This is a genomic window from Pseudoduganella dura, from assembly GCF_009727155.1.
GTDB classification, from domain to species: domain Bacteria; phylum Pseudomonadota; class Gammaproteobacteria; order Burkholderiales; family Burkholderiaceae_D; genus Rugamonas; species Rugamonas dura.
Window position 1 is genome coordinate 6028558 of the sequence record NZ_WNWM01000002.1, and the last position, 57671, is coordinate 6086228.

The following is a 57671-nucleotide window of genomic DNA, read 5'->3' on the forward strand; positions in this document are numbered from 1 at the left end:
GTGTGTTCGACATGTTCAGCCAGGTCAGCCGCCACCTCGACCTGGCGCAGGGCGGGCTGGGCATCGGCCTGTCGCTGGTGCGGCGCCTGGTCGAGATGCACGGCGGGCAGGTCACGGCCCGCAGCGACGGCATCGATGCCGGCAGCCACTTCACCGTGCGCCTGCCGTTGCTGGACGCCGCCGCCGCCGTCGATACGGCCCGCGCGGAGGCTGGCGAACGCCCGGCCGGCGCGGCGGCGCTGCCCATGCCCGGACTGAACGTGCTGGTGGTGGACGATAACGTCGATGCGGCACAGACGCTGGCCATGATCCTCGAACTGGGCGGGCATGCGACGCGCGTCGCCCACAACGGCGTGGAAGCAATGGCGGCGGTACGCGAGTTCACCCCGCATGTGGCCTTCCTCGACATCGGCATGCCGGAGATGAACGGCTACGAGACGGCACTGGCGATGCGCCAGCTGCCCGGCCTGCGCGGCGTGCGGCTGGTGGCGCTGACTGGCTGGGGCACCGAGACCGACCGGAACCGCTCGACCGAGGCGGGGTTCGACGAGCACCTGACCAAGCCGGTGCAGGCGGCCGATGTACAGGCAATCCTGGCGGGTATCGACGCCGGCGCTTGATGGGGAGCGGGCAGTGGGCGGCGGGCGGCGGCGGGTGACGGAGGCAAGCCGGGCGATTCCAACCCGTCAGCGCTGCACCACCAGCCGCGCGCGCAACAGCTCGCGTTCCTCGGGCGACGGCGGCTGCAGGTAGCCGAACTTGCCTGCGATTAACGTGGCGACCGGCAGGCCGTCGCGGAACAGCACGCGGTTGCCGGCCAGCGCGGGCACCTTGTCGCCCGGCAGCAGGGTGCCGCACAGGTTCAGCGGATCGACGCCGGAAACCGCCACCAGGCTGCCGTCGCGCGGCCGGCGGCGCATTTCGCGCAGGGCCGGAATCGCTTCGGGCAGCGCGAACTGTTCGCCGGACAGCCCGGCCACGAAACGCCCGCCGCGGATCTCGCCGCGTGCTTCGAGGCGATGGTAGACGGGCAGCAGCTCGCGCCATGCCGGCATCCAGGCCGCCTCGCGTTCGAGCAGGTGCCAGAACATCACGCCATAGCGGCGCAGCAGCGTCATGGCGATGTGCTCCAGCGTGGGTGGATCGGTGCGCGGCCGGCGTGCCGGTACCGGGCGGGCCGGCGTCTGCGGGCTGTCCGCCGGGTCGCCGTTGCGCTCCAGTATGGTCACGCCATCGGCGCGGCGCACCAGCGCCCAGCGGCCGGCTTCTTCCATCGTGGGGCCGGCGCCACGGCGGCGGCGCCGGTCCATCGTGTTGCGCTTGTTGGCCGGTACCAGCATCGCGCGCAGGCCGGCATAGCTGTCGGCGTTGACGAGCCCGGTCGCCACCAGTTCGCCCAGCGCGCTTTCCAGTTCCGCGCCCAGCAGCCGCGCCTCGTGCGCCAGCTCGTCGAAGAACATCGCGCCATGGTTGCGCAGCGCCTCCAGCACCCGGGCGGCGCGCGACGACACTTCCACCTCGCCGGCGACGGCGGGCAGCGCATGCCACAGCGCGAGCTGGCGGCGCGGCAGCAGCACCAGCGGCGTGCCGCGCACCGGGCCGCCGCTGGCGCTGGCCGGCGCGCCCACCCGCGTCCAGACGATGCGGCCGGCGCGGCACAGGTCGTCGAGCCACAGCATCGAGTAATCCTTCACGCGCGCGGCCAGCAGCTCGCTTTCCCAGGCGCCGGCCGCCGCTTCATAGCCTTCCAGCTGCGCCAGCACGGGTGGCAGCGCGTCGCTGCCCTGCAGTTGCGTGGCCTCGGCCAGGTGCTGCCATTCGAACAGGAAGCGCATGAAATCCTGCCGCTCCACCGGTTCGATCTCGCGCCGCAGGCTCTTGATCGTGTAGCGGTGGATGCGCGCAAGCAGGTGCCGTTCGCACCATTCCTCTTCGGTCACACCGGGCGTGAAGCGGCCGCGCATCACGTAGCCCTCGCTTTCCAGCTGCGTCAATGCGATGGTGACCGTGCTTTCCGGCAGGGCCAGCGCGGCGGCGATGGCCGCCACCGGCTGCGGGCCGAAGCCGGACAGCCGCGCGCGCAGCAGCTCGACGAGCGCCGCGTCGCGCGACCATGGCTCGTCGCCATCGGCGGCCAGCCGGTCCGGTATCGCGAGGGCCGGCGCGGCAACGGCATCGGGATACGCCGCCTGCACGCAGGCCAGCCGCTCCAGCGCCACCCACAGGCCGGCACCGCTGCCTTGCAGCCGCGTGGCCCGGCCGCCCCTGGCGAGCGCCGCCAGCAAGTCCTCCCACCCTTCGTTGGCGCCGGCTTCGTCGCGGGTGATCGCGGCCAGCGCCACCAGCGCTTCGTGCATTTCGTCGCTGTCGCGCACGCGCGGCCAGGCTTCGAGCGCCACCGCCTCGATCGCGCCGGCATCGAGCGCGCCCAGGTCGTCGGTGGATGCCGGATCGGTCCAGCGGCGGTTGATCACGGCCTGGGTGCGGCGCTCCTCCAGCGGCGCATCGTCGAGGAAGGCATAGGGCCGGGCGTTCAGGGTCTCCATCGCCAGCGGGGAGGCAGCGGGCAGGTCGCGCGACAGCAGCTGCACGTCGCCGGCTTCCATGCGGCGCAGCAGCGCCAGCCAGCCTTCGCTGTCCATCGCCTCGTGCAGGCAGTCGTCCAGCGTCTGGTCCACCAGCGGGTGGCTGGGCAGCTCGCGGTCGCCGGCGATGTTTTCCAGGCACGCCGCCTGGTCGGGGAACACCGCCGCCAGCATGTCGTCGCTTTTCATCCGCATCAGCTGCGGCGCGACCTTGCGCCCGCCGGCGTAGCGGGGCAGGGCCAGCGCCGTCGTCGCGTTCCAGCGCCAGCGCACGTTGAACAGCGGCGCATCGAGCAGCGCCTGCACCAGGATGTGTTCCGCGGTGGCGGAGCGCAGGTAGCGCCACACTTCGTCCAGCGGAAAACTGTGGCTGTCCGACAGCGACAACACGATCGCATCCTCGGTGGCCGCCGCCTGCAATTCGAAATTGAACGTGCGGCAGAAGCGCTTGCGCAGCGCCAGGCCCCAGGCGCGGTTGATGCGGCTGCCGTACGGCGTGTGCAGCACCAGCTGCATGCCGCCGGAAGCGTCGAAGAAGCGCTCCATCACCAGCGTGTCGCGCGTGGGCAGGGCGGACAGGGCCGAACGCGCGCGGGCCAGGTACTCGACGATCTGGCGTGCCGCGTCGTCGTCCAGGCCCAGGTGTTCGAACAGCCAGCCGATCGCATGCTCGATTGCTTCTTCCCCGTCTTCCCGCTCGCCCAGCAGCCGGTCGATCTCGCCGCGCAGCCGCGCCACGCCGAGCGACAGCTCGTCGCTGCGGCCCGGCGCCTCGCCCAGCCAGAACGGGATGTTCGGCGCGGCGCCGTGCGCATCCTCCACGCGCACCTTGCCCGCTTCCACGCGCATGATGCGGTACGACGTGTTCCCGAGCTGGAACACATCGCCTGCCAGGCTTTCCACCGCGAAGTCCTCGTGCACGGTGCCCACGTTCTGGCCGCCCGGTTCCAGCAGCACGGTGAAATCGGCGTTGTCCGGGATCGTGCCGCCGGAGGTGACGGCCGTCAGCTTGCCGCCGCGCCGGCCGCGCACCGTGCCGGTGACGGCGTCGCGGTGCAGGTAGGCGGCGCGCACGCCCTGCCGCCCGTTGTACCCGTCGGTCAGCATGCGCAGCACGGCTTCGAAGCGCTCGCGCGCCAGCGCCGCGTACGGCATGGCGCGCCGGACCAGGTCGAACAGGGCGTCTTCGCTCCACTCGCGGCTGCCCACCTCGGCCACGATCTGCTGCGCCAGCACGTCGAGCGGTGCGACCGGGATGCGCAGCGTGTCGAGTTCGTCGCGGCGCACGCAGTCGAGCAGCGCGGCACACTCGATCAGGTCGTCGCGCGAGGCGGGAAACAGCCGGCCCTTCGGCAGCCCGCCCACGTGGTGCCCGGAGCGGCCGACCCGCTGCAGGAACGAGGCGATGCTGCGCGGCGAGCCGATCTGGCAGACCAGGTCCACGTCGCCGATATCGATGCCCAGTTCCAGCGACGCGGTGGCGATCAGCATCCGCAATTCGCCCCGTTTCAGGCGCTGCTCCGCATCGAGGCGGTATTCCTTGGCCAGGCTGCCGTGGTGCGCCGCCACGTGTTCGGCGCCGAGGCGGTCGGCCAGGTGGCGCGCCATGCGCTCGGCCATGCGCCGCGTGTTGACGAAGACGAGCGTGGTGCGGTGCAGGGCGGCCAGTTCGGCCAGCCGGTCGTACACGCGGTCCCATACCTCGTTCGGCATGACCGCCTCGAGCGGCACGGGTGGCAGTTCCAGCCCCAGGTCGCGGGCACGCACGTGGCCCACGTCGACGATCGCGCAATCGCGCCCCGCGCCGGCCAGGAACTGCGCCACCACCGAAATCGGCTTCTGCGTGGCGGACAGGCCCACGCGCACCGGCGCCTGCGCCCCCGTTTGCTCCATGCACAGCGCATCGAGCCGTTCCAGGCTCAGTGCCAGGTGGCTGCCGCGCTTGCCGCCGGCCACGGCATGGATTTCATCGACGATCACCGTGCGCACGGTGCGCAGCATGTTGCGCCCGCTCTCGGAGCCGAGCAGCACGTACAGCGATTCGGGCGTCGAGACCAGGATATGCGGCGGGCGCCTGCGCGCGGCGTTGCGCTCGGCCTGCGGCGTGTCGCCAGTGCGCACGGCGCTGCGGATGCCGTGCGGCGGCAGCCCCAGTGCATCGAGCCGCGCGCCGATGCCTTCCAGCGGCACGAGCAGGTTGACGCGGATATCGTTCGACAGCGCTTTGAGCGGCGACACGTACAGCACCCGCGTTTCATCCGGCAGTGGGGTCGCCTGGCTCTCGCGCACCAGCGCGTCGATGGCGGCCAGGAACGCCGTCAGCGTCTTGCCCGAACCGGTTGGCGCGGCGATCAGCGTGGGGCGGCCGGCCTGGATCAGCGGCCAGGCGCGGCGCTGCGCCTCCGTCGGTCCCCTGACGAAGGCCGCGTCGAACCACGCCGCGACCGCGGGATGGAAATCGTGACGTGAACGGGAAGCCATTGCCGGGCGCGTTCCATGCCTATTCGGCGTGGAATTCTTCCGTGCTCGCGAACAGTTCCCAGGCCACGATGAACAGCGCCGCGATCACCGGCCCGATCACGAAGCCGGTCAGGCCGAACAGCGCCATGCCGCCGATGGTGGAGAGCAGCACGACGTAATCGGGCAGCCTGGTATCCTTGCCTACCAGCAGGGGGCGCAGCACGTTGTCGACCAGGCCGATGACCACCACGCCGTAGACCGCCAGCCCGATGCCTTCCCACACGGCACCAGTGATCAGGAAATACACCGCCACCGGCCCCCAGACGATCGCCGCGCCCACCGCCGGCAGCAGCGACAGGAAGGCCATCACCACGCCCCACAGCATCGGGCCCGGCACGCCGAGGAACCAGAACGCCAGGCCGCCCAGCGCGCCCTGCGCGATCGCCACCAGCACGTTGCCTTTCACGGTGGCGCGGATCACGATGATGAAATTGTCGAACAGCGGCTCCTTGTAGCGCGTGCCGAGCGGCACCGCGCGCTTGATGCGGGCCGACAGCGACTGGCCGTCGCGGAACAGGAAGAACAGCAGGTACAGCATGACGGTCACGCTGACGAGGAAATCGAGCGTCATGCTGCCGAAGTTGATCGCATACTTCGCCACCGCCTGGCTGATCTGCGAGGCGCCGGCCGTGAGCTTGGCCTGCAGGCTTTCCAGGTTGGTCAGCTCGAAGCGTTCCAGCACCGAGTGCACCCAGGTGGGCAGCGCGGCGATCACGCGCTGGAAGATCGTGCCGAAATTGATCTGGCCCGAATTGATCATCTCGTAGATGCCGGCCGCCTGGTCGATCAGCGACAGCGTGATCAGCGTGAGCGGCAGGATCACCATCAGGAGGATCAGCAACAGCGAGATGAGCGCGCTGGAGGTCGGGCGGTTGCCGGTCATGTTCAGCAACCGGTAATGCACCGGCGCGAAGACGACCGCCAGGATGACGCCCCAGAACACGGCGCCCGAGAACGGCAGCAGGATCCAGAAAAAGCCCAGCGTCAGCAGGCCGAGCAACAGCAGGAACGACTTTTGCGGCAGAGAGAGTTGCTTCATATATTTGTTATTTGGTGATTGATCCGGATGAGGAGGTAAAACGCGGTGTTTCCCCATCATAGCCGAACAGGCAACTTTTCCCGTCACCGTGCAGTGCGCCGCGTGCAACCTTACAATATGCTCGTCAATCGTGCGCATTGGCACCGCCGCATCTGGTCATAATGATAAGTCCATTTCGGCGGGACAATACCGCGCCGAACATTCCCGGAGGACCGATGCTGCGCCCCGAAACATGTACCGCCCGTTCGCGCCGGACCGGATCCGCGCACGCGCTCACGACCGCCGCGCCGCAAACCGCCGCCATGGGGCCTGCGGCATGACGGACGGGCAGCTCGTCGGCTGCCACGATTGCGGCGCGCTGTACCGTTGGCGGCCGCTGGCTTCCGGGCAGCGCGCGCGCTGCACGCGCTGCGCCAATGTGCTGTACAAGTGGCACGCCGCCGGGCCGGCGCCGCGTCCGTCGTCGATGGTGGCCATCACGCTGGGCGCCGCGCTGGTGTACCTGATCGCGCAGTGCTTTCCCATCGTGGAACTGGAAATGAGCGGCCTGACGTCCGGCGCCACGCTGCTGCAGGCCATCGGCGTGCTGTGGAGCGAGCGCATGGAAGTGATCGCAGCGATGGTGTTCTTCTTCGCCGTCGCCTTTCCCGCGCTGGAACTGGGCGCGCTGCTGTACGTGTCGTCCGGCCTGCTGCGCGGGCGCCGGCTGCCCGGGTTTCACCTGCTGCTGCGGGTGGTGCAGGGCGCGCGGCACTGGGCGATGACGGAAGTGCTGATGATCGGCATCCTCGTCACGGCGATCAAGATGACGAGCCTTGCGCGGGTGATCCCGCATCCGGGCCTGTTCGCGTTCGGCGCGCTGACGATCCTGTGCGCGGTGGTGATGCGCTACGAACCGCGCGCGCTGTGGGCGCTGGGCGACCGGCTCGATCCGCCGGTTGCACCCCCGCCGATGCACGCCGCGCCGGACGGCCCCGCCGTTGCCCGCCACCCGATCGAATGCCGCGCCTGCGGCCTGGTCAACCGGGAGCGCCGCGAAAAGCAGCATTGCCGCCGCTGCGGGGCGGTGCTGCACCACCGTATCCCGAACAGCACCACGTGGACCTGGGCGCTGCTGGCGGCGGCCGCGCTGCTGTATGTGCCGGCCAATATCCTGCCGGTGATGTACACCGAATCGATCGGCGGCATCGAGGGCGATACCATCATGAGCGGCGTTGCGCTGTTCTGGAACACCGGTTCGCCGGGACTGGCGATCGTCATTTTTGTCGCCAGCATCCTGGTGCCCGTGTCGAAGCTGGCGGCGCTGGCGCTGCTGAACGCCACCGCGCAGTGGGGATCGCGCTGGGCGCCCGGCGGGCGCACGCGCATCTACCGGATGGTGGAATTCATCGGCCGCTGGTCGATGCTCGATATCTTCGTGGTCACGCTGACCGTGGCGCTGGTGCGCTTCCAGGCGCTGGCCGTGATCACGGCCGGCCCCGGGGCGCTGGCGTTCGGCTGCGTCGTGATCCTGACGATGTTCGCATCGAACCGGTTCGACCCGCGCCTGATCTGGGACCCCATCGAGAATGACAGGAACGACAAGAACGGAGAAGCACATGCCTGAGCAGGACCTTCCGCAACCCGCCGTCGACCGCCCGAGCCGCTGGCTGCCGTCGCTGATCTGGCTGATCCCGGTGCTGGCGGCCATCATCGGCGCCACGCAGGTGGTCAACTGGATGACCAGCCGCGGCCCCACGGTCACCGTCAGCTTCGCCACCGGCGAAGGGCTGGAGGCGGGCAAGACCAAGGTCAAATACAAGGATGTCGACATCGGCGAAGTCGTCGCCGTCACGCTGGGCGAGGACGGCAACCGCGTCGACGCGAAGATCCAGATGGCGCGCGAGGCGAAGCGCTTCACCGCCGAGGACACGCGGTTCTGGGTGGTGCGCCCGCAGATCGGCGCCAGCGGCGTGTCCGGCCTGGGCACGCTGCTGTCCGGCCCCTATATCGGCGCGGCGCCCGGCAAGGCCGGCGGTACCACCAGCCAGTTCAAGGGGCTCGATACGCCGCCGGCCGTGCCGCCCGGCCTGAAGGGCCGCGAGTACAAGCTGCATGGCGACAGCCTGGGTTCGGTGGGCATCGGCTCGCCAGTTTATTACCGCCGCCTGCGCGTGGGGCAGGTGGCGTCGTTCCAGCTGGACCAGGCCGGCGACGGCATCGACATGTCCGTCTTCATCGAGGACCGCTACGTGGGCTTCGTCGGCATCGACACGCGCTGGTGGCACGCCAGCGGCGTGGACCTGCGCCTCGATGCCGGCGGCTTCAAGCTGAACACGCAGTCGCTGGCGGCGCTGGCCACCGGCGGCATCGCCTTCGAGTCGGGCAACGGCCAGAAGCCCGAGGCGGCGGCGCCGGAGGGCACGCGCTTCAACCTGGCCGACGACCGCGCGGCCGCCCTGCGCCCGCCGGACGGCCCCGGCGTGACGGCGGTGCTGTACTTCGACCAGTCGCTGCGCGGCCTGGTGCCCGGCGCGCCGGTCGACTTCCGCGGCATCGTGCTGGGCGAGGTGCGCGCCGTGGGCGTGGAATTCGACCGCACCCGCAAGGCCTTCCGCATGCCGGTGACGATCGACCTGTATCCGGGCCGGCTGGGCAAGCCGTTCCTGGACGCCTATTCCGGCGACGTGCAAAAGGGCCACGAAACGATGGCGCGGATGATCGGGCGCGGCCTGCGCGGCCAGCTGCGCACCGGCAGCCTGCTGACCAGCCAGCTCTACATCGCGCTCGACTTCTTCCCGGGCGCGCCCAAGGCGGCACTGGCGATGCGGAAGGACCTGCTGGTACTGCCCACGGTGCCCGGCTCGCTGGACGAACTGCAGAGCCAGCTGCTGAGCATTGCCCGCAAGCTCGACAAGGTGCCGTTCGACGAGATTGGCGCCAACCTGAACCGCACGCTGGTGCAGGCCAACGCCATGCTGGCCCGGGCCGATGCCACGCTGGCGAAATTCGATGGCCAGGTGCTGCCGGAGGTGACGCAGACGCTGGCCGCCGCCCGCAAGACCTTCGCCAGCGCGGAAGACCTGCTGCAGCAGGATTCGCCGCTGCAGTCCGACCTGCGCCGGACGCTGCAGGAAGTGACGCGCACGATGGAGTCGGTCGACGCGCTGGCCGATTACCTCGAACGCCACCCGGAATCGCTGATCCGCGGCAAACCCCAGGAGAAGAAATGACCCGCCTTGTTTCCCTTTGCCGGGCATCGGCCATCGCCGCGGCGGCCTTGCTGGCCGGCTGCGCCGCAGCGCCGGCCGACCGGTTCTACACCCTTGCCGGCGACAGCGTCGCGGCACCCGAAGCCGTTGCAGGCGCCGGCGCGGGCAGGCTGTACATCGAGATGGCGGCCGTCAACGTGCCGGCCCAGGTGCGCCGCGACCAGCTCCTGGTCGGCGGCGCGGACGGGCGGGTCGACCTGCTGGAGCACCACCGCTGGGCCGGCCCGCTGGCCGACGAGATCGGCAATGCGCTGTCGCTGGGCGTCACGGCGCGGCTCGGCGCGATCGACGTCTACCGCACCCCCCACCCGGACGACGTGCCGGTGTATCGCATCAGCACCAACGTGCAGCGCTTCGAATCCGTGCCGGGCGGTTACGCGCTGGTCGACGCCGTGTGGAGCGTGCGGCAGGTGGGCGGCGGCGCCGTGCTCACGTGCCGCAGCGTGCTGCGCGAGGAAGCCGGGCAGGGCTACGAGGCCCTGGTCGCCGGCCACCGCGCCGCGCTCGGCAGGCTGGCGGCCGCCGTGGCCGCCGGGGTGCGGGACCTGGCGGCCGGGCGGACCGCCGGCTGTTGAAAACACGGGGCCGGCGAACACCCTGGTGTCGGACACTTTTTTCCGCAGGAAAATAAGTGTCCGACACCGGTTTTTCGCGGAAGCAGCCGCAACGCCACCGAAAACCGGGTCAGGCACCAGACCGCAAGCGCCGCCGGCGGCATCGCCCATCGTGGCGCCGCCCGCGTCGCCGCGGCGCTAGACTTGGTGGCTATTTGCCGGGAACCGTCCGGCTCGACAGTGCCGTGCCGGTTCCCTCCATTTCGTCGTCCGACCCGAAGGAGCCGTCCATGCCCGCCACCATCACGATCAACGGCGCTGAAACGCCGTTGCCCCCCGACCCGCGCGTGTCGCTGCTCGACCTGCTGCGCGAGCACCTGCACCTCACCGGCACGAAGAAGGGCTGCGACCAGGGCGCGTGCGGCGCCTGCACCGTGCTGGTGGACGGCGAGCACCGCATCCTGTCGTGCCTGGCGCTGGCGGTGCAATATGCCGGGCGTTCGGTCACGTCGGTGGAAGGGCTGGCAGCGGCGGGCGCGCTACACCCGCTGCAGCAGGCATTCATCGAGCACGACGGCTTCCAGTGCGGCTACTGCACGCCGGGGCAGATCTGTTCCGCGCTGGGCATGGCGGCCGAACTGCGGCGCGGCGTGCCCAGCTACGTCACCGCGGACCTGGCGGCGGACAGCGTGGCATTGAGCCACGACGAGGTGCGCGAACGGCTGAGCGGCAACCTGTGCCGGTGCGGCGCCTACAACGGCATCGTCGCCGCCGTTACCGACGCTGTCACTGAATCCAGGGCGCGGGGGCCTCATGACCCCGTTCGCCTTTGCCCGCGCCGCCGACGCGACCGACGCGGTGCAGCAGGGCCACGTGGCCGGCGCGAAGTACCTGGGCGGCGGCACCAACCTGGTCGACCTGATGCGCGTGACGATCGAGCATCCGGCGATGCTGGTCGACGTGACCGGGCTGTCCGATACGATCGAGGAACGGCCCGACGGCAGCCTGCTGATCGGTGCCGCCGCGAAGAACACGGCGGTGGCCGAGCACCGCGCGGTGCGCACCCGTTTCCCGATGCTGACGCGGGCGATCACCGCCGGCGCCTCGGCGCAGATCCGCAACATGGCGACCGTGGGCGGCAACCTGCTGCAGCGCACCCGCTGCGCCTATTTCTACGACCACGACGGCGCGCGCTGCAACAAGCGCGCGCCGGGGCAGGGCTGCGATGCGATCGACGGCTTCAACCGCATGCACGCGATCCTGGGCGCTTCGGCGCACTGCGTGGCCACGCATCCTTCCGACATGTGCGTGGCGCTGGCCGCGCTCGATGCCGTCGTCCACCTGCAAGGGGTGAACGGCAGCCGCACCGTGGCGCTGGCCGATTTCCACCGGCTGCCCGAAGACCGTCCGGAACGCGATACCGTGCTGCAGCACGGCGAACTGGTCACCGCGGTGGAAGTGCCGGCATTGCCGTTCGCGGCGCGCTCGGAATACCGCAAGGTGCGCGACCGGGCCAGTTATGCGTTCGCGCTGGTGTCCGTGGCCGCCGCGCTCGACGTGGACGACGGCATCGTGCGCGACGTGCGGCTGGCGCTGGGCGGCGTGGCCCACAGGCCGTGGCGTGCGACCGCCGCCGAACAGATGCTTAGGGGGCGCGCGGCCACCGAAGCGCTGTTCGACGCGGCCGCGGCCGCCGAGCTGGCCAATGCGCGGCCGCTGCGCGACAACGGGTTCAAGGTCGACCTGGCACGGCGCGCCATCGTGGCCGTGCTGGGCGGCCTCGTCGACAACCGGTCCTGAGGAGGCATCGATGAATTTTCTCCAGAAAGCCGTGCAGGCGGCGATGCAGAAGGCCGTCGAAGCGGCGCCGGATGCGTTCATTCCCGGCGGCATGCCCGATCCGCTTGCCGGCGAAGCCCACGAACTGATCGGCGCGCCCGTCTCGCGCGTGGATGGCGCCCGGAAAGTGCGCGGCGAAGCGCCGTTCGCGGCAGAATTCGCGCTCGATGCGATGACGTATGCCGCGCTCGTCCACAGCACGATCCCGAAGGGCCGTATCGCCACCCTGGACACCGCGGCGGCGGAAGCGGCGCCCGGCGTGGTGCTGGTGATGACGCACCGGAACGCGCCGCCGATGAAGCCGGTGCCGATGTTCCTCAGCAAACCCAAGGCCGCCGGCGGCGATAATTTGCCGGTATTCCAGGACGACACCGTGCACTGGAACGGCCAGCCCGTGGCCCTCGTGCTGGCCGAAACGCAGGAACAGGCCGACCACGCGCGATCGCTGGTGCGTGTCGCCTACCACGAGGAACCGGCCGTGACGTCGCTGGCCGAAGCCATGGCGCGCGGAACGGAGGACGCCGTGTTCCAGGGCGAGCCCCTGAACGTGGAAATCGGCGATGCCGAAGCGGCGCTGGCGGCCGCGCCGCACCGGGTGGATGCCGTCTATCGCACGCCCCGGCTGAACCACAACGCCATCGAACTGCACGCGGCGACGGTGGCCTGGCACGGCAACGAACTGCGCATCCACGACGCCACCCAGGCGGTGGCGCACACGGCGTGGTCGCTGGCCCAGGTGTTCGGGCTCAGGGAAAGCCAGGTGCACGTCACGTCGCCGTTCGTCGGCGGCGGCTTCGGCGGCAAGGCGCTGTGGCAGCACCAGGTGCTGGCGGCCGCCGCGGCGAAACTGGCCGGGCGGCCGGTGCGCATCGTGCTGTCGCGCGAGGGCGTGTACCGGACGGTGGGCGGCCGCACGCTGACCGAGCAGCGCGTGGCGCTGGGCGCGGACAACGAGGGCCGCTTCACGGCGCTGATCCACACTGGCACGGCCGTGATGACGGCCCATAACAACATGCCCGAGCCGTTCATCATGCCCGCCCGCTCCCTCTATTCCGCCGGCAGCTTCAGGCTCGACGTGCAGGCGGCGAAGATGGACATGCTGGCCAACACGTTCATGCGCGCGCCGGGCGAATCGGTCGGTTCCTTCGCGCTGGAAAGCGCCATCGACGAACTGGCAGGGCAGCTCGACATCGATCCGATCGGGCTGCGGCGGCGCAACGAACCGGACAGGGACCCGACCAAGGGCACGCCGTTTTCGTCGCGCCACCTGCTCGATGCGTACCGGATGGGTGCCGAGCGCTTCGGCTGGAAGGAGCGCCATGACCGGCCGCGCATGCGGCGCGAAGGCGAATGGCTCGTCGGCATGGGCTGCGCCACCGCCACCTATCCGTACTATCGCATGCCCGGCGGCGCCGCGCGCATCACGCTCACGCGCGATGGCGCGGTGCGGGTGGAAGTGGCGGCCCACGAAATGGGCATGGGCACCGCCACCGTGCAGGCGCAGCTCGTGGCCGCGCGGCTCGGCGTGCCGCTGGAGAACGTGACGGTGGCCTACGGCGATTCGGCATTCCCCGGCGTGGTGCTGGCCGGCGGCTCGCAGCAGACCGCGTCGATCGGCCGCGCCGTGGTCGTCGCGCTGCGCGCGCTGTTTACCGACCTGCTGCGGCTCGGCGGCGCGGGCACCCTGCTGGACGGCCTGCATTTCGACGAGGTGCGCGGCCATCGACGCGGGCAGGAAACGGGGCTGTGCAAGGCGGGCGACCCGGCCCGCTTCGAAACCTACGCGGCGCTGCTGGCCCGCGCCGGCCGCGCCGAGATGCGCGTGGAAGGACAGGCACCGCCGCCGCTGGAACTGCAGCACTGGTCGATGCATTCGACCGGCGCGATCTTCTGCGAGGCGCGCGTCAACGCGGTCACCGGCGAACCGCGCGTGACCCGCCTGCTCGGATCGTTCGACTGCGGCCGCATCCTGAACGCCAAGACGGCCGCCAGCCAGTTCCGCGGCGGCATGATCATGGGCCTGGGCATGGCGCTGATGGAGGAAACGCAGTTCGACGAGCGCAACGGCCGCGTGATGAACCCGAGCCTGTCCGACTACCACGTGCCGGCGCACCTCGACGTGCCGCACATCGACGTGATGTGGACCGACATTCCCGACCCGCACGCACCGGCCGGCGCGCGGGGGATCGGCGAGATCGGCATCACCGGCACCGCCGCCGCCGTGGCCAATGCCATCCACAACGCCTGCGGCATCCGGGTGCGGGAGTTGCCGATCACGCTGGACAAGTTGCTGGGGTGACGGATGGCGCTCCACGGCACGATCAGGCATGCGCCAGCGCGGCGAGCGTGCCGGGTCGGGCGTGATGTTTGCCGTGTACAACCCCGCTGCAACCGTCCGGCCGGGGCGAAGAAAGGCCAGTCATGACCTCCGCTGACGCGCGATTCGCGGGCCCGCTCCCGCGCTGCTACGAACGCTACCTGGTGCCGCTGCTGTTCGAACCGTATGCGCTCGACCTGGCACGCCGCGCCGTGGCGCTGGCACCGCGGCAGGTGCTGGAAATCGCCGCCGGAACGGGCATCGTCACCCGGCAGCTCGCCGCGTCACTGCCGTCGGCCCGGATCGTGGCGACAGACCTGAATCCGGACATGCTGGCGGTGGGCCGTGCCGCGGCCGCCCTGCCGCAGGTTTCGTGGCAGCCTGCCGACGCGATGCAACTGCCGTTCGACGATGCCGGCTTCGACCTGCTGGTGTGCCAGTTTGGCGCGATGTTCTTTCCCGACAAGCGGCGGGCGTTCGCCGAGGCGCGGCGGGTGCTCCTGCCCGGCGGACGATTGCTGTTCAACGTGTGGGATGCGCTGCCCGCCAATGCCTTCGCCGCCGCGGTGCAGGCCTCGATGGAAGAGCTGTTTCCGGGCGACCCGCCGCGCTTTTTCGCGCGCACGCCGCACGGCTACCACGACAAGGCGGCGATCGCGCGCGACCTGGCGGCGGCCGGATTCGCATCGCCGCCGGACATCGAGACCGTGACGCTGCAGGGCCGTGCCGCCAGTGCGGCCGATGTGGCTGCGGGCTTTTGCCAGGGTACGCCGCTGCGCAACGAGATCGAAGCGCGCGCCGGCGATCCGGTAACGGCGGCGGTCGTGGCGGCCGCGCATCTGGAACGGCGTTTCGGCAAGGGCCCGATCAGAGGCGCGATGCGCGCCCACGTCATTTGGGTTGCGGCATGAAGGCATGCGCCATCGTCCACGCCGCGACTTTCCTGCCCAGTTCCGCGCCGGCCGTGGTGGCATAGCGGAAGTGCATGCCGCCATAGACGCGCGCCATCCTGCTTTCCTCGGCCAGTGCGTCGGTGTCCCGGTAGGTGCGTACCGTGCCGGTCACCTTGCTGTCCCAGGTAAACGTGACCTGGTCGGTGCCGTAATACTGCCGCAGCAGTTCGCCCAGCGTGGCGGCCGAACACGAGTGCGCGGCCGGATATTCGGGGTGGTTCGGGGTGGGCAGCAAGGGCAGCCACGCGGGATCGGCGGCCGTAGCCGGGTTGCCGTCCGTTTCCGCCAGCGGGATCGCGCTCTGTGGCCGCCATGCGTCGTAGTGATACTTTGCTTCCAGGCAGGCGCCGATGGCATCGGCATAGTTCGTGTAGATCGCCGCCATCAGGCGCGCTGCCTCCACGGAATCGGCCGTGGTGCGGGCGAAGCGGCCGAAGTTGCGGGTGAAGTAGGATGGCGGGGGCTCGGAGTGGAAGCGGGCGGTCTCCAGCTGCTCCGCCGTGCGGCGCGTGCTGCGAATGCCGCCCAGCGCCTTCACTTCGTTGAAGTCGGCCGCATACTCGGCGCTGTCGAGCGCGGGCGGCGGCGGCGGGCGGAACTGCGCGACGGTCGCCAGCGTGAATGGCCTGATCGACGGCCAGAAGCGGTTGATGGGATCCTTCCCGCGGAACCTGCCCGGGGCATCGTGCGCCGAATAGCCGGGCAGCGCGGTTCCCCGTCCATCCGCGGCCCGGCGTTCCAGATGTGCCGCCGCGGCAGCCTTGCCCAAAGCGATCCCGCGCGCCTTGGCGCCGTCGTCCGGGATTGCCGCCATGAACCGGTCGTGCGCCGGCCAGTACTGGTCGGCGCGGCTCGGGAACAGCGCGCGCAGCACCTCATAGGCCGCGCTGCCGGTTGCCGCGTCGAGCGACGCGCTGCCGTCAGGACGTGACGGGACGAACAGGAACGGGCGGTAGCGCGGATCGATCGCCATGGCCGCGTCATACATCGCCAGGTGCAGCGTCGCCATGTCGGCGGGGAAGGCGGCATAGCGTTCCGCTTCGGTCGCCGTCGCCTGGACCTTCGCGGTAACGGTGGCAGCGGCGGTATCGTGCCAGTAGGCGATCGCGTTGGTCCTGTCGGCCGCCAGCACCACGCGCGCGGCCGGGGCCGGCTGCGCGCTGGCGGCATACGGGAATGTCATGACCGCGATCGCGGCAAGCAAACGGAGAAACGCGGTACGCATGGCGATGTCCTTTCGAGGATGGGGCGCGGGCGTCCGCCGGTGCCCAGCCGGCACGAACGGCAAGCGAAATGCAGGACCTGGACGATTGCATGCCGGCTCTTCGGTGAATGAAGCATTCACGCGCGATTGCCGGTGCAGCGGCCCGAACAACTATATTGCGCCCGTTGCGCGGCTCGCGGTGTCTCCAGTTGTCGTCATTTTGTATGGGACTGCGTGACGGCCAGATATGGGAATGCGCCGTCCCGCCCCCATCTGTCGACTATCCTCAACCAGTCGAAACCGACATGCGAAAGTTCCTGCAAGCCCTCGTGGTTGCCATCGTCCTGGTCCTGGGCTACGAGTTCCTGGGGCCGGTCATCGAGCGTGCCACTTATGCGGTGCGCCTGGCGGCGATGCCCAAACCGCAGGCCCTTCCGGTGCCGGTCGAGGGCGTGCGGCCGCGTGCACTGCGCGACACCTGGGGCGGCGCACGCGGCGAGGGCCGCAGGCACGAAGGCATCGACATCTTCGCCAGGCGCGGCACCCCCGTGCTGTCGAGTACCGAAGGCATTGTCGCGCAGGTCGGCACCAATCGCCTCGGCGGCCTGGTGGTGTGGGTGATGGGGCCGGGCGGCCAGCGTCATTACTATGCCCACCTCGACCGGTATTCGGACGTGGCGGCGGGCACGCGCATCCAGGCCGGCCGGGTGCTGGGTTACGTCGGCGATTCCGGCAACGCGAAGGGCACGCCGCCGCACCTGCATTACGGCGTGTACGACCTCGGCGGCGCGATCAATCCCTATCCGCTGTTGCGCTGCGAAATGGCTGCCGCCACGGCAGGGAACGGGCGAGCTTCCGCCCGGCAGATGGAGTGCTTGAGTCGGGAGCGCCCGGGCCGATAACTGGACACAGGTGCGGCGCGACCGCGCGCTTCCCGCAGCAGCCGTTGATGCCTCAAGGCACGGAACAGGCCATGCCTGCCTGCCGGGCAGGATGGGAAGGCTGCGCTTTTTCCACGGAGAAGCCATACACTTCGGCCACGCCCGTGGATGCCCCCCAGTTGGTTGCCGTGGCACGCATTTGCGCCTTGGTGGCACTGCCTCGGAACTCGTAGACGGTGAGCAGCGTAACGTCGGTGAACGCCTTCGTGGTGCTGTATTCCACGCTGACGATCGGGCTATCCGGCTTGCTGCCCGGATTGGGGATGGTTCCCGTGGAACTCTCCTGGGTCGGTTCGGCAGGCGCAGGAATGGCGATCGTATCCCCCGCGGCATTACGGGCCCTGACGGCATCGAACGGGAAAGCCGACGGACCGATCCTGACAGAGCGTACGCCGTCGCTGTCCGACACGTTGGCGACGATGCCGAACGGTTCGTTGACGTAGACGCACCGGTTGGCATATATCGAGATGGCGCCGATTTGTCCGGGCTTGGCCTTGGGGGTTTCGACTTCGATCTTCGGCGTGTTCAGGCCGGGCGTCGCATAGTGAATGCGAAAGCGCATGCTGGCGGTGGTGGTGTCCGACGGGTTCGGTACTACCTGGCAGCCGGACAGGGCGATGGCTGAGCACAACATCGATGGGATCAGTTTCACGGCAAGCCTCCATGTGGGTATCGGTCGTTCCCGGATGACGCTACGACGTGCGCCGGGGGGAGCCCGATACATGGCGCCAGCGGTCACGATGCATTGGCTGGCGATCTGCCAGGACAACAGCTATGCTGCGCTCGCCTGGGGCCCGCGTCTGTCTTGCATTGTCGCGCGCTTGTCTCCAATCGTCGCCTGATGAGCAGCGCGGGTGGCGAATTCCTGCGCAGGCGGCCCTGCCCCGCGCCGTAATCGAGCGGAGCCCGCAGGGTTGCGTGCGCCGTGCGCCGTACGGAGGTGCGTGGCTCAATCGTCCCGGCGGCGCAGCGCGTTCTCCAGCTCACGCTCCAGCCTGCGTAGCGCTTCTTCCGCCTCCAGCCGGGCCTTCAGGGCTTCGTCGGTCGCGGCGCGTGCCCGCTGCAGCTCGCGTTCGTACGCGCGCTGGCCGTTGGCGACGAAGATCGCCACATGATCCAGCACGCCGGCGTCGCCGCGGTGCCGGTCGATGTTGAGCAGCGCCGGCATGCGATGGCCGTCGCGCCGCACGAGATCGATCTGTACCTCGGAGACCGTGGAGCGCAGCTGCAGCAGCGGCTCGCAATGTGTCTGGTAGAACACGCGGCCGCCGATGCTGAGCAGGTCCTGCAGCCGCATGCCGTCCGTCAGTTCCTGCCGTGAATAGCCCAGCCAGGTCACGCTGGTGCGGTTCGCCTGCAGGATCGCGCCGCTGGCATCGGTCAGCAACAGGCCGCACGCCGCGTGCTCGAACAGCTGCGCTGGCGATGGCTGGGAGCGTGGCGGAACGTCCATGGCGTCAGCCGGTCACGCGTGCGAGGAACGGTGCCATTGCCTGCGCGCTGGCGGCCGGCGCGCTCATGTGCGGGCAGTGGCCGATATTGTCGATCAGCCGCAGTTCGCTGCCGGTCATTGCGCGGTGCGTGTAGTCGCCCACCGTGCGCGGCGCGATCATGTCCTCGGTGCATTGCAGGATCAGCGCCGGCGCGGCCGACCTGGGCAGGTCGGCGCGGTGATCGGAAAGGAAGGTGACGCGGGCGAAATGCGCGGCGATCGCGGGGTCGTTGCGGCAGAAGCTGCCCGCCAGCTCCTGCCCGAGCTCGGGCTGCCTGGGGGTGCCCATGATGGCCGGCGCCATGGCGCGCGCCCAGCCCTGGAAGTTGTCCTGCAGTGTCTGCAGCAGCTCTTCGATATCGGCCGGCGAAAAGCCGCCGCGGTAGTCACCGTCGTTAAGGAAGCATGGCGACGGGCTGACCATGATTTGCGCGACGAAGCGATCCGGTTCGCGGATCGTGGCCAGCAGCCCCACCATGGCCGCCACCGAGTGGCCCACGAACACGACCGGTCCGCTGGTGCAGGCATCTGCGATTTCCAGCACATCCGTCGCGTAGCCGTGCAGCGTGCCGTATTTGCCGCGGTCGTAAGCGCCCCAGTCCGAACCCCCGCTGCCGACGGCGTCGAACGCCACGAGCCGGTAGCGGCCTTCGAAGGCCGGCAGCAGGAACCGCCACACCGACTGGTCGCAGCCGAAGCCATGGGCGAACAGCAGGGTGGCCGGACCGCTGCCCCATGCGTTCACGTTGTTGCGTTGCTGTACGTTCATCATGTTCTCGACCGGACCGATCGGCAAGATCGCGCATCGTCATGCAGGCGCCATGAAGCCAGTGTAGCAGGCTTGCCCGCGACGGCGGCCGGGCAGCCCGGCGCCGGCGCGGCAGCCGCCGGTCAGCGCGCCGGCAGCACGGTGCCGGCGGCCTCGCCGAAACCGATGCGCGGCAGGCCGGGGCGCACGGCGCGGCCGCGCAGCACCACCGTGTCGCCATCCTCGAGGAAGGTGCGCTGCTCGCCGTTGGGCAGCATGATCGACGTCTTGCCGCCGCCGGACAGTTCGAGCAGCGAGCCGGCGCTTTCCGGTTCCGGGCCGGACATCGTGCCGGAGCCGAGCAGGTCGCCCGGCCTCAGGCCGCAGCCATTGACGGTGTGGTGCGCCACCATCTGCGCCACGCTCCAGTAGCCGTCACGGAAGTTCGACCGCGAGAGCGGCGCCGCCGGCACGTTCTGATCGCGCATGGCGGCCGTCCGCAGCAGCACTTCGAGTTCGATGTCGAACGCGCCGCTGTCGCGCAGCGCCGGGTAGTCCAGGTAAGGCAGCGGCTGCGGGTCGGCGGCGTCGCGCGTCCACGCCGCGCGGTAAGGCGCCAGCGCTTCCGTCGTCACGATCCACGGCGAGATCGTCGTCGCGAAGTTCTTGGCGAGAAAGGGCCCCAGGGGCTGGTACTCCCACGCCTGCAGGTCGCGCGCCGACCAGTCGTTCAGCAGGCACAGGCCGAACACGTGGGCCTCCGCCTCGGCGACCGGGATCGAGTCGCCGTCCGCATTGCCGGTGCCGATGAAGACGCCCACCTCCAGCTCGTAGTCGAGGCGGCGGCACGGGCCGAAGTGCGGCTCGGCGGCGCCGTTGGCCGGACGGGTCTGCCCTTTCGGGCGCGGGAACGACTGGCCGGACACGCCGATGCTGGACGCGCGGCCATGGTAGCCGATCGGCACCCACTTGTAGTTCGGCAGCAGCGGCTCGTCGGGCCGGAACAGGCGGCCGACGGTGGTGGCATGGTGGATCGACGTGTAGAAATCCGTGTAGTCGCCGATGCGGGCCGGCACCGTGAACTCGGCGTTGGACTGCGGCACCAGCGCCTGCGGCAATTGCTCCGCGCCGCTGCGCAGCAGGCGTGACAGCGCAAGGCGCAGCGCCGACCATGCCGCCGGGCCGGCCGCCATCAGCCCGTTCAGCGAGTCGCGGTTGGCCAGGGACAGTGCATCGCGGGCCTCGTCCGTGAACGCCGTGGCCGCCGCGCCGAGCGCCGCCAGGTCGAGTACCTGGTCGCCGATGGCCACGCCGCCGCGGAACGCCTCGGCGCTGCCGGCGCGCCGGAACGCGCCGAACGGCAGGTTCTGGATCGGGAAGTCGCTGCCGGCATCGTTGGCCGAGGCGACCCAGCTGGTCAGGGAAGGATCGTGGGTTTCGTTCAGTTGCATGCTCATTTGCCGCCTTATGCCTTCGATGCGTTGAAATGTTTGCCGATGCCGGCCCAGCATTCATGGTAATTCGCCTGCAGCTGCGGCGATGCCAGCGCCTGCGCGGTCGGGCGGATGATATCGCGCGTTTCGAACATGAACGCCATCGTCGCGTCGACCTTGTGGGGCCGGGTCGTATCGGCCGCGCTGGCCCTGTCGAACGTGGCGGCATCCGGGCCGTGCCCGCTCATGCAGTTGTGCAGGCTGCCGCCGCCCGGCCGGAAACCTTCGGCCTTGGCATCGTACTCGCCGGCGATCAGGCCCATGAACTCGCTGGCCACGTTGCGGTGGAACCAGGGCGGGCGGAACGTGTCTTCCGCGGCCAGCCAGCGCGGCGGGAAGATCACGAAGTCCAGCGTGTCCACCCCCGGCGTGTCGCTGGGCGACTGCAGCACCAGGAAGATCGACGGGTCCGGATGGTCGTAGCTGATCGAGCCGATCGTGTTGAAGTGCCGCAGGTCGTACTTGTACGGCGCGTAGTTGCCGTGCCAGGCGACCACGTCGAGCGGCGAATGGCCGATCGCCGCGCGCCACAGGTTGCCGGCGAACTTCGCCACCAGCTCGAAATCGCCTTCGCGGTCCTCATAGGCCGCCTGCGGCGTCAGGAAGTCGCGCGGGTTGGCCAGGCCGTTCGAGCCGATCACGCCCAGGTCAGGCAGTTGCAGCAGGGCGCCGAAGTTCTCGCAGATGTAGCCGCGCGCCTCGCCGTCGGGCAGCGTGACCTGGAAGCGCACGCCGCGCGGAATGACGGCGATTTCCTGCGGTGCCACGTCGACGATGCCCAATTCGGTGGCGATGCGCAGCCGGCCCTGCTGGGGCACGACCAGCAGTTCGCCGTCGGCATCGTAGAAAAAGCGGTCGCGCATCGGCCGGTTGGCGGCATACAGGTGGATCGCCACGCCCGCGTTGCCGGCCATCGTCACCCAGCCGTCGATGAAATCGGTGGGCAGGTCGGGTGGCGGCAGCGGCAGCGGGTCCCAGCGCAGCTGGTTCGGCGGCACGGCCACGTCGCCGAAGTGGCCGACCATCCGTCCATTGTCGAGCCGGGTGAACGGCTGGTGCACGGCGGCCGGGCGGATGCGGTACAGCCAGCTGCGGCGGTTGTGCGCCCGCGGTGCCGTGAAGGCCGTGCCGGACAACTGCTCGGCATACAGGCCATAGGCTGCGCGCTGGGGCGAATTGCGGTGCCGCGGCAGGGCGCCGGGCAGGGCCTCGGTGGCGAATTCGTTGCCGAAGCCGGACAGGTAGCCCGGATGCGGATCGGTCGTGTTCACGTGGTCTCCTCGGTGCGGTGCATGACCGGCAATGTAGACCATTTGCGTTGTGAATGCGAAAATGTGCGATATTTACGTTATCAATAGAGGGGCGATGGAACTGCGCGAACTGGACCTGAACCTGCTGGTCGTTTTCCAGGAAGTGTTCCGCGAACGGCAGATTTCCGCCGCCGCGCGCCGCCTGCGCCTGACCCAGTCGGCCGTCAGCAACGCGCTGGCGCGCCTGCGCCGCGCCACCGGCGACGAGCTGTTCGTGCGCACCGCCGCCGGCATGCAGCCCACGCCGTACGCGCAGCGCATGGCCGGACCGGTGGCGGCGGCGCTGTCGCACCTGGAACAGGCGCTCACGCCGTCCCAGCCCTTCATGCCGGCGGAAAGCCGCCGCCGGTTCAACATCGCGATGACGGACGTGGGCGAGGTGTACTTCATGCCCCGCCTGATCGAGCTGTGCGGCGCCCTGGCGCCCGGCGTGGAAATCGCCTCGGTGCGGGCCGCGATGGGCGACCAGCATGCCGGCCTGCGGGCCGAGATGGAGGCGGGCAGGATCGACCTCGCCATCGGCGCGTTCGACGACGCGCCCGGCGCGCTGTACCAGCGCCGGCTGTTCCGGCAGGAGTACGTGAGCCTGTTCCGCGCCGGCCACCCGCTGGCTGACGGGCCGCTGACGATGAAACGCTTCACCGCCGCCCGGCACCTGGTCGTGGCCGCGCTGGAAAGCCCGTACGACCGCATCAACACCGCGCTGCAGAAAGCCGGCATCCTCGCATCGGCCAGCTTCTCGGTACCGCATTTCTCGGCCGCGCCCTACATCGTCGGCGCGACCGACCTGGTCGTCACGGTACCGCGCAAGCTGGCTGAACGGGCCGCGGCGCCGTTCGGGCTCGTCTTCGTGAAATCGCCGCTGCGGCTGGCGGCGCTGCAGACCAATGTGTTCTGGCACCGGCGCTACAACCAGGACGAGGGGAATCGCTGGCTGCGCACGCTCGTGGTGGACGCTTTCGGAGAGCAGGCTGGTTCGGGACAGCCGGGCGCCAGGCCGTTCCCCTGATCTGGCTGGCGGGCGGCGATCCTGTTACCCTGACGGCTTTGCGCGACCGGCCGGGGCGCCGCCGCATCGGGCCTGGCGCCACGCCGCAGCGGTGCGGCCCGCGCCCTCCCGCCCCGCGCCAACCGCCAGGAGGTACGATGCTCGTCAGCTTTACCATTTTGCTGTTGTTCCAATGCGTGGGAGAGGGCATCGTGTATGTGCTGAACCTGCCGATCCCGGGGCCGGTTGCCGGCATGCTGCTGCTGTTCGGCGCCTTGCTCGCGGCGCCGGCATTGCAACGCAGGATCGAAACCGATGCCAACGAACTGCTGCGGCATCTGTCGCTGCTGTTCGTGCCGGCCGGCGTCGGCATCGTCGCCGCCGCTTCGAGCGGCAGCGGCCACTGGCTGGCGCTGCTGGCGGGGATGATCGGCAGCACGGTGCTCACGCTGGCCGTCACGGCATTGGTGCTGCGCGCGGCAAGCCCGAAAGGCCCCGATGCTTGAGCTGGCCGAACTGCGCTCGTTCTGGGTCTACCTGTCCGCATCGCCGCTGCTGGGATTGACGGTCACGTTGTGCGCCTACGCGGTGGCCCAGGCCATCTATACCCGTTGCCGCTTCTCGCCGCTGGCCAACCCGGTGGCGATCGCGATCGCGCTGGTGTGCGGGGTGCTGTGGTTGTCCGGCATGTCCTACGAGCGCTACTTCGCCGGCGCCCAGTTCGTGCATTTCCTGCTCGGGCCCGCCACCGTGGCGCTGGCCGTGCCGCTGGTACGCCAGCTGCCGCGCCTGCGCCAGGCCCTGGGGCCGTTGAGCCTTGCGCTGGTGTGCGGCTCCGCCACGGCCATCGCCTCCGCGGTCTGCATCACCGTCGCCTTCGGCGGCACCGCAGAACTGGCCCGTTCGATCGGGCCGAAGTCGGCCACCACGCCGATCGCGATGGCGGTGTCGGAAAGGCTGGGCGGCCTGCCGTCGCTGACGGCGGTCATGGTGATCGGTACCGGCATCTTCGGCGCCGTGACGGCGCGCTTCCTGTTCGGCTGGATGAAGATCGCTTCCCACGAGGTGCGCGGCTTCGCGCTGGGTGTCGCTTCCCACGGCATCGGTACCGCGCGGGCGTTCCAGGTCAGTGCCGAGATGGGCGCGTTCGCCGGCCTGGGCATGGGCCTGAACGGCGTGCTGACGGCACTGCTCGCGCCATGGCTCATCCCGCTGGTGCTGCGCTGGCTGGGCGTGTAGGACACCGCACCGCCGCCATTTTGTTGCTCTTGAGCTACAACGATTGCGTTACTTATTGCAGCGCCATGGCGCCGTGATATTCTGCCGGCTCGACGGCCGAAAAAACGCCGAAACCCCGTTTATTGTTTTTTCGGCCCGCCGTGTCCTCGTCCAGTCACATTCTCCGCAATCTGCTATTGCGCCGCGCGCCCGTTGCCGGCATTCGGCGCATGTCCCGCATATCCACGGCACGGGCAACCGCATGGTGCCTGATCGCGCTCACCATCTTCCTGGTCGTCCTCGAAGCCTGGAGTCGCCACACCGCCTATAGGAGTCTGCTCGCGCAGAACAGCATCGCGGTGGAGAACGTGGCGCAGGCCGCCGAAGAACATGTCGAAGGTGCGATGAACACAGTCTCGTGGCTGCTCGACGGCATCGTCGAGCGGGTGGAGACGGATGGCATCGAGCCGGGCGAGCAGGGGCGCCTGCAGGACTACCTGACGACGCGGCTGAACAAGAAGAACTCGGCGCTGCAGGGCCTGTTCGTGCACGACGCGCGTGGCGCACTGCTGGTCGCCACGGACGCGCACTGGGCGAGGGGCGTCACCGCGGCCGGTCGCGCCTATTTCGACCATCACCGCCTGCGTGCCGATCGCGAGCTGCACATCGGGCCGCCCATCGTCAGCCGGATCACCGGCGAATGGGTCATCACGCTGTCGCGCCGCTGGAACGATCGCGAGGGCCGCTTCGCCGGCATCGTGCTGGCAACGATCCCGGTAAGATACTTCGAGCAATACTATGATCGTTTTTCAGTCGGCAAGCAGGGCAGCCTGATGCTGGCTCTTGCCGACGGCACGGTCGTGGCTGGCCGTCCGGCAGGCAAGGGCCTCATCGGTACCTCTGCCGCCGGTACCCCGTTCTTTGCGTTCGCGCAGCGCAGCGGTCCGCGCGGTACCGCCATGCTCAAGGCCCATTTCGACCAGACCGAGCGGCTGATGAGCTACCGGCGCGTGGAAGACTATCCGCTGATGGTGGTGGCGGCGCTGGCGAAGGAGGAAATCCTGGCCAGCTGGTGGGAGGTGACACGGCGGGAATGCGCCGCGATCGGCGTCATGCTGGCAATGGTATGCGTGCTGGGCGGCTGGCTGGTGTCGCACATTCGCCTCAAGCAGCGTTTGCAGCACCAGCTGCAGCTGGCGCAGGCCGACCTGCAGGCAAAGAACGCCACGCTGGATCGCCTGGCGCGCACCGACGCGCTGACCGGCCTGGACAACCGCCGGCACTTCGACGAACGCATGGCTGCCGAGACGGCGCGCGCGGCGCGCGAGGGCACATGCGTGTCGCTGGTGCTGGTCGATATCGATTTCTTCAAGCGCTACAACGATATGCATGGCCACACCGCCGGCGACGATTGCCTGCGCATCGTGGCCGCCGCGCTCGGCAGCGCGGCCCACCGTCCCGCAGACATGGCGGCGCGCTACGGTGGCGAAGAGTTCGCGATCCTGTTACCCGGTACCGACGGCGACGGTGCCTTGCAGGTTGCCGAGTCGGCGCGGGCCGCCGTTCGCTCGCTGGCGTTGCCGCATGAAGCCAATACTGCCGGGATCGTCACGATCAGCGCCGGTGTGGCTTCCTTCTTTCCCGACGACGCGGATGAAGCCCGCGCCCTGATCGAAGCGGCGGACGGTGCGCTGTACCGCGCCAAGGAAGCGGGGCGAAATCGTGTCGAAGCCGCGTCGACGCGGCCAGGCGGCGCTACCCCTGCGTGCCGCCGGCCGGGCTGACGGCGATCTGCAGCGTGGCCCGCAGGCCGGGCCGGTTGTCGAACAGCAGCAGGGCGCCGCCATGCAGCCGGGCCACCGCCGACACCACGCTCAACCCCAGCCCAACGCCCGGCGTGCCGCGGCTGACATCGCCCCGGTAGAACCGTTCCACGACGCGCGGGCGCTCGTCCTCGGCGATGCCCGGACCGTTGTCGGCCACCAGGATCTCCACCGTATCGCGCTGCGGCTGGTGCGCGGAAATGGCGATCATGCCGCCTTCGGGCGCGAATTTCAGCGCGTTTTCCACCAGGTTGCCCAATGCCTGCGCCAGCAGCACCGGGTCGCCGATGGCGCACAGCGCGCCGCGCGGCGCGAAGTCGAGCGTAATGTTCTTCAGTTCGGCCACCGGCGCATAGAACTCGGCCACCTCGGCCGCCAGCTTCGCCACGTCCACCTGGACGAAACCGTTGCGGCGGCTGCCGCTGTCGATCTCGGCCAGCCGCAGCAGCGCATTGAAGATCTTCATCACCCGGTCGACATCGTTGATAGCGGCGTCGATCTCGGCATACGTTTCTTCCTCGCCCGGCCGCGTGACGGACAGCTCCTCGAGCCGCGCGCGCAGTTCGGACAGCGGCGTGCGCAGGTCGTGGGCGATCGCGTTCGACACATCCTGCACGCCGGTCACCAGGTGTTCGATCTGGTCCAGCATGCGGTTCACGGTGCGGGTCAGCAGCTGCAGTTCGTCGCCGTCGCGCGGTTCCTTCAGGCGGCGCGACAGCTTGCCTTCGATGATGGCGGCGGTGGTCTGGCTGATGCCCTGCACGCGGGTGAGCAGCGCGCGCCGGATCAGCACGCCACCCAGCGCGGCACCGCCCAGCACCGCCGCGCCGCAGCCGAGCAGGCCGTAGACGAACAGGCGTTCCAGTTCGTCGAAGCGATTCAGGTTGCTGGCGATGAGCAGCCGGTAGCCGTTGCCGAGCGTCACGCGCACCAGTTCGATCCGGCGCTCCGCGCCGTCGATGCGGATCGTGGCCGAACCGGTGCCGTCGCGGTCCGGCAAGCCTTCCGGCCAGCCGGGCAGGTTGCCGGCCAGTTTCACGCCGTTCGGCGCCATGAAGAGGATGATCTTGCGCACGCCGTCGTTGGTGCCGACCACCTGGCTGTCGATGGCGGCGGTCAGCGCGAACGGCCCGCCGCGCTCGAACAGGTTGGCCAGCCGCTGCGAATCCGAGACGATCAGCTCCGTGCGCACTTCCTGGATATTGGTATGCCACGCGTACCACAGCGGACCGGCGAACATCGCCAGCACCACCAGGCTGACGAGCGCATAGCCGATGGCGATGGTGCGGGCGGAAAAGCCGGGCAGCCTCACCATGGTCATGGCTGGTCGGTGAGCATGTAGCCGCTGTTGCGCACCGTGCGCAGCAGGGGTTTGCCGAAGCCGGCATCGATCTTTTGCCGCAGCTTGCTGATGTGGACGTCGATCACGTTGGTCTGCGGGTCGAAGTGGTAGTCCCACACGTTCTCCAGCAGCATGGTGCGGGTGACCACCTGGTTGGCATGGCGGACCAGGTATTCGAGCAGCTTGAATTCGCGTGGCTGCAGCGTGACCGGCTTGCCGGCGCGGGTGACCTTGTGGGCCAGCATGTCCACCGTCAGGTCGCCCAGGGTCATCGTCGTTTCGACCGCCTGGTGCTGCGAGCGTCGCAGCAGCGCATCGAGCCGGGCCAGCAGTTCGCCGAACGCGAAGGGCTTGACCAGGTAATCGTCGCCGCCGCTCTTCAGGCCGAGGATGCGGTCGTCCACGCCGTCGAGCGCGGACAGGATCAGGATCGGCACGCGGTTGCCGCCCTGGCGCAGCGCCTCGACGATGGCCAGGCCATCGATCCCGCCGGGCAGCATGCGGTCCATCACGATCGCGTCGTACGGTTCGCTGACGGCGTGGTACATGCCGTCGCGGCCGTTGTCGGCGTGATCGACGGTGTGGCCCGCTTCGGTCAGGCCTTTCCTGACGAAGCGTGCCACGCGCTCGTTGTCTTCGACGAGTAGTAGTTTCATGGTTGTGCGGGGGCCTTTCGGGAAAACCGGTGTCCGACACCTTTTTCTGGAAAAGTCATCCAGAAAAAAGTGTCCGGCACCGGTGCTGCCAGCGGCCAGGCATCCAGCCGCCAGGTGTCTGCAGAGGCATCAGGAGGCCGGTATGGCGGCACCCGCATCCGCGGCGGCCGGCGCATCGCCGGTGCGCCCGATCCAGCCGCCGCCCAGCGCGCGGTACAGGCCGACGAGCGCGGCCAGCTGGTTCTGGCGCGCCGCGATCAGCGAGATGCGGGCATTGTACAGGTCCGTTTTCGCCGTCAGCACGGTCAGGTAGTCGTTGACGCCGTTCGTGTACAGCATCTCCGCCAGCTCCAGCCGGCGCTGCTGGGCGGCGGCATCGCGGCGCCGCGCCTGCAGCTCCACGTCGTAGGTGCCGCGCGCGGCCAGGCCGTCCGCCACTTCGCGGAATGCCGTCTGCACCGTCTTGCGGTATTGCGCCACGCCGATGTCGCGCGCGATGCGGGCGCTGTCCAGGCTGGCCTGGCGCGCGCCGCCGTCGAACAGCGGCAGCACCAGGCTCGGCGCCAGCGACCACGCGCCGGTGCCGGCCTCGAACAGGTTGCCCAGCGCGGAGCTGGCGGTACCCGCGGCGGCCGTCAGCCCGATCGACGGGAAGAACGCGGCGCGGGCCGCGCCGATGTTGGCGTATTCGGCGCGCAGCAGCGCCTCGGCCTGCAGCACATCCGGACGGCGCAGCAACAGGTCCGACGGCAGGCCGGCCGGGATATCGGCCAGCAGGCGTTGCGTGTCCAGCGGCGTCGTGGAGGCAGCGCTGGCGCCCTCCGCGGGCGGCAGCGGCTGGCCGAGCAGCACCGCCAGCGCGTTTTCGGCCTGGGCCCGCAGGCGCTGCTGGGCCGCGTGGTTGGCCTGCGCCTGCTGCAGCGTGCCCTGCGCCAGCGTTTCATCGAGCTCGGACGTGGTGCCGGTATCGAACTGCAGCTTGACGATGCGGTACGACTCGCGCGCCGCCGCCATGGTTTCCTCGGTGACGGCCAGCTGCTCGTCGTAGGCCAGCATGGCCAGATACTGCTCGGCCACCTGCGCCACCAGCAGGATGTGCGCGGCCTGGCGGCCGTAGGCGCTGGCCAGGTATTGTTCGCGGGCGCTGTCGGTCAGGCTTTGCAGGCGGCCGAACAGGTCCAGCTCCCATGCCGCCTCGAACCGCACGGCGTTATTGTGCGTCACGGCGCGGTTGCGGCTGGCGTCGCTGGCGCTGGCGGCGTTGTTCCGGCCGTTCGTGCCCGATGCTTCCAGGTTCACCTGGGGCAGGGCCGCGCCACGCTGCGATTGCAGCAGCGCGCGGGCCTGGCCGACGCGCAGCAGTGCCACGCGCAGGTCCTGGTTGTTGGCCAGCGCGACGCCGACCAGTTGGCGCAGGCGCTCGTCGACCAGGAAATCCTGCCAGCCCGTATCGGCGGCCGGCGTGGTGTTCGCCGCCACCGCGGCCGATGCCGAAGCCGATGCGGGGTGCGATCCCATATAGGCCGGGCCGGCCGGATACGCGGCCGGAACCGCGCCGGCGGGCCGCTCGTAGGCCGGCTGCAGCGCGCAGCCGGAAGCCAGCAACGCCGCGGCGGCCAGCGGGAGCCATTTCACTATCCGGTTCATCACTTCACCTCCTGCGCAGCCACGGCCGCTGCCGGTAATCTGTGCGCCTTGCCGTCCTTGATCTTCCCGGCGATGAGCACGAAGAACAGCGGGATCATGAACGTGGCCAGGAACGTGGCCGTGAGCATGCCGCCGATCACGCCGATGCCCAGCGCGTTCTGGCTGGCGGCGCCGGCGCCGCTGGCGATCGCCAGCGGCAGCACGCCGAGCACGAAGGCCATCGACGTCATCAGGATCGGGCGCAGCCGCAGCTTGGCCGCTTCCATCACCGCCTCCATCACGCCCTTGCCCTCCATCTGCAGTTCGCGGGCGAATTCCACGATCAGGATCGCGTTCTTGGCCGACAGGCCGATCGTGGTCAGCAGGCCGACCTGGAAGAACACGTCGTTCTCCAGGCCGAACAGCGTGGCCGCGCCCAGCGCGCCGAGCACGCCGATCGGCACCACCATGATCACCGAGACGGGAATCGCCCAGCTTTCATACAGCGCCGCCAGGCACAGGAACACCACCAGGATCGACAGGCCGTACAGCAGCGGCGCCTGGGCACCGGCCTGCGATTCCTGCAGCGAGATGCCGCTCCACTCGTAGCCGATGCCTTCCGGCAGTTCGCCCACCAGGCGATCCATGATCTTCATCGCTTCGCCGGTGCTGTGGCCGGCCGCCGGCTGGCCCAGGATCTCGGCCGAGGCGATGCCGTTGTAGCGCTGCACGGCCGGCGCGCCCCATGCCCAGCGGGCGCTGGCGAACGCGGAGAACGGCACCATGTCGCCGGCGCCGTTGCGCACGTGGAGCAGGCGGATATCGTCCGGGTTCATGCGGAACTGGGCATCGGCCTGCACGTACACGCGCTTGATCCGGTTGTCCGTGTCGAAGAAGTTGTTGATGTAGCGCGATCCCCAGGCGGTCGAGAAGGTCTGGTCCACGTCCGACAGGTTCACGCCCAGCGCGGCCGCCTTTTCGCGGTCGATGTCGATCTTGTAGGTGGCGTTGTCGGCCTGGCCGGTGAAGCGCACGCGGGAGAGGGCCGGCTCGTCCTTCGCCAGGTCGAGCAGCTGGTCGCGCGCCTTCGCCAGCGCTTCGTGGCCAAGGCCGCCGCGATCCTGCAGCTGCAGCGAGAAACCGGTGGCCGAACCCAGGCCGCGGATCGGCGGCGGCTCCACCGGCGTCACCTGCGCGCCCTGGTAGTCGGCGTAGCGGGCCGCGATGCGGCTGCTCAGGGCGCCCACCGACAGCTCCCTGTCTTTCCTTTCGTCCCACGATTTCAGGCGCACGAACAGGCGGCCCTGGTTCTGGCCCCGGTTCGGCTGGCTGGCGCCATTGGTCATGAAGGTGGAATCGACCATCGCCTTTTCATCGTTCAGCAGGTACTGGTTGATTTCCTCCAGCACCTTGCCGGTGGTTTCCAGCGTGCTGCCGGCGGGCGTCTGCACCTGCACGAACATGTAGCCCTGGTCTTCCTTCGGCAGGAAGCCCCCCGGCAGGCGCAGGAACAGCAGCGCCACCACGCCGAGCAGCACCGCGTACAGCGCCATCCACACGCCGCGCCGGCGCACGATGGCGCCCACGCCGCCCAGGTAGCGGTCGCGGCTGCGGTCGAAACCGCGGTTGAACCAGCCGAAGAAGCCGCCTTTTTCATGGTGGCCCGGGTCCGGGCGCCTGAGCATGGTGGCGCACAGCGCCGGCGTCAGCGTCAGCGCGATGAACACCGACAGCAGCATCGAGGCCACCACCGTCAGCGAGAATTCGCGGTAGATCGCGCCCACCGTGCCGCTGGAAAACGCCACCGGCACGAACACGGCCGAAATGACCAGCGCCACGCCGACCAGCGCGCTGGTGATCTGGCCCATCGCCTTTTCGGTGGCTTCATATGGCCCCAGGCCGTCCTCGTGCATCACCCGTTCGACGTTTTCCACGACCACGATCGCATCGTCGACCAGCAGGCCGATGGCCAGCACGAGGCCGAACATCGACAGCGTGTTGACGGTGAAGCCCAGCGCCGACATGATGCCGAAGGTGCCGAGCAACACGACCGGCACGGTGATCGACGGGATCAGCGTGGCGCGGAAATTCTGCAGGAACAGGTACATCACGAGGAACACCAGCGCGATGCCCTCGAACAGCGTGACCACCACTTCGTGGATCGACACCTCGATGAACGGCGTGATGTCGTTCGGGTACACCACCTTCAGGCCATGCGGGAAGAAGGCCTTCAACTCGTCGAGACGGGCGCGCACCGCGTCGGCCGTGGTCAGCGCGTTGGCGCCGGGCGCGAGCTGGATGCCCACGCCGGACGCGGACTTGCCGCTGTAGCGCACGTCGACGTTGTAGTTTTCCGGGCCGAGGGCCACGCGCGCCACGTCGCCGATGCGCACGCTCGAACCGTCGGGCTGCACCTTCAGCAGGATGCGGCGGAATTCCTCGGGGGTGCGCAGCAGGCTGGCCTGGTTGATCGTGGCGGAGAGGGTCTGGCCGGCCACGGCGGGCGAGCCGCCCAGCTGGCCGCCGGAGATCTGCACGTTCTGCGCCTGGATCGCGCGGTTCACGTCCAGCGGCGTGAGCGCGTAGCCGTTCAGCTTCACCGGGTCGAGCCAGATGCGCATCGCGTACTGGGTGCCGAACACGTTCAGGCTGCCCACGCCGGGAATGCGCGACAGCGGGTCCTGGATGTTCGATGCCACGTAGTTGGCGATGTCGAACTTGGTCATGCTGTTGTCTTCCGAGACGAACGCCGCCACCATCAGGAAGTCGCTCGTCGATTTCGTCACGCGCAGGCCCGATTGCTGCACCTCGGAAGGCAGCCGCGGCTCGGCCGCGCGCAGTTTGTTCTGCACCTGCACCTGGGCGATGTCCGGATCGGTGCCGGCCGCGAACGTCAGCGTGGTGGTCGACTGCCCCGTGTCGTCGCTGGTGGACGTCATGTACAGCAGGTTGTCGATCGCCGTCATCTGCTGCTCGATCACCTGCACCACGGTGTTGGCCATGGTTTCGGCGGAGGCGCCGGGGAAGGTGGCCTGGATCTGCACGGAAGGGGGCGATACGGGCGGATACTGCTCGACCGGCATCTTGAACAGCGCGATGCCGCCGACCAGCATGATCAGCAGCGAAATCACGATCGCGAAGATGGGCCGCTGGATGAAGAATTTAGCCATGCGTCATCGTCCTCAACGTGCCGGCGCGGGCGCTTGCGCCGCGGCCAGCTTTGCCGGCGCCACGGCGCGCGGTGCCACCACCGCGCCCGGGCGCAGCTTCTGCACGCCGCTGACGATGACGCGTTCGCCATCCTTCAGGCCGCCGTCCACCAGCCAGTGGCCGTCGACCAGCGATCCGGCCTGGATGGTGCGTACCTCGGCCTTGTTGCCGGCGCCGACCAGCATCACGGTCGCCTCGCCCTGCGGATTGCGCGTGACGGCCGTGGCGGGCACGCGCACGATGCCTTGCCGCGTGCCCTGGTCGACGCTGGTGCGCACGAACATGCCGGGCAGCAGCAGCTTGTCCGGGTTCGGGAAACGGGCGCGCAGCGTGACGGAACCGGTATCGCGGTTCACCGTCACGCCGCTGTATTCGAGGATACCCGGGTGGCCATAGGTGCTGCCGTCTTCCAGCTTCAGGCGCACTTCGGCCTTGCCGCCGTCCAGCTTCAGCGTGCCGTCGGCGATGTCGCGCCGCAGCGCCAGGCCCTCGGCGCTCGATTGCTGGATGTCGACATACATCGGGTCGAGCTGCTGGATCGTCGTCAGCAGCGTGGCCGAGCCGCCCTGCACGTAGGCGCCCTGGGTGACCTGCGAAACGCTGCTGCGCCCGCTGATCGGCGCCGTCACGCTCGTATAGCCCAGGTTGATGCGCGCCGTGGTCATGGCCGCTTCGGCGGCGGCGACATCGGCGGCGGCCTGCAGTTGCGCCGCCTCGGCGTTGTCGTAGGCCTGCTTGCTGACGGCATTGCCGCCGATCAGCACCTTGTAGCGCTCCAGCTGTGCGGTGCTGCTGACCAGGTTCGCCTTGGCGCGCTGCAGCGCCGCCTGCGCGCTCGCCAGCGCCGCCCGGTACGGTGCCGGATCGATCACGTACAGCGGATCGCCCTTGCGCACGTCCGCTCCCTCGACGAAGCGGCGGTCCTGCACGATGCCGTCGACCCGCGCCCGCACTTCCGCCAGCAGGAACGGCGCCGTGCGGCCGGGCAGTTCGAGCGCGACCGGCACGCTCGTACGCTGGACGGTCAGGGCGGATACTTCGGGGACGGTGGCGGCGGCTTTCGGCGCCTTGTCGGCGCCGCAGCCCGCCAGGACGAGCGCGGCCGCGAGCGCCACGGCCGTGGCAGCCGGGCGCACGGGGTGCGGAAGGGAAGGAAATGACATGGACGGTCCAGGTGACAAGGTTAACAATGGTTCCTCGAAGCCTGCACTATGCCGGGTGGCGGCTTAAACAGGGGTGGTGGAATCATTAATTATCGTTAATCTTGGCGCCGGGCGACGTGCGGTTGCCATTCAGGCCACTGACGGGGTGACGACATGGTGCCGGTCCTCATTGCATTACCGGTCGAAATCCCTCCCGGTTCGGCATCCTGATCGCGGCCAGCGACGCCGCATCGAGCACGGCCTCCGCACCGATAATGCCGTTCAGGTGCAGCGTGTACGCAGTCACCGCATACACTTCATCGACGGTAAGCGATTGCGGGCTGTCCTGCGGCATGGCACGGCGGATGTAGTCGTACAGCGTTGGGGCGTAGGGCCAGTAGCTGCCCACGGTGAGCACCGGCGCCTTGTCGGCGAGTGTGCCTTGCCCGCCGGCCAGCCGCGGCGCCGTGCCCCGTTCGCCATTGGCGCCGTGGCAGGCCAGGCAGCGGGCCCCGTAGATTGCCCGGCCCTGGGCCACCGAGCCGCTGCCGGCCGGCAAGCCAGCGCCATCGGCGCGCACGTCGATATCCCAGCCGCGGATCTGGCCGGCGCTGGGCGTCTGCCCCAGTCCCAGGCGTTGCACGGGCGCCGCCGGGGTACACGCAATCAGCGCGGTGGCGCCCGTGCCGGCGAGGGCCATTGAAACAAGCGCCTTAAACATGGACATTGGACACCTCGCCATCGGCAGCAACCTTCCAGCTCTGGATGGCGTTGTAGTGATAGGCCGAGTTCCGGCCCACGCTGCCGACCAGCGCGTCGCGCGTCGGCTGCACGTTGCCGGCTTCGTCCACGGCGCGGCTTTGCAGGATCGCTTCCTGGCCCGTCCATCGCCATGGAAAGCGGAAGCGCGTCAACGCATGGCGCTGCACCGGCCCGTCCAGTGCCGCGGCCTGCCAGCGGCGCCCGCCGTCGACCGACACGTCGACCCGGGTAATGCGGCCATGCCCGCTCCAGGCAAGGCCGCTGATTTCGCGAAAGCCGTGGCCATCGAGCACCTGGCGCGCCGATGGCGCGGTGATCAGCGATTTCACGCCCATCCGGAACGTGAACTGGCGCGCCGTGCCATCGGGCATCAGGTCGGTGTACTTGGCGGTTTCCTCGCGCGTGTGGAACGGCGCATCGCCCACCTTCAGGCGGCGCAGCCACTTCACGCTCATGTTGCCTTCGAAGCCGGGCAGCAGCAGGCGCAACGGATAGCCTTGCTCCGGGCGCAGCATTTCGCCGTTCTGGCCGTAGACCAGCAATGCATCGTCTAGCGCCTTGGCCAGCGGAAAGCTGCGCGTCATCGCCGCGGCGTCGGCGCCTTCGGCCAGCAACCACCGGGCCGCGGGCAGCACGCCCGCTTCGGCCAGCACGTCGGCCAGGCGCACGCCGGTCCATTCGGCGCCGCTGAGCAAACCGTGGATGTCCTGCACCGTGCCCCTGCCGGGCGCCTTGAATTCCGCCGAGCCGTTGCCGGAACACTCGATGAAGTGGCTGCGCGACACGGCCGGAAAGCGCAGCAGCGTCTTCATGTCCAGCAGCAGGGGCCGTTCGACCAGGCCGTGCACCATCAGCCGGTGCTGCGCCGGGTCGATCGCCGGCACGCCGGCATGGTGGCGCTCGAAAAACAGGCCGTTCGGCGTCGTGCTGCCGAACAGGTGTTGCAGCGGCGTGCGGGTGGCGGTGGGAAATGCCGCGGGCTGGTCCGGCAACTTGCGCAGCACATTTTTTTCGAAGGGGGAGGGCAAACCGTACGGCGGGTTCAGGAAGCCGGCGCCCGGTTCGCGCATCCATTGCGGCACATTGGGCGGCAGGTTGTCCGGCAGGATTTCAGGTGCCGCCGCCTGCACGGCGCCGGGCAATGTGGCGGCGCCACTGGCGGCGGCCAGCGAGGCCGCGGCGCCGCGCGCGATGAAGCGGCGCCTGCGCGGTGACGCCGGCGCGGGTGCCGGGGCACCGGTTTCTTGTCGAACGACATCGTCCATCGGCAGGTTCCTGTCAGCTATTGCAGAGCTGGCAACTTTACGATGGCGCGAAAGTTCCCGTCAACGGCCCTGCTAGACCGAGTTCAGATAAGCTCATGCGCCGCGCGCATGCCCGGATACCCATTGTCGCAAAACCGTTGAACCGGTTTCGACCCGCCCACGGCGGCGGTGCTTGTCGCCGGATCCATCGCCGATGCTAGACTGAAAGTCGACAGGGCGGCAGTACGCCGGTAGTGGGCCGCGCGATCCCCGTCGACCTGACTGCGAAGCCGTCGTGGCATGACGCATGCCGAATTGGAGCAACCATGGGTATATCGCTGCCGGCAGGCATTGCGCGGGATGCGGCAGCGTCGTCCGAGCATATCCGGCTGGCCGGGAAGGTTGTCGAAAGTGTGGCGCACTCGTCCCGCATCGTCGACCGTGCCGAACCGTGCCAGGGCCATGCGATATCGGCCGCGCTCGATTGCAGCAAGGGCTGTCTTGACGATCTTGCTGTTTCATTGCAACGTCACCCGGACCGCCTGCCGCATGCGCCATGCGGCGGCGGTGCCAGCAACGCCGCTCGGGCTGGTGGCGCGGTTGTGGAGGCTATGGTCGAACTGAATGCCCTTATCGCGCGTGCAACATGCGTGCTGGAGGAGGGGGTTCGCTTGCGCGATGCGCAGCGCGAAATCATCGCCGACATGCATGACAGCCTGGTGCGCACCGAGCGGCGGATGCGCGAACTCACGGTGGAAACCAACGAGCTGACGCGGCGGGTTGCCGCGGCCGTGCGCCTGGTGTGACGACGACATGCGGGAGCAATGCCTGGCATAGAGTTGCATGTTGCTGAATTCATACACATTCGGTTCATAACCGTTGTCCGATTGTCCGGGCATGCGGGCTGGTACAGCTGCCGGCCATATCGCCAGCTCCCTCGAATCCGGCATCCCGCCAAACAGTCGAAATCGCACGAACGTGCGGCTCTCCAGGCGCCTTCTCACTCTTGCAGGTCGCTGAATCGGCCCCTCCGGCGTCTCCCGCAAAGTTACCCTGTACACAGATTAAGTTGCCTTGGTTGTCACATTTACTGGCTCTGATATCCATTTCGATATCGAATTTCGCCAAAATTTGATTGGATCGGTAATTTTCACGTTACTAAGATGAGCCAGTCGCACCATAAAACGTTGCCAGGCAACGCCAAAAAAGTAGAACACAGGAGATAAAGCATGCAGAACACCGAAACCGGTGCGGTTCGCCCATCCCATAAACTAAAAATGAAAGTGTCGGTCGCCGTGTTGGCGGGGGCCGGCATCCTCACTAGCGCCTCGGTGTGGGCGCAGGCTGCCGCGGAACAGACGGCCGCAGAACAGACGGCACCAGTCGAGACCCCGACCGTGGTTGTCACGGGCGTCAAGGCATCGCTGATCAAGAGCCTGGCGATCAAGCGCACCAGCGACCAGGTCGTGGAATCGGTCGTCGCCGAAGACATCGGCAAGCTGCCCGACAACAATGTCGTCGAAGCGCTGCAGCGCGTGACGGGGATCCAGGTCACCAACCGCGCCGGCGGCGAGGTCGGCACCCTGTCCATCCGCGGCCTGCCCGACGTCCAGACAACCTGGAACGGCCGCAGTATCTTTACCGCGTCCGGCACGCAGGTTGCGCTGCAGGACATTCCTTCGACCCTGGTGCGCCAGATCGACGTCTACAAGACGCGCGACGCCAGCCAGCTGGAAACCGGCATTGCAGGCCAGGTCGACGTCAAGTCGCTGCGGCCGTTCGATTTCAAGGGTCCGAAAGTCTCGATCTCGGGGCGTGCAACCTATCTCGACCCCGCGGAAAAGACGAACCCGCAGCTCAGCGCCATGTTCAGCAACCGCTGGCAAACGGGCTTCGGCGAAGTCGGTGCCCTGGTCAACCTGTCGCAGACCAGGACGAAATACCGCAACGAAAGCGTAACGCCGGGTGCCATGGTGCCGTTTGCCAGCCCCAATGCCGCCGAAGTTCCTGCGGGTTACACGCCCTTGCAGCGCATTACCGATACCAGTATCTGGACGCCTGGTACCCTTACCGGCTTGCCGACGGCAGCAGGTTCGACGCTTGATTTCAACGGCAAGGCACATCCTTATTACCTGTCACGCGACGCCGTTTTCCAGAGCGACCTCCAGGGCGAGCGCAAGCGTCCCTCCGCCAACATCGCCTTGCAGTGGAAACCGAACAGCAGTTCGGTCTATACCTTCGAATCGATGTACAACGGCTATCGTGACAAGGCCTTCAACCAGCTGCTGTTCAGTTTCGTCGACTGGTGGGGGGATCTCGGCAGCAACCCTGCCGGGACGATCACGACGTTCCCGGGAACAAACATCATCAAGAGCCGTACGGTCGGCAACGTCTATGGCTTCAACAGCGGCGACTACACCACATCGGCAACCGATTCCCGCATTTATGCCCTGAACGGCAAGTGGGATCTTGGCGACAGGCTGAGGCTGGAAGGCGACCTGTCGTATCAGAGCAGCACCTTCCACTCGGAATTCACCGCCACCCGGATCGATCGCGTTGCACCGTCCATCACCGTCGACTTCAATGACGGCGGCGACAACACGGCGTTCCGTTTCAATAATAATGCCGACCTGACCGACCCGACCAAGTGGAATGTCGCGCAGTTCTACGATACCGCCAACCGCAACAAGGGCAGCGCCGCGACGGCCAACCTGACGGGCGTCTACGATGCCGACTGGGGCCCGCTGCAGACGCTCCACTTCGGCCTGCGCTACGACGACCGCAAGGCGTCGGAGGCCAACCGGACGCAATCGGCCTTCCTGGGCCGCAACCTCGGCTCGCTCGATTCGGCGTATTACTCGACCAACTCGAACTTCGGCACGGACATCTCGGACGTACCCCGTACATGGCTGGAGCCCAATGCCTACTACATCCGCGACAATATCGACGAGTGGCGCAAGCTCTATAACGCGGCCGATGCGAACTTCCTGACAACGGACCAGCTGCGCCTGCAGAAGACGTTCAAGGTCAATGAAAAGACGGCCAACCTCTTCCTGATGGCAAACACCCAGAACGAGCTGTTCGGCCATCGCCTGCGCGGCAATTTCGGCGTTCGCTACGTCAAGGTCGATACCGACATGACCTTCTACAAGGTCGATGCCACCACCAAGGCCGTCACGGCGACCAGTGCCAGCAAGTCGGCCAGCAAGCTACTGCCAAGCATGACCCTGATCTACGACCCTGCCCAGGACGTGGTGGTGCGCATGAACTATGGCGAAACCCTGCGCCGCCCGGGCTTCGGTGCCTTGAATCCTGTCCTGCAACTCGGTGACGACGTATCGAGGGTGGGTTATGGCTCGGGCAGCGGCGGCAATCCCGACCTGGAACCGACGCGTTCCAAGAACCTCGACCTGACGGCCGAGTGGTATTTCCAGAAGGACAGCGCACTCTACGGCACGCTGTTCAAGCGCAAGATCAATGGCCTGGTGGTGGACCTGCGCCGCAAGGTGCACGTCGATGCAGCGGACGACCCGTTCCGCAACTCGACCTCGGGCGGCGACCATACGAACGGCTATGACTACGTCATCAACTCGCCGGTCAACGCGTCGGACGGCACGATCAAGGGCGCCGAGCTCGGCTTGATCTACTTCCCGAAAGGGCTGCCGAGCCTGCTGGACGGCCTGGGCATCCAGGCCAGCTATACGCGACTGAGCTCGTCGCAGAATGTGCCCACCGCCAATGAAGCCGGCGTCATCGTCTCGCAGCTCGAGACACCGTTCTTCGGCGTGTCCGACAAGTCGTATAACGCCACGCTGGCCTACGAAAAGGGCCCGGTCAGCGCGCGCCTGTCGCATGTCTGGCGTTCCGGCTTCCTTGCCAGCAACGAAGCGGCCCTGTTTGCCAATCCGATCGGTATCTGGCGTCATCCCGAAAAGAGCCTGGACATGCAGATCTCCTACAAGATCAACGAGAGCATGTCCGTCGATATCAGTGGCGTCAACCTGACGAACGAAATGCAGCAGGCGTACTACCACTTCGGCGATGCGGGTAATGCGCAGGTGAGCAATTTCGGCACGCTGCAGATCGGACGTTCGGTCTCGGTTGGCTTGCGCTGGAAGATGTAAGCTCCGGCGGTCAGGAAGAACCCGCCAGCCAGGCAGGGCGCTGCCCGGTTTACACCCGCAACACCCTTGTTCATCTGAAGCTGCGTCCGTTTGAAACTCCGGTCTTCGGACCGGGTTTTACCTGAAAAAAAAAGCCCCTGGAATGCTCCAGGGGCTTTTTTTACGTCATGGACCGGCCGGATTCCCGGCCGGAAACCGTATTCAGAACTGGTAGCGCAGCGTTGCCGACACGCTGCGCGGGGCCTGGTACGTGATCGCATTGAAGGCGGCGAACATCGCGTAGTGCTTCTTGTCGAACGCGTTGTCGATGTTGAGCTGGGCCGACAGGCGGTCGTTGATGTCGTAGCGCGCCATCAGGTTGACGAGCGTGAAGGCATCCTGCTCGATCAGGCCGCTGCTGCCGGCCGGTGCGCTCGGGTCGGCCGTCCACGTGCGGCTTTCCCAGTTGGCGCCGCCGCCGACCGTGAGCTTGCTCAGCTCGCCAGGGAAGCGGTACGTGGTGAACACGCGCAGTGTCTTGCGCGGGTAGATGCTGTTGAACTGCGCGCCGGTCGATTCCTCGGCCTTGAAATACGAGTAACCGGCGGTGGCGTTCCAGCCGCGTGCCAGTTCGCCGGACAGTTCGGCTTCGAAGCCTTTGCTCTCCGCGCCGTCGGCCGCGCGGTAATAGGTTTCCGGCAGCAGCGGGCCGTCGCCGTCGCGGTCGATATTGTCCACCGCCACGCCCAGCTTGTCCTGCTTGATGCGGAACACGGAGAACTGCGCATTCAGGCGGTTGTCCAGGAATGCGCCCTTGATGCCGGTTTCATAGCTCTTGCCGACGATCGGGTCGAGCAGGTTGCCGTCGAAGTCCTTCAGGTTCTGGGGCTGGAAGATGTCGGTATAGCTGGCGTAGGCCGACCAGTTGCGGTCGATATCGTAGACCAGGCCGGCATACGGCGTCACTTCGCGGTCCTTCTTGATCGCGTAGGCAGCGGTCCACAGGCCGACACCGGTCTTCTCGTAGTTGCTGACGCGAGCGCCGACGATCAGTTTCAGCGGATCGGCCAGGGAGAAGCGCAGCACGCCGTACAGGCCCTGCTGCTTCGTTTCGCTGCGTTCGTAGAACGTGCGCGGACTCCAGGCCGGCTGCGGGTAGGCGCCGGGATTGAAGTTGTTGAAGTTGCCCACCGCGTGGCTGACGTTGCCGTAGTCGGCGGCGCGGCTGTCGGAGTTGAACTCCTGCTTCGAATGCAGGTAGCCGAACGCCGCCTCGTGCTGGCGGCCGCCCAGCGCGAACGGACCGCTGGCGTGCAGGCTGAAGTCGTCCTGCTTCGAACGCGTGTTGTACGAGCCGGAGAAATCGTTCATGCCCAGGCCGGTCACGCGGTCGGGCACGCCCGACAGGTACAGCAGGTACGTGTCGCCCTTGCGGTCGCCGCGCGTGTACGACGCGCGCGCCTGCCAGCCGTTGGCGAAGTTGTGTTCGAGATTGACGAAATAATTGTCGTAGCTGCTGCTCCACGTGGTCCAGTCGGCGGCCGTGGTCTTCGAGCGGTCCCAGTTGGTCTTCGTGCCGTCGGTGTAATAGAACGGCAGGCCTCCCCACATCGAGCCTTGCGGATCGGTTTCCTGGCGGCTGGCGCCGGCCGACAGCAGCGTGCCGGGGGCCAGGTCGGCCTCGACGGTGGCGAAGATCGTCTTGTCCTTGTTCTTCAGCGAGTCGACCCAGCTGTCCGCCTTGCGGTATTCGCCGACCACGCGGGCGCGCACCGAACCGGTTTCGTTCAGCGCGGTCGACACGTCCGCCATGGCGCGGCGCTCGTTCCAGCGACCGATGCCCACTTCGGCCGTGCCGGTCAGTTCCTTGCTGGTGGCGCGCTTGCGGATCAGGTTGATCGCGGCCGACGGATTGCCGGCGCCGGTCATCAGGCCCGTCGCGCCGCGGACGATTTCCACGCGCTCGTAGATGGCCAGGCTGCCCAGCGTTTCGCCGGCGCTCCACGACTGTTCCCATGTGGTCGGGATACCGTCGATCTGCAGGTTGGTGATGTCGAAGCCGCGCGCCGTGAAGCCGGCCCGGTGGGTTTCATACTGGTTCACCGACACGCCGGTGGCGTTGTTGACCACGTCCGTGATCGTGGCCAGGCCCTGGTCCTCGATGCGCTCGCGGGTGATCACGGAGACCGCCTGCGGCGTTTCGCGGATCGACAGTCCCAGCGGCGTGGCAGTGCCCAGCACGCGCGTGGTATAGCCGGTGTCGCCTTCCTTCTGCGCCTGCACTTCGACCTGCGGCATCACCGGCTGCGATTGCTCTGCAACCTGGGCGAGGGCGGCCAGCGGCAGGGCGAGGCTCACGTACAGTGGGAGGCGGGCCAGTTTCGGGCCGGCGGCGCGTGAATTGTTCTTCATTGGTTGTCCAGTTGGCGGTGCGGATGCCGCATTCATGCGGCGCGCACCGGCGGTAGTTTACTAAGGAACGTGAATGATAACGATTCGCATTCTTATGTCAATGTAAACAAACCAACTGGACAATAATTTTTTTCCCTTATGGAAGGCGGCTTATAGATCTTGCAAGCGGTGATCTCCATTGCGGCCGGTTCGGCTTGCCGGACTGTTGCCGTTGTCAACTGGAAGAACGCCTGCTTTGCGCTGGCGCAGCAAATGACCTGGGGTCAGGCCCCAGGACAAAAGCTGCGCGAGATCAAACGCTGCCGATGTCCAGCGCCGTCCAGCGCGACCCGGCCCGGTCGCTCGCCAGCACCGCGTCGATGAACTTCATGCCGGCCACGCCATCGTCGACGGTCGGCAGGTCCGCAGTCTCCGCGGGTACCGGCAGCCCGGCTTCGATGGCATGGATCCTGGCCGCGGCATCCCGGTACAGCTGCGCGAACGCTTCCAGGTAGCCTTCCGGATGGCCGGACGGCACGCGTGTCGCGCGTTCCGCCGCCGCGCCGCGCACCCGGCCGCGGGTTAGCCGCTGCGCGCTGCCGCCTTGCGGGGTCAACCACAGCTCGTTCGGATTTTCCTGGTCGAACGCCAGGCTGGCCTTCGTGCCGAACACGCGCAGCTTCAGCGCGTTTTCGCAGCCCGTGGCCATCTGGCTCGACCACAGCATGCCGCGCGCGCCGTTCGGGTAGCGCAGCATCACCTGCACGTGGTCGTCGAGCACACGGTCCGGCGTGAACGAGTGCAGTTCGGCCAGCAGCTCGTTCGGCTGCATGCCGGATATGAAACCGGCGAGGTGGAAGGCGTGCGTGCCGATATCGCTGGTGCAGCCGGTGGGGCCGGCGCGCTCCGGATCGTTATGCCAGTTGGTGCGCTGGAATTCCGCGCTCTGCGGGCCCGCCTCGGCCATCCAGTCCTGCGCATATTCGACATGGACCAGCCGCACATCGCCGATCGCGCCCGAGGCCACCAGTTCGCGCGCATGCCGCACCATCGGGTAGCCGCTATAGGTGTGGGTGAGGGCGAACACGCGGTTCCTGTCGCGTGCCAGCGCGGCCAGCGCCTCGCCTTCGGCCGTGGCGATGCCCAGCGGCTTGTCGCAGATGACGTGGATGCCGGCTTCGAGGAACGCGGTGGCCACCGGCGCGTGCAGGTGGTTCGGCGTGACGATCGCCACGGCATCGATGCCGTCCGGCCGTGCGCTTTCCGCGCGCGCCATCTCGCGGTAGTCGGCGTAGCAGCGCGACGGATCGAAGCGCAGCGCGGTGCCGCTGGCCAGGGCGCGTTCCGGGTTGCCGGACAGCGCACCCGCGACGACTTCATAGCAGTCGTCCAGCCGGGCGGCGATGCGGTGCACGGCGCCGATGAAGGCGCCGTCGCCGCCGCCAACCATGCCGAGCCGGAGCTTGCGGGCCACGGCGTTGCCCGACGAGGGCTTGTGCGATCCGATCGCGCTCATGCCGGAATCCCCATCAGGCCGCGCAGCGCGGCGCGGTCGGTGCCGCTGCCGGCGAAATCGTCGAAGGCCCGCTCGGCCACGCGGATGATATGGCGCCGGATGAACTCGGCGCCTTCGCGCGCGCCATCCTCGGGGTGCTTCAGGCAGCACTCCCATTCCAGCACGGCCCAGCCGGTGTAGTCGTACTGCGCCAGCTTCGAGAAGATCGCCGTGAAATCGATCTGCCCGTCGCCCAGCGAGCGGAAACGGCCGGCCCGGTCGACCCAGCCACCGTAGCCGCCGTACACGCCTTGCCGGCCATCCGGCCGGAACTCGGCATCCTTCACGTGGAAGGCCTTGATGCGTTCGTGGTAGATGTCGATGAACGCCAGGTAATCGAGCTGCTGCAGCAGGAAGTGGCTCGGGTCGTACAGGATGTTCGCGCGCGGATGGTTGTCGACCGCCGCGAGGAAGCGTTCGAACGTGACGCCGTCGTGCAGGTCCTCGCCGGGGTGCAGCTCGTAGCACACGTCCACGCCGGCGTCGTCGAATGCGTCGAGGATCGGCCGCCAGCGTTTGGCCAGCTCGCCGAACGCTTCCTCGACCATGCCGGCCGGGCGCTGCGGCCACGGGTACAGGTAGGGCCATGCGAGCGCGCCGGAAAAACTCGCGTGCGTGGTGAGACCGAGGCGCTGCGACGCTTTCGCCGCCGCCTTCACCTGCCCGACGGCCCATTCCTGCCGCGCCCCGGCATTGCCGCGCACGTGCGGCGCGGCGAAGCCGTCGAACAGCTGGTCGTAGGCCGGATGCACGGCCACCAGCTGGCCCTGCAGGTGGGTGGACAGCTCGGTGATCCGCAGCCCGTGTTCGGCCAGCACGCCGGCGATCTCGTCGCAGTAGGTCTGGCTGTCGGCCGCCTTGTCCAGGTCGATCAGGCGCGGGTCGGTTGGCAGTTGCACGGCCTCGTAGCCGAGGCCTTTCGCCCAGCCGGCCAGGTTGGCCAGCGTGTCGAACGGCGCCTCGCCGCCCATGAACTGGGCGAGGAAGATCGCCGGTCCCTTGATGGTCTTCATGCGGATCCTTGTTGAGTAAATGCGTCAGTACGGTGAATTCGGGTAATAGAACTGGCTGGCATTGGCCTTCGTGATCAGCACCGACGGAATGATCGTCTGCGCCGGCAGCGTTTCGCCCTTCAGCCTGGCGTTGGCCGTCATCTTGATCGCGTCGTAGATGAATTTTGGCGAGTACGACACATTGGCCTGGATCAGCCGGTCGCCGTCGATCACCTTCTTGACGGCGAACTTGGCGCCGGCGCCGCCGAACACTTCCCTGATGTCGGTGCGTTTGGCCTGCTCGATCGCCTTCAGTGCGCCGATCGCCATGTCGTCGTCGGCCGCCCACACGGCGTCGATCTGCCTGAATCGGGTCAGGTAGTCCTGCGTGACCTTGAAGGCATCGTCGCGGTTCCAGTTGCCGTACTTCGCATCGAGCACCTTGATGCCGGGGTGCTTCCTGATCTCGGCATTGAAGGCGTTCACGCGTTCGTTGTCGATCGTGCTCGGCATGCCGCGCAGCACCACGATATTGCCCTTGCCGTTGAGCTTCTTCGCCAGGTATTCGGCCGGCAGGCGGCCGAACGCCGTGTTGTCGCCGGCGACATACGCGTTCTGCGCGGCGGGGCTGGTGAGGCCGCGGTCCACCACGGTCACGTACACGCCCTTGTTCTTCACCTGCGCCACGGGCTGCGTGAGGGACGCCGATTCGAGCGGCAGGATGACGAGCGCGTTCATCTTGTTCACGACAAGAAGATCCTGCACCTGGTTGGCCTGTTCCGGCGTGCTGCCGGCCGTCTTGACGATGATCTTCAGTCCCGGGTTGGCCGCTTCCAGTTCCTTCTTGGCCTGGTTGGCCCACCAGACGATGCCGCCGGTGAAGCCGTGCGTGGCGGTGGGGATCGCCACGCCGAGCGTGACGGGTTGCGCGGCGGCGGGTTGTGCCGCGATGGCCTGGCCGGCACCGGCCAGCAGGCAGGCGGCGGCGAGTTTGGTCAATGAGTGCATGAATGAATTCCTTGAAAATGCTAGCGGCGCCCGCGCTGCAGGTAGGCCACGGTAATGATGACGACGCCCTGCACGGCGGCGTTCAGGTACACGCTGATGATGCTGGTGAGGTTCAGGATGTTGCCGATCACGGACAGCAGGATGGCGCCGATCACGGTGCCCACGATGCGCCCCGAGCCGCCCTTCAGCGACGTGCCGCCCACCACCACGGCGGCGATGGCTTCCAGCTCCCACAGGATGCCGGTGGTCGGCGTGGCCGAGCCCAAGCGCGGCACGTACAGGATGGTAGCAATCGCCACGCACACGCCGAGCAGCAGGTAGGTGAGCGTCTTGACGCGGTCGACGCGGATCGACGCATAGCGCGCCACCTGTTCGTTCGAGCCGATGGCCTGCACGTGCTGGCCGAACGGCGTGCGGTTCAGGATCACCACGCCGGCCGCGGCCACCAGCGCGAAGATCCAGACGGGCACCGGCACGCCCAGCACGCTCTGGTAGTACACCGGGCCGTATGTTTCCGACAGGTTGAAATCGAGCGTGAGCGCGCCGCCATCGGAGAGCCACGTGAGCACCGCGCGGAAGATGCCGAGCGTGCCGAGCGTGACGATGAACGGTTCGATCCGTCCGTGCGTGACGAGAAAGCCGTGCGTGACGCCGGCCACCGCGCCGAACACCAGCGCCAGCGCGATGCCGAGCACCACGATGGCAAGCGGGGAGGGCGGCGCGGCGCCGAGCGCCAGCGCGTTCATCGCCACGATCATCACGCCGGCGATCAGCGCCGCCATCGAGCCGACCGACAGGTCGATGCCGCCGGAGGCGATCACGAACGTCATGCCCACGGCGATGATGCCGATGAAGGCCGTGCGCGTCAGCACGTTCATCAGGTTGTCGAACGTGGCGAAGCCCGGGTTCAGCAGCGCGCCGGCGATGCACAGCAGGATCAGCGCGACGATGGGGCCGGCGCCCTTGAAACGGGCGAGAGCGGGGCCCGCGGCGCGCAGGCGCGCGGCGGGCAGGTCGGCTCCGCCTTCAGTGGTGGGTGTTGGTTGCATGGGAGATCAGGTTCTCTTCGGTGAGTTGGTCCGGGCCCAGCACGGCGTTCAGTCGCCCGCCGTGCAGTACGGCCACGCGGTGGCACAGGCCTATCAGTTCGATCAGTTCGGACGAGATGACGACCACGGCGCGCCCCTCGGCCGCCAGCCGGTGGATCAGCGCATAGATGTCGCGCTTGGCGCCCACGTCCACGCCGCGGGTCGGCTCGTCCAGCACGATCACGTGCGGGCCGGGCCGCAGGTATTTGGCGAGCGCCAGCTTCTGCTGGTTGCCGCCGGACAGCGAGCGGGCGAGGCATTCGGGATCGCGCAGCCGGATGCCGAAATCGGCGATGGCCTGGTCCAGCGCGGCGCGGCCGGCCTTCGGATCGACCCATGGCCGGGCATCCCGTTCGAGGGTCATCATCGTCAGGTTTTCGCGCAGGCCCAGGTCCATGTGCAGGCCCTTGCCCTTGCGGTCTTCGCTCAGGTAAGTGAGGCCGTGCTGCATCGCGTCGCGCGGGCTGCGGATGCGCACGTCCTCCCCGCCGATGGCGATCGTGCCGGCGCTGCGCGGACGCAGCCCGACGATGCTCTCGAACGCCTCGGTGCGGCCGGCGCCTACCAGGCCGGCAAAGCCGAGTATCTCGCCGGCGCGCACGTCGAAGCACAGGTTCTCCACCCAGCCCGGCACGGTCAGGCCGGATACGCCCAGCAGCGCCGGCGCGTTCGCGGCGGGCGGCTGCTTCGGCAGGAACATGTCCGACACGTCGCGCCCCACCATCAGATTGGCCATCTGCTGGCGGTCGATGTCCGCCGTCCTGGCGCGCGCGACGAATTTCCCGTCGCGCATGACCACCACTTCGTCGGTATGCGCCTCCATCTCGTCGAGCTTGTGCGAGATGTAGATGATGGTCACGCCGTCCGCCTTCAGCCGCGCCATCAGGCGGAACAGCTTGTCGGTTTCGCCCGGCGACAGCGTGGCGGTGGGTTCGTCCATGATCAGCAGCCGCGCGTTGCGCGACAGCGCCCTGGCGATTTCCACCAGCTGCTTTTCGGCCACGATCAGGTCGGCGACGCGCGTTTCCGGCGCCACGTTCAGCCCCACCTGTTCCAGGACCAGCGCGGCATCGCGCGCCATCGCGCGGCGGTCCAGCAGCCAGCCGCGCCGCTTCTCGTGGCCGAGGAAGATGTTTTGCGCGATCGTCAGGTGTTCGGCCAGGTTGAATTCCTGGTGGATGAGCGCGATGCCGAGCGCTTCCGCATCGCGCGCGCCGGCAAAACGGCGTTCGGCGCCGTCGACCACCAGCTGGCCGCCGGTGGGGCGCTCGTAGCCGGCCAGGATCTTCATCAGCGTCGACTTGCCGGCGCCGTTCTCGCCCAGCAGGCCGACCACGCGGCCCGCCTCCAGCGCGAAGTCGACCCCGTGCAGCACGCGCACCGGGCCGAATTCCTTGACGATGTGGTTGAAGCGTACGGACAGGCTCATGGCTATTGGGCGGGCAGCTTCGCGATCACGGCCTGCAGGCCCTTCAGCGAGGCGGCCACGGTTTCCAGCTGGCCCATGCCGTTCGGGTATTCTTCCTGCTCGATGATGATCCAGTCGGTGCCGCCTTCCTGCCGCACGGCGCGCGTGAGGCCGGCCCAGTCGGTCCGGTCCTGGCCGATGATCGGCGTGCCGGACGAACCTTCCGCGAACTTGGCCTTGAAGTGCGTGGTCACGGTGCGGCCCGGGTATTTCTTCACGTAGGCCACCGGGTCCTTGCCGGCATAGGTGGTCCAGCCCACATCCTGCTGCATGATCGACGCCTTCGGCGTGTTCTGCGCGATCACGTCCCACGGCGTGCTGCCCACCGCCCCGGCGAATTCCTCGGAGTGGTTGTGGTAGCCGATGCGCATGCCCTTGCCGGCCAGCCTGCCCGACAGGGCGGTAAGCTCCCTGCTCATCTCCGCGCTGCCCGCCGTGGTCTTGCCGCGCGCATCCATCGAGATGACCAGGTTCGTGCAGCCCAGCGTCTTGTAGAACGCCGTGGTGGCTTCGAAGCGCGCATCGGCCAGCGCGTCGAAGTGCATGTGCGCGCCGGCGCACTGCAGCCTGTTTTTGTCCAGGAAGGCTTTCAGGCCGGCTGGGTTGTCCTTGTACGGCCCGAACTCGCCGGCGAATTCCACGCCCTGGAAACCGAGCTTGCCGATTTTCGCCAGCGTGCCTTCGAAGTCCTGCTTGATCTCGTCCTTCACGGACCACAGCTGCACGCCGAGGCGGGGCTGCGCGGCCTGCACGGTCATGGCCGCGCCGATCGTTGCGAGGAGGGCGGTCAGATGCGATAGGTTCATGTTGTCTCCGGTTTTATGGTTGGGTCAGATCCTGCCGGCCTTCAGCTCGTCCACCGCGTGGGCGCAAGCGCGGGCGGTCAGCGCCATGAACGTCAGCGACGGGTTTTGCCATGCGCAGGAGGCCATCGAGGCGCCGTCCGTCACGTACAGGTTCGGCACGTCGTGCGCCTGGTTGAAGCCGTTCAGCACCGACGTCTTCGGGTCGCGCCCCATCCGCGCGGTGCCCATCTCGTGGATCGACAGGCCGGGCGGCCAGTCTTCCAGCGACTTGACGTGCTTCCGGATATCCTTCAGCCCCAGGTCTTCGAGGATGTTGGCGGCGGTGTCGGCGATATCCTGCTGCATCTTGCGGTCGTTGTCGGAATAGTTGCAGTCGATGTGCAGTTGCGGCATGCCCCACTTGTCCTTCTTCGTCGGGTGCAGGCTGACCATGTTCTCGTAGCGGGGCAGCATTTCGCCTGAGCCGCCCAGGCCGAAGCGCCAGTCGCCGGGTTTCCTGATCATGGCCTTGAAGTCCTTGCCGAAGCCCGGCTTGCCGGCCGCTGACGTCCAGCCATCGCGCCCGGCACCGCCCGACAGCGAATAGCCGCGCAGGAACGCCGGGTGCTGTTCCAGCACGTTGCGGAAGCGTGGAATATACGGGCCGGTGGGGCGGCGGCCCTGGTAGTAATCGTTGTCGAAGCCTTCCACGCGGCCATGGGCGCCCGCACCGTACAGGTGGTCCATCAGGTAGTGTCCCAGCACGCCGGACGAATTGGCCAGCCCGGTGGGGAAGGCTTCGGAAGTGGAATTGAGCAGGATCGCCGTGGAGGCCAGCGTCGATGCGCACAGCACCACCACCTTCGCATGGAATTCGCGCATCTCCAGCGTGTTGGCGTCGATCACGCGCACGCCGGTGGCGCGGTTCGTCTTCGGGTCGTAGATCACGCTGTGCACGATGCTGTCGGTGGCGATGCGCAGCCGCCCCGTGGCGACCGCCGCCGGCAACGTCGAGCTCTGGGTGGAAAAATAGGCGCCGAACGAGCAGCCGCGGTGGCACTGGCTGCGTGCCTGGCACTGGCCGCGGCCCTGCGCCAGCTGGGTTTCGCCGGGCGTGCGCAGGTTGGCGGTGCGGCCCATGATCATGCGGGCCGGCGCATACCGCGCATCGAACTTCTTCTTCAGCGCCAGTTCCACCGTGTTGAAGTCGAAGGCGGGCAGGAACTCGCTGTCCGGCAGCACGGCCATGTTTTCCTTGCTGCCGCTGATGCCCACGTGGCGCTCCACGTGGCTGTACCAGGGCGCCAGGTCGGCATAGCGGATCGGCCAGTCCACGCCGTGGCCGTCCTTCAGGTTCGCCTCGAAATCGAGGTCGCTCCAGCGGTACGACTGGCGCGCCCACATCAGCGACTTGCCACCCAGCTGGTTGCCGCGGATCCAGCTGAACGGCTTGCCTTCGGGCGTGGAATACGGCATGTCGCGGTCGTTGTTGAAGAACTGCTGCGTGTGCTCGTCGAACGCGTAGCACAGCCTTTGGTTGAAGAACTGTTCCTCGGCCACTTTCGCGTCGACCTTGCCGCGATTCGGCATCGTCCACGGGTCGCGGTTCTCGCCGATGTAGTCGACGCCGTGTTCGACCGGCCGGCCGCGCTCGACCATCAGCGTGGACAGGCCCCGTTCGGTGAATTCCTTGGCGGCCCAGCCGCCGGTGATGCCGGAACCGACGACGATCGCGTCGAAACGTTCCGGGCTGCTCTTGATGTAGAACGACGAGACAGGTTCCATGTTCAGATGGCCCAGGTGCGGGTGGATCGGGTGAGTTTCACATTGCCGGTGAAGCCGCCGGGGACTGGCAGGTAAGCCAGCTCGCGCGTGGCGCCCGCCTCGGAGGTGTAATAGGCGAACGCCACGAAGCCCTTGAGCTGGCGGAAGAAGCGCCGGTCGTCGTCGTTGAACGGCGCGGCGCCGTCGTCGAGCGCGTGCAGCAGGGCCACCTGGCGCGCATGAGGGAGGGCGGTGAAGCGCCTGCCGCCCTGCGCCGCGGCGACCGATTCGATGCGCGCCAGGCCGGACCTGAACGCGGCCTGTTCGGGCGCGAGCACGCAGGCCTTCAGCAGGTGATCGACCGTGCGGTGCGCGCCCACCGCCAGCGCGCCCGGCGTGTCCGTCTGCGGGATGATCAGCTCGGCCAGCACGCCGGTCAGCGCGAGTTCCTCGCGCGTCAGCAGCTCGGGAGCGCTCCCATTCTTCGGCGCGCCCACCGCCGCCAGGATGTCGCCGCTCAATGCCAGCCCGCACAGCGCGCCGATGCGCAGCAGGGTGGAACGGCGCGCGCCGTCGGGCTCTCGCGGCCCTTGGTCTGCATGATTCAGCATGTCTCCTCCAGGAATGACTACAGGTTGCAGCAATGCGGCCGGCAGCGCGGCAGACAGTGCTGCCAGCGGCGGATGCCGCTTCAGGCCGGGGCGGGACGCCGCCGGCGCACGCCGGGACCGCGACCCGCCAGCGACAGCTGGTACTGCTTGGGCGTGATGCCCACCACCGTGCGGAACTGCTTGGTGAAGTAGCTCTGCCCGCCGAAACCGGTTTCCGCCGCCACGCGCGCGATGTTGCTCACCTGCGGCAGCAGGCGGCAGGCCTCGTGCACCTTCAGGTGCAGGATGTATTGTTTCGGCGTGAGGGAAAAGTGCTGCTTGAACTTGCGTTCGAACGTGGACAGCGACATGCACGACAACTTCGCCAGGTGTTCGATGCCGATCTGTTCCATCAGGTGCGCCTGCACGTACTCGATGCAGGCGCGGAATTCATGGAACGGCGCGATGACATCCTGCGAACGCTGGGCGTCGCGCGAAAAGCCCTCGATGCCCACGATCTCGCCGTGGCGGTTGCGGATCGGCGCCTTGGTGGTGAACAGCCAGGTCAGCTCGCCGCTTTCGCTGCCGAGCACTTCGAGCTTGTTCTTCACGGTCACGCCGCGGTCCATCACGGAAAGGTCGTCGGCGCGGATGCGGTCGGCGATATCGCGCCGGAAGAAGTCATGGTCGGTCTTGCCGAGGATATCGTTCACGTCCGCCCGATGCACATCCCCCATCGCGTGCTGTTCCTGCAGCAGGCGGTTGCCCCACACGAACTGGCCGGCCTTGTTCTTGGCGAAGTAGTACATGTCCGGCAGCGTGTCGAACAGCGCGCTGGGCGTCGAAATGCCGTGTTCGGTGAAAAAATTGGCACATTCCGCCCGCGTGGCGGCGGGGCGCTCCGTATCGCGGCCAGCGAGGCGGTCGCGGTAACCGACCTCGTTGCGTGCCCCCTGGGATACGATTACTCCCCTGCCAATGACCATGGTGCTCATCGTGGCTGTCTCCGTTTTGTGATGCGCTTTGTTATGGCCAGATAGTAGCATTCGGTTAATTCCGGAAGTGTCGCGAAATCGGCCAAATTTATAACGAATTCGGCACGCGGCATCCTGGCGGCGGGACGTTGCGAACTTGCCGCGCAGTTGCCATGCAGTTGCCGATTCTGTACTAGCCGGTGGTGCCGGGAGCATGTTAGATTGCGCTACCAGATTGCGCTACCATTCCAACTGACAAAGAGACGACGATGCCCTTTCCCCTCCGAACCGCCCGCCTGGGCCTGCTGACCGCCGCCATCGCCTTCGCCGGCCCCGTGCTTGCCGCCGACGGCGCATGGCAATCGCTCTTCAACGGCAAGGACCTGGCCGGCTGGACCACCTGGGTCAGCATGCAGCCCACCTCCGACAACATGAAAGCGCCCACGTCCATCCGCGGCGCGAACAGCGATCCGAAACAGGTGTTCTCGGTGGTGGACGGCATGCTGCGCGTGTCGGGCGAGGAGTGGGGCGCGGTGAACACGGTGGCCGACTACCAGAACTTCCACCTGAAGTTCGATTTCAAGTGGGGCACGAAGAAATGGTTCCCGCGGCTGGACGCGCCGCGCGACAGCGGGCTGCTGTACTTTGCCGTGGGCCCCGAGGGCGCGCAGAGCGGCCACTGGATGCGCAGCCACGAATTCCAGCTGCAGGAAGGCGACTGCGCCGATTACCACAGCCTCGACGGCGTGACCGTCGACGCGCACGTGGGCGACGCCAACCAGGGCGGCTGGAAGTTCTATCGCTACGAACCATCGCTGCCACTGCGCACCGGCATCGCCGCGCGTATCCTCAAGAAGGGCAATTACGAAAAGCCGTCCGGCGAATGGAACACGATGGAAGTGATCGCCGACGGCAAGACGCTGGTGCACATCGTCAACGGGCACGAGGTGCTGCGCGCCACGAACTCGCTGCAGAAGGTGGACGGCAGGATGGTGCCGCTGGCGCGCGGGAAGTTCTCGATCCAGTCGGAGGGGGCCGAGGCGTTTTACCGGAATATCCGGGTGAAGCAGCTGGATGGGCCGGCGGCCACCGCGAAGTTTTGAAAAGAAAAACCGGGGACGTACCCTGTTTTTGACTTCGGCACTGAAAACCGGTGTCCGATACCGAGAAGCCGGTGTCCGACACCAAATGTTCGACGGCCAACCGCTGTCGGTTGGTGCAGCGCAAAATTGGGGACGTACCCCTGTTTTAAGGAAATTTCCTCAAAACAGGGGTACGTCCCCGGTTTTGCAGTGAAGCATTACCCGCGCGCTTTCTCCCAATACCCCTTCGCGTTGTACACCTTCTTCAGGTGATCGATGAAGTGCCGGATCTTCGCCGGCAGGTAGCGCTGCTGCGGGTACACGGCCTGGATCGGATAGCTCGGCACCGCGTATTCGTCCAGCACCGTGACCAGTTCGCCCCGTTTCAGTTCGGCCTGGATCTCCCACGTCGAGCGCCAGCCGATGCCCAGGCCCTGCTTGACCCAGTCGAACAGCAGTTCGCCGTCGTTGCATGACAGGTCGCCGTCCACGCGCACGGCGACCGGCTTGCCTTCGGCCTGGAAGGTCCAGCCGCGCTGCTGCCCGCCCTGCAAATTGAATGCCAGGCAGTTGTGGCGCACCAGGTCGTCCGGGGTGCGGGGAATGCCGTGGCGTTCGAAGTAGCCGGGCGTGCCGCACACCACGCGGCGGTTCGGGAACAGCGGCACGGCCACGTAGTTCGGATCGGTCACTTCGCCGATGCGGATCGACATGTCGTAGCCCTCGCGTACCAGGTCGACCACGCTGTCGGTGAGGTTGAACGACATCTTCAGCTCCGGGTGGTGCGAGCGGAACTCCGGCGCATGCGGCGCCACGTGCGAACGGCCGAACGCGGCGGGCGCGGAAACCACCAGGTGGCCCCGCACCGTGGCGCGCCCGGCGCTGATGCTGTTCTCGGCGATGTCGAAATCGCGCAACAGTTGCCGGCAAGGTTCGATGAACTGCTCGCCCAGCGCGGTCAGGGTAAGGCCCCGGGTGGAGCGGTGCATCAGGCGCACGCCGAGGCGGCGTTCGAGGGCATCGAGGCGGCGGCCCATGACGACGGGCGTGACGCCCTCGGCTACTGCGGCAGCGGCGAAGCTGCCTTTTTCGGTCACCAGTAAAAAACTGCGAATTTCTGTATAACGGTCCAATTCCATACTCCAAGTATCGACTGATCGAATACTAGCAGCAATTCAACACAATGCGCCATCTCCGTATGCTGGGACCATTCACATGAACCCAGGAGACGAGCATGGCCCGTATGAGAGCAATCGACGCTGCCGCAGCAGTGATGCGTAAAGAAGGTGTGTCCACCGTATTCGGCGTGCCGGGTGCGGCGATCAACCCGCTGTATTCGGCGATGAAGAAGGAGGGCGGCTTCCGCCACGTGCTGGCGCGCCACGTGGAAGGCGCCTCGCACATGGCCGAGGGCTTCACCCGCGCCAAGGCCGGCAACATCGGCGTGTGCATCGGCACCTCCGGCCCGGCGGGCACCGACATGATCACCGGCCTGTACTCCGCGTCAGCCGATTCGATACCTATCCTCTGCATCACCGGCCAGGCACCGCGTGCCCGCCTGTACAAGGAAGACTTCCAGGCCGTCGATATCGAATCGATCGCCAAGCCGGTCACCAAGTGGGCCGTCACGGTGCGCGAACCGGCGCTGGTGCCGCGCGTGTTCCAGCAGGCCTTCCACATCATGCGTTCCGGCCGCCCCGGCCCGGTGCTGATCGACCTGCCGTTCGACGTGCAGATGGCCGAGATCGAATTCGACCTGGACACCTACGAAAGCCTGCCGGCCTACAAGCCATCGGCCACCCGTGCCCAGGCTGAAAAGGCGCTGGAGATGCTGAACGCGGCCGAGCGCCCGGTCATCGTCTGCGGCGGCGGCGTGATCAACGCCGATGCCGCGGCCAAGCTGCTTGAATTCGCCGAGATCCTGAACGTGCCGGTCATCCCGACCCTGATGGGCTGGGGCGTGGTGCCGGACGACCACCCGCTGATGGCGGGCATGGCCGGCCTGCAGACGTCGCACCGCTACGGCAACGCCACGATCCTGGCATCGGACTTCGTGATCGGCATCGGCAACCGCTGGGCCAACCGCCACACCGGCTCGGTCGAGGTGTACACCGAAGGCCGCAAGTTCGTGCACATCGATATCGAGCCGACCCAGATCGGACGCGTGTTCGGCCCGGACTACGGCATCGTCTCCGACGCCGGCGCCGCACTGGACCAGCTGATCAACGTGGCCTGCGGCCTGGATGCGCTGGGCGCGCTGAAGGACCGCTCGGCATGGGTGGAAGAGTGCCAGGAACGCAAGCGCACGCTGCTGCGCAAGACGCACTTCGACAACGAGCCGATCAAGCCGCAGCGCGTGTACGAAGAGATGAACAAGGCGTTCGGCAAGGAAACCTGCTACGTCAGCACGATCGGCCTGTCGCAGATCGCCGCCGCGCAGTTCCTGCACGTGTACAAGCCGCGCAACTGGATCAACTGCGGCCAGGCCGGCCCGCTGGGCTGGACCATCTCGGCCGCCCTCGGCGTGTGCGCCGCGGACCCTGAACGCCAGGTCGTGGCCATCTCGGGCGACTACGACTTCCAGTTCATGATCGAGGAACTGGCCGTGGGCGCGCAATTCGGCCTGCCGTACCTGCATGTGGTGGTCAACAACGCCTACCTCGGCCTGATCCGCCAGGCGCAGCGTAACTTCGACATCGACTACTGCGTGCAGCTGGCGTTCGAGAACATCAACGCGCCGGAACTGGGTGTGTATGGCGTCGACCACGTGGCCGTCGTCGAAGGCCTGGGTTGCAAGGCGATCCGTGTCCGTGAAATCGCCGACATCCAGCCGGCCTTCGAAAAGGCCCGTGCCTGGATGAAGGAATTCCGCGTGCCGGTCGTCGTCGAGATCATGCTGGAACGCGTGACGAACATCGCGATGGGCACCGAGATCAACGCCATCAACGAATTCGAGGCACTGGCCACGGAAGAGGGCGACGCACCGACCGCCATCGGCAAGCGCCAACTGCAACAGTAACAGCACACAGCAACAGCAATAAGGAGATCGACCATGCCAAGATTCGCCGCCAACCTGACCATGCTCTTCAACGAGCTGCCGTTCCTGGAACGCTTCAAGGCCGCCGCCGACGCGGGCTTCAAGGGAGTGGAGTACCTGTTCCCGTATCCGTTCGCCAAGGAGGAACTGGCCGCGCAGCTGGAACAGCACGGCCTGACGCAGGTGCTGCACAACCTGCCGGCCGGTAACTGGGAAAAGGGCGAGCGGGGCATCGCCTGCCATCCGGACCGCGTGGAAGAGTTCCGCGAAGGCGTCGACCGGGCGATCGAGTACGCCACCGCGCTGCGCTGCCGCACCGTCAACTGCCTGGTCGGCATCGCGCCGGCCGGCGTCAGCGAAGACGTGCTGCGCCAGACGGTGGTCGACAACCTCGGTTACGCCGCGGCGAAGCTGAAGGCGGCGGGCATCCGCCTGCTGGTCGAGCCGATCAACACGTACGACATTCCCGGCTTCTACCTGAACCGCACGGAACAGGCGCTGCGCATCCTGGATGAAGTGGGTTCCGACAACCTGTTCGTGCAGTACGACGTCTATCACGCGCAGCGCACCGAAGGGG

The 57671-nt window shown here is 67.7% G+C and carries 43 protein-coding genes and 1 pseudogene (2 of these 44 only partly in view); 18 read left to right on the top strand and 26 right to left on the bottom strand.

Annotated elements, in window-relative coordinates; translation table 11 throughout:
• Positions 1–620, top strand: partial view of a PAS domain-containing hybrid sensor histidine kinase/response regulator gene (locus GJV26_RS26255; protein WP_229419460.1) — the final stretch only. It extends 2086 nt beyond the left edge of the window; the window shows 620 of its 2706 coding nt (coding positions 2087–2706); the start codon falls outside the window, past its left edge; it ends in the stop codon at positions 618–620.
• 66 nt (positions 621–686) lie between these two features.
• Here GJV26_RS26255 and GJV26_RS26260 read toward each other — a convergent pair whose 3' ends face one another.
• Positions 687–5066: a DEAD/DEAH box helicase gene (locus GJV26_RS26260; RefSeq protein WP_155711564.1), complete on the bottom strand. Its 4380-nt coding sequence runs from the start codon at positions 5064–5066 to the stop codon at positions 687–689.
• Between the two features lie 19 nt (positions 5067–5085).
• Positions 5086–6144, bottom strand: coding sequence for an AI-2E family transporter (locus GJV26_RS26265; protein ID WP_155711565.1), 1059 nt, complete (start codon positions 6142–6144; stop codon positions 5086–5088).
• 232 nt (positions 6145–6376) lie between these two features.
• Here GJV26_RS26265 and GJV26_RS26270 point away from each other — a divergent pair, with 232 nt between their 5' ends.
• The 7 genes and pseudogenes from GJV26_RS26270 to GJV26_RS26300 all read left to right on the top strand — a co-directional run bounded on the left by GJV26_RS26270 (position 6377) and on the right by GJV26_RS26300 (position 15016).
• Complete coding sequence (locus GJV26_RS26270) at positions 6377–7750, top strand: paraquat-inducible protein A (RefSeq protein WP_308807641.1); 1374 nt, start codon at positions 6377–6379, stop codon at positions 7748–7750.
• The gene (locus tag GJV26_RS26275; RefSeq protein ID WP_155711566.1) at positions 7743–9356 is read left to right on the top strand and encodes a PqiB family protein; all 1614 of its coding nucleotides are present in this window, start codon (positions 7743–7745) and stop codon (positions 9354–9356) included. Before GJV26_RS26270 ends, GJV26_RS26275 begins: the two co-directional genes overlap by 8 nt.
• Complete coding sequence (locus GJV26_RS26280; protein WP_155711567.1) at positions 9353–9970, top strand: PqiC family protein; 618 nt, start codon at positions 9353–9355, stop codon at positions 9968–9970. Before GJV26_RS26275 ends, GJV26_RS26280 begins: the two co-directional genes overlap by 4 nt.
• Before the next feature lie 269 nt (positions 9971–10239).
• Positions 10240–10713, top strand: a pseudogene (locus GJV26_RS26285) (2Fe-2S iron-sulfur cluster-binding protein); the annotation flags it as partial.
• 49 nt (positions 10714–10762) lie between these two features.
• Positions 10763–11749: an FAD binding domain-containing protein gene (locus tag GJV26_RS26290; RefSeq protein WP_155711568.1), complete on the top strand. Its 987-nt coding sequence runs from the start codon at positions 10763–10765 to the stop codon at positions 11747–11749.
• A 10-nt stretch (positions 11750–11759) separates the two neighbouring features.
• Complete coding sequence (locus GJV26_RS26295; protein WP_216643169.1) at positions 11760–14087, top strand: xanthine dehydrogenase family protein molybdopterin-binding subunit; 2328 nt, start codon at positions 11760–11762, stop codon at positions 14085–14087.
• A 122-nt stretch (positions 14088–14209) separates the two neighbouring features.
• Positions 14210–15016, top strand: a complete 807-nt coding sequence (locus GJV26_RS26300) for a class I SAM-dependent methyltransferase (protein WP_155711569.1) — start codon at positions 14210–14212, stop codon at positions 15014–15016.
• Here GJV26_RS26300 and GJV26_RS26305 read toward each other — a convergent pair.
• The gene (locus GJV26_RS26305) at positions 14997–16283 is read right to left on the bottom strand and encodes a vanadium-dependent haloperoxidase (protein WP_155711570.1); all 1287 of its coding nucleotides are present in this window, start codon (positions 16281–16283) and stop codon (positions 14997–14999) included. The genes GJV26_RS26300 and GJV26_RS26305 overlap by 20 nt on opposite strands.
• Positions 16284–16567: 284 nt before the next feature.
• Between GJV26_RS26305 and GJV26_RS26310 the strand changes: the two genes are divergently transcribed.
• A complete protein-coding gene (locus tag GJV26_RS26310; protein WP_155711571.1) occupies positions 16568–17164 on the top strand; it encodes a M23 family metallopeptidase in 597 nt (198 codons plus the stop codon).
• A 52-nt stretch (positions 17165–17216) separates the two neighbouring features.
• Here GJV26_RS26310 and GJV26_RS26315 read toward each other — a convergent pair whose 3' ends face one another.
• The 5 genes from GJV26_RS26315 to hmgA all read right to left on the bottom strand — a co-directional run bounded on the left by GJV26_RS26315 (position 17217) and on the right by hmgA (position 22207).
• Positions 17217–17855: a hypothetical protein gene (locus GJV26_RS26315; protein ID WP_155711572.1), complete on the bottom strand. Its 639-nt coding sequence runs from the start codon at positions 17853–17855 to the stop codon at positions 17217–17219.
• 297 nt (positions 17856–18152) lie between these two features.
• On the bottom strand, positions 18153–18656 hold the full coding sequence (locus GJV26_RS26320; RefSeq protein ID WP_155711573.1) for a PAS domain S-box protein: 504 nt from the start codon (positions 18654–18656) through the stop codon (positions 18153–18155).
• A 4-nt stretch (positions 18657–18660) separates the two neighbouring features.
• Complete coding sequence (locus GJV26_RS26325; protein ID WP_155712741.1) at positions 18661–19464, bottom strand: alpha/beta fold hydrolase; 804 nt, start codon at positions 19462–19464, stop codon at positions 18661–18663.
• A 122-nt stretch (positions 19465–19586) separates the two neighbouring features.
• Positions 19587–20900: a fumarylacetoacetase gene (gene fahA / locus GJV26_RS26330; RefSeq protein ID WP_155711574.1), complete on the bottom strand. Its 1314-nt coding sequence runs from the start codon at positions 20898–20900 to the stop codon at positions 19587–19589.
• 8 nt (positions 20901–20908) lie between these two features.
• Complete coding sequence (hmgA, locus tag GJV26_RS26335) at positions 20909–22207, bottom strand: homogentisate 1,2-dioxygenase (protein WP_229427936.1); 1299 nt, start codon at positions 22205–22207, stop codon at positions 20909–20911.
• A 94-nt stretch (positions 22208–22301) separates the two neighbouring features.
• Between hmgA and GJV26_RS26340 the strand changes: the two genes are divergently transcribed.
• From GJV26_RS26340 to GJV26_RS26355, 4 genes are all read left to right on the top strand, one after another.
• A complete protein-coding gene (locus GJV26_RS26340; RefSeq protein WP_155711576.1) occupies positions 22302–23255 on the top strand; it encodes a LysR family transcriptional regulator in 954 nt (317 codons plus the stop codon).
• Between the two features lie 137 nt (positions 23256–23392).
• The gene (locus tag GJV26_RS26345) at positions 23393–23740 is read left to right on the top strand and encodes a CidA/LrgA family protein (protein ID WP_155711577.1); all 348 of its coding nucleotides are present in this window, start codon (positions 23393–23395) and stop codon (positions 23738–23740) included.
• Positions 23733–24473 carry an LrgB family protein gene (locus tag GJV26_RS26350; RefSeq protein ID WP_155711578.1) on the top strand — a complete coding sequence of 247 codons (741 nt, stop codon included), beginning with the start codon at positions 23733–23735 and terminating at the stop codon, positions 24471–24473. Before GJV26_RS26345 ends, GJV26_RS26350 begins: the two co-directional genes overlap by 8 nt.
• 209 nt (positions 24474–24682) lie before the next feature.
• Entirely contained in the window at positions 24683–26236 is a 1554-nt protein-coding gene (locus tag GJV26_RS26355) for a sensor domain-containing diguanylate cyclase (RefSeq protein ID WP_155711579.1), read from the top strand.
• On the opposite strand, the gene GJV26_RS26360 is transcribed toward GJV26_RS26355, so the two are convergent.
• The 7 genes from GJV26_RS26360 to soxC all read right to left on the bottom strand — a co-directional run bounded on the left by GJV26_RS26360 (position 26208) and on the right by soxC (position 36278).
• On the bottom strand, positions 26208–27596 hold the full coding sequence (locus GJV26_RS26360) for a sensor histidine kinase (protein ID WP_229419461.1): 1389 nt from the start codon (positions 27594–27596) through the stop codon (positions 26208–26210). The genes GJV26_RS26355 and GJV26_RS26360 overlap by 29 nt on opposite strands.
• Entirely contained in the window at positions 27593–28273 is a 681-nt protein-coding gene (locus tag GJV26_RS26365; RefSeq protein WP_155711580.1) for a winged helix-turn-helix domain-containing protein, read from the bottom strand. The genes GJV26_RS26360 and GJV26_RS26365 overlap by 4 nt, the downstream gene beginning before the upstream one ends.
• 129 nt (positions 28274–28402) lie before the next feature.
• Positions 28403–29920: an efflux transporter outer membrane subunit gene (locus GJV26_RS26370; protein WP_155712743.1), complete on the bottom strand. Its 1518-nt coding sequence runs from the start codon at positions 29918–29920 to the stop codon at positions 28403–28405.
• Positions 29920–33069 carry an efflux RND transporter permease subunit gene (locus GJV26_RS26375; RefSeq protein WP_155711581.1) on the bottom strand — a complete coding sequence of 1050 codons (3150 nt, stop codon included), beginning with the start codon at positions 33067–33069 and terminating at the stop codon, positions 29920–29922. The genes GJV26_RS26370 and GJV26_RS26375 overlap by 1 nt, the downstream gene beginning before the upstream one ends.
• 12 nt (positions 33070–33081) lie before the next feature.
• A complete protein-coding gene (locus GJV26_RS26380; RefSeq protein ID WP_155711582.1) occupies positions 33082–34272 on the bottom strand; it encodes an efflux RND transporter periplasmic adaptor subunit in 1191 nt (396 codons plus the stop codon).
• 166 nt (positions 34273–34438) lie between these two features.
• A complete protein-coding gene (locus tag GJV26_RS26385) occupies positions 34439–34951 on the bottom strand; it encodes a c-type cytochrome (RefSeq protein ID WP_155711583.1) in 513 nt (170 codons plus the stop codon).
• Positions 34952–34964: 13 nt separating this feature from the next.
• Positions 34965–36278: a sulfite dehydrogenase gene (gene soxC, locus GJV26_RS26390; protein ID WP_155711584.1), complete on the bottom strand. Its 1314-nt coding sequence runs from the start codon at positions 36276–36278 to the stop codon at positions 34965–34967.
• Positions 36279–36583: 305 nt separating this feature from the next.
• Between soxC and GJV26_RS26395 the strand changes: the two genes are divergently transcribed.
• On the top strand, positions 36584–37063 hold the full coding sequence (locus GJV26_RS26395) for a hypothetical protein (protein WP_155711585.1): 480 nt from the start codon (positions 36584–36586) through the stop codon (positions 37061–37063).
• Between the two features lie 423 nt (positions 37064–37486).
• Positions 37487–40381: a TonB-dependent receptor gene (locus GJV26_RS26400; protein ID WP_155711586.1), complete on the top strand. Its 2895-nt coding sequence runs from the start codon at positions 37487–37489 to the stop codon at positions 40379–40381.
• A 201-nt stretch (positions 40382–40582) separates the two neighbouring features.
• On the opposite strand, the gene GJV26_RS26405 is transcribed toward GJV26_RS26400, so the two are convergent.
• From GJV26_RS26405 to GJV26_RS26450, 10 genes are all read right to left on the bottom strand, one after another.
• Positions 40583–42772 carry a TonB-dependent siderophore receptor gene (locus GJV26_RS26405; protein WP_155711587.1) on the bottom strand — a complete coding sequence of 730 codons (2190 nt, stop codon included), beginning with the start codon at positions 42770–42772 and terminating at the stop codon, positions 40583–40585.
• A 292-nt stretch (positions 42773–43064) separates the two neighbouring features.
• Positions 43065–44201, bottom strand: coding sequence for a Gfo/Idh/MocA family protein (locus GJV26_RS26410; protein WP_155712744.1), 1137 nt, complete (start codon positions 44199–44201; stop codon positions 43065–43067).
• A 62-nt stretch (positions 44202–44263) separates the two neighbouring features.
• Positions 44264–45319 (bottom strand): sugar phosphate isomerase/epimerase family protein, encoded by a 1056-nt coding sequence (locus GJV26_RS26415; RefSeq protein ID WP_155711588.1) that lies wholly within the window; start codon positions 45317–45319, stop codon positions 44264–44266.
• Positions 45320–45343: 24 nt separating this feature from the next.
• Complete coding sequence (locus tag GJV26_RS26420; protein ID WP_155711589.1) at positions 45344–46306, bottom strand: substrate-binding domain-containing protein; 963 nt, start codon at positions 46304–46306, stop codon at positions 45344–45346.
• Between the two features lie 20 nt (positions 46307–46326).
• A complete protein-coding gene (locus tag GJV26_RS26425) occupies positions 46327–47355 on the bottom strand; it encodes an ABC transporter permease (protein ID WP_155711590.1) in 1029 nt (342 codons plus the stop codon).
• Positions 47333–48823 (bottom strand): sugar ABC transporter ATP-binding protein, encoded by a 1491-nt coding sequence (locus GJV26_RS26430; protein WP_155711591.1) that lies wholly within the window; start codon positions 48821–48823, stop codon positions 47333–47335. Before GJV26_RS26430 ends, GJV26_RS26425 begins: the two co-directional genes overlap by 23 nt.
• 2 nt (positions 48824–48825) lie before the next feature.
• Positions 48826–49668: a sugar phosphate isomerase/epimerase family protein gene (locus tag GJV26_RS26435; protein WP_155711592.1), complete on the bottom strand. Its 843-nt coding sequence runs from the start codon at positions 49666–49668 to the stop codon at positions 48826–48828.
• Positions 49669–49692: 24 nt separating this feature from the next.
• Positions 49693–51432: a GMC oxidoreductase gene (locus tag GJV26_RS26440; RefSeq protein WP_155711593.1), complete on the bottom strand. Its 1740-nt coding sequence runs from the start codon at positions 51430–51432 to the stop codon at positions 49693–49695.
• A gap of 2 nt (positions 51433–51434) precedes the next feature.
• Positions 51435–52022, bottom strand: a complete 588-nt coding sequence (locus tag GJV26_RS26445; protein ID WP_155711594.1) for a gluconate 2-dehydrogenase subunit 3 family protein — start codon at positions 52020–52022, stop codon at positions 51435–51437.
• 80 nt (positions 52023–52102) lie between these two features.
• A complete protein-coding gene (locus GJV26_RS26450) occupies positions 52103–52996 on the bottom strand; it encodes an AraC family transcriptional regulator (RefSeq protein ID WP_173346280.1) in 894 nt (297 codons plus the stop codon).
• 248 nt (positions 52997–53244) lie between these two features.
• Between GJV26_RS26450 and GJV26_RS26455 the strand changes: the two genes are divergently transcribed.
• Positions 53245–54078 carry a 3-keto-disaccharide hydrolase gene (locus GJV26_RS26455; protein WP_155711596.1) on the top strand — a complete coding sequence of 278 codons (834 nt, stop codon included), beginning with the start codon at positions 53245–53247 and terminating at the stop codon, positions 54076–54078.
• A 197-nt stretch (positions 54079–54275) separates the two neighbouring features.
• On the opposite strand, the gene GJV26_RS26460 is transcribed toward GJV26_RS26455, so the two are convergent.
• Positions 54276–55190 (bottom strand): LysR family transcriptional regulator, encoded by a 915-nt coding sequence (locus GJV26_RS26460; RefSeq protein WP_155711597.1) that lies wholly within the window; start codon positions 55188–55190, stop codon positions 54276–54278.
• Positions 55191–55291: 101 nt separating this feature from the next.
• On the opposite strand from GJV26_RS26460, the gene gcl reads away from it, so the two are divergent.
• Together gcl and hyi are read left to right on the top strand one after the other, a co-directional pair.
• On the top strand, positions 55292–57076 hold the full coding sequence (gene gcl, locus GJV26_RS26465; RefSeq protein WP_155711598.1) for a glyoxylate carboligase: 1785 nt from the start codon (positions 55292–55294) through the stop codon (positions 57074–57076).
• 33 nt (positions 57077–57109) lie between these two features.
• On the top strand, positions 57110–57671 hold the 5' portion of the coding sequence (gene hyi, locus GJV26_RS26470; protein ID WP_155711599.1) for a hydroxypyruvate isomerase. It continues 215 nt past the right edge of the window; only the first 562 of its 777 coding nucleotides appear in the window; its start codon is at positions 57110–57112; its stop codon lies off the right edge, out of view.

Bases quoted from the DNA above. Each gene is read 5' to 3' on its own strand.
- GJV26_RS26260 (WP_155711564.1), bottom strand. From the start codon at position 5,066: ATGGCTTCCCGTTCACGTCACGATTTCCATCCCGCGGTCGCGGCGTGG.
- GJV26_RS26265 (WP_155711565.1), bottom strand. From the start codon at position 6,144: ATGAAGCAACTCTCTCTGCCGCAAAAGTCGTTCCTGCTGTTGCTCGGC.
- GJV26_RS26270 (WP_308807641.1), top strand. From the start codon at position 6,377: ATGTACCGCCCGTTCGCGCCGGACCGGATCCGCGCACGCGCTCACGAC.
- GJV26_RS26275 (WP_155711566.1), top strand. From the start codon at position 7,743: ATGCCTGAGCAGGACCTTCCGCAACCCGCCGTCGACCGCCCGAGCCGC.
- GJV26_RS26280 (WP_155711567.1), top strand. From the start codon at position 9,353: ATGACCCGCCTTGTTTCCCTTTGCCGGGCATCGGCCATCGCCGCGGCG.
- GJV26_RS26290 (WP_155711568.1), top strand. From the start codon at position 10,763: ATGACCCCGTTCGCCTTTGCCCGCGCCGCCGACGCGACCGACGCGGTG.
- GJV26_RS26295 (WP_216643169.1), top strand. From the start codon at position 11,760: ATGAATTTTCTCCAGAAAGCCGTGCAGGCGGCGATGCAGAAGGCCGTC.
- GJV26_RS26300 (WP_155711569.1), top strand. From the start codon at position 14,210: ATGACCTCCGCTGACGCGCGATTCGCGGGCCCGCTCCCGCGCTGCTAC.
- GJV26_RS26305 (WP_155711570.1), bottom strand. From the start codon at position 16,283: ATGCGTACCGCGTTTCTCCGTTTGCTTGCCGCGATCGCGGTCATGACA.
- GJV26_RS26310 (WP_155711571.1), top strand. From the start codon at position 16,568: ATGCGAAAGTTCCTGCAAGCCCTCGTGGTTGCCATCGTCCTGGTCCTG.
- GJV26_RS26320 (WP_155711573.1), bottom strand. From the start codon at position 18,656: ATGGACGTTCCGCCACGCTCCCAGCCATCGCCAGCGCAGCTGTTCGAG.
- GJV26_RS26325 (WP_155712741.1), bottom strand. From the start codon at position 19,464: ATGAACGTACAGCAACGCAACAACGTGAACGCATGGGGCAGCGGTCCG.
- fahA (WP_155711574.1), bottom strand. From the start codon at position 20,900: ATGAGCATGCAACTGAACGAAACCCACGATCCTTCCCTGACCAGCTGG.
- GJV26_RS26340 (WP_155711576.1), top strand. From the start codon at position 22,302: ATGGAACTGCGCGAACTGGACCTGAACCTGCTGGTCGTTTTCCAGGAA.
- GJV26_RS26345 (WP_155711577.1), top strand. From the start codon at position 23,393: ATGCTCGTCAGCTTTACCATTTTGCTGTTGTTCCAATGCGTGGGAGAG.
- GJV26_RS26350 (WP_155711578.1), top strand. From the start codon at position 23,733: ATGCTTGAGCTGGCCGAACTGCGCTCGTTCTGGGTCTACCTGTCCGCA.
- GJV26_RS26355 (WP_155711579.1), top strand. From the start codon at position 24,683: ATGTCCCGCATATCCACGGCACGGGCAACCGCATGGTGCCTGATCGCG.
- GJV26_RS26360 (WP_229419461.1), bottom strand. From the start codon at position 27,596: ATGACCATGGTGAGGCTGCCCGGCTTTTCCGCCCGCACCATCGCCATC.
- GJV26_RS26365 (WP_155711580.1), bottom strand. From the start codon at position 28,273: ATGAAACTACTACTCGTCGAAGACAACGAGCGCGTGGCACGCTTCGTC.
- GJV26_RS26370 (WP_155712743.1), bottom strand. From the start codon at position 29,920: ATGAACCGGATAGTGAAATGGCTCCCGCTGGCCGCCGCGGCGTTGCTG.
- GJV26_RS26375 (WP_155711581.1), bottom strand. From the start codon at position 33,069: ATGGCTAAATTCTTCATCCAGCGGCCCATCTTCGCGATCGTGATTTCG.
- GJV26_RS26380 (WP_155711582.1), bottom strand. From the start codon at position 34,272: ATGTCATTTCCTTCCCTTCCGCACCCCGTGCGCCCGGCTGCCACGGCC.
- GJV26_RS26385 (WP_155711583.1), bottom strand. From the start codon at position 34,951: ATGGCCCTCGCCGGCACGGGCGCCACCGCGCTGATTGCGTGTACCCCG.
- soxC (WP_155711584.1), bottom strand. From the start codon at position 36,278: ATGGACGATGTCGTTCGACAAGAAACCGGTGCCCCGGCACCCGCGCCG.
- GJV26_RS26395 (WP_155711585.1), top strand. From the start codon at position 36,584: ATGGGTATATCGCTGCCGGCAGGCATTGCGCGGGATGCGGCAGCGTCG.
- GJV26_RS26400 (WP_155711586.1), top strand. From the start codon at position 37,487: ATGCAGAACACCGAAACCGGTGCGGTTCGCCCATCCCATAAACTAAAA.
- GJV26_RS26405 (WP_155711587.1), bottom strand. From the start codon at position 42,772: ATGAAGAACAATTCACGCGCCGCCGGCCCGAAACTGGCCCGCCTCCCA.
- GJV26_RS26410 (WP_155712744.1), bottom strand. From the start codon at position 44,201: ATGGTTGGCGGCGGCGACGGCGCCTTCATCGGCGCCGTGCACCGCATC.
- GJV26_RS26415 (WP_155711588.1), bottom strand. From the start codon at position 45,319: ATGAAGACCATCAAGGGACCGGCGATCTTCCTCGCCCAGTTCATGGGC.
- GJV26_RS26420 (WP_155711589.1), bottom strand. From the start codon at position 46,306: ATGCACTCATTGACCAAACTCGCCGCCGCCTGCCTGCTGGCCGGTGCC.
- GJV26_RS26425 (WP_155711590.1), bottom strand. From the start codon at position 47,355: ATGCAACCAACACCCACCACTGAAGGCGGAGCCGACCTGCCCGCCGCG.
- GJV26_RS26430 (WP_155711591.1), bottom strand. From the start codon at position 48,823: ATGAGCCTGTCCGTACGCTTCAACCACATCGTCAAGGAATTCGGCCCG.
- GJV26_RS26435 (WP_155711592.1), bottom strand. From the start codon at position 49,668: ATGAACCTATCGCATCTGACCGCCCTCCTCGCAACGATCGGCGCGGCC.
- GJV26_RS26440 (WP_155711593.1), bottom strand. From the start codon at position 51,432: ATGGAACCTGTCTCGTCGTTCTACATCAAGAGCAGCCCGGAACGTTTC.
- GJV26_RS26445 (WP_155711594.1), bottom strand. From the start codon at position 52,022: ATGCTGAATCATGCAGACCAAGGGCCGCGAGAGCCCGACGGCGCGCGC.
- GJV26_RS26450 (WP_173346280.1), bottom strand. From the start codon at position 52,996: ATGAGCACCATGGTCATTGGCAGGGGAGTAATCGTATCCCAGGGGGCA.
- GJV26_RS26455 (WP_155711596.1), top strand. From the start codon at position 53,245: ATGCCCTTTCCCCTCCGAACCGCCCGCCTGGGCCTGCTGACCGCCGCC.
- gcl (WP_155711598.1), top strand. From the start codon at position 55,292: ATGGCCCGTATGAGAGCAATCGACGCTGCCGCAGCAGTGATGCGTAAA.